The organism is Stenotrophomonas sp. GD03877 (genome assembly GCF_029840555.1).
GTDB lineage: Bacteria > Pseudomonadota > Gammaproteobacteria > Xanthomonadales > Xanthomonadaceae > Stenotrophomonas > Stenotrophomonas geniculata.
The window spans coordinates 1-57,671 of record NZ_JAOCCT010000013.1 but is presented as its reverse complement, the minus strand read 5'-3'; the positions used below and the strand labels follow the sequence as shown (position 1 = coordinate 57,671).

Genomic DNA, 57,671 nt, shown 5'->3' with positions numbered 1-57,671 from the left:
TAGGAAAGATCAGCGAAAGCGAGTACTTCCGTCTGAGGAGACTAGCGCACCCGATCGGCGGCGATCTGATCCCATTCTTTCTCGTACTAGCCATGCACTCGGGCTTCAACGAGCAGCCACTTAGAACACTCACCCTGAATGGCATATCGGAGCACTACCCGCTTGGACAAAAGCGAACGGTGATCAAGTCCTCCAAGCGCAGGGCTGGAAGTTCCGCTCAGGGCGCGACACAGCGAGCAGCCTTCCCCGCTAGCGATCACCCGCTAGCGCCTGAAAGATTGATCAGTTTCGTTATTGCTTGGACCAAACGAATCAGAGACTACGCTGCTGGTGAGCTTGCCAATGACTTCTTCCTCCACGCAGTTTCCGAAGGCGGGCGGCACAAGCGCCGAGGAATGCACATCGACTCCTACTCAGCCAGAACCGACGACGTGACCACGCGGGTGACCGGTTACATCACGTTGTTCTGCAAACGAAGGGGGCTTAAGTACTCTGGCTCTCAAGCAAACAGGCTTGCGTTCTCCGAAGCGGTTGATGGGCTGACCGACGGCGACGCCTTCGAGCTCCGAGCAATGCTAGGCCATCGGCTACTGTCAACTGGTCAAGACAGTTACCAGACAACCACGATGCAGCATCGGCAAAAGGAACAGCTGGCAGGAGCCATGACCGCACAGGAGCGCTGGGTGACTTCAAATGGAAAGATCGACACACGCTCCGCCCGAAGTGATCGTGAGCAAACGGCAGCCACGCAGGGCTTCTGCTGTGCAGATCCATTCCAAAGTCCTCAACCAGGGCAGCGCCATGGAAAGCTCTGCACCAGCTATGGTTCCTGTCCTGCATGCCCGCTCGCCGCAGCTGATCCAAACGAAGCCTACGCGCTCGCGCGCTTTCTTCAACTGCAGGAGCTATACGAAGAAGCCAGGGCAGAGCTCGGCAGCGAGATCTGGAGGCGAAAGTTCGAGAATGCCTATCTCGCTCTCCGCGATTCATGGATCCCAGCAGTGAGCACAACTGCGAATCGACAATCAGCGATGATGATCATGCTGACGCCCCTGCCTGGACTTGAATAGTCCGGCTGTACCGCCACTAGCGAATCAATTCTAGAGATATGGCTATGCCCGCAGCAAGAAAGGTCGAAACAGCGCAGGCAGCGACCCTGCATCCTTCCTTCCAAGTTGACTATGACAGTGATGTCTGGACCTTTGCCCAGACCACGGTCGGCCAACAGAAGGAGTTTGTCACAGTTGACTGGGCAATCCCTGTGGCACGCGGAGAGTTGCTCACGGACTACAAGCACAGAGGACTGCTCTCTGAGCTGAAGTGCTACCTCAAGACCGCCATCATTGAGGACACCGTACGTATGACGGTTGGGTCTATCCCTGGCACTTACATGGGCATGAGGGAGCTGGTGAAGTTCATGGGAGAGCGGGAGATCCACTCCCTCTTCGATATCACCACGGCGATGAGCTGGGACTACGTCGAAGGTCTCGAAGAGCAGTACATGACGGCCCGAAGTGATGCCGGTCGAGACAGGGCGTGGACGCATGCGACCGCCTACAAACTCATCCATCCACTTACACAGATCTACGAAATCGCGGACAGCTTGCGCGCCAGAGGCGGACAAGCACCGTGCGAAGCGCCGTTTGACGGAAGAAAGACCTACGACGTCGTGACAGAGCCGCTCGGGCTTGCTCGAACGGGTGGATTGATGCCTGTCCCGGACGAGATCTCGGTACCGATTCTTTCCTACGCATGTGAATGGATTGAGTACGGCTCGGAGGATGTGATCAGACTTCAGGCTGAGGTCATCCCGATGCTGATCGACGCAAGAAGTGCTACGGGACCGAGACGAATCGCCTGCTTTCGTCAGATCAAACGGCACATCGAGGAGTTCCAGATGAGCCCGATCCCAGGGACACTGACACCCTGGCATGAGCCATTGGCCACCATAGATCGGATTGATGACGCTGGTGACGAGCGCGAGATTAGCGGAACTCAGGGCCTGAGACGCCTAATACTAATGACTCAAAGCGCATGCAGTGTCTTGCTGCAGGGATGCACCGGGATTCGAGCTCATGAGCTGATTGGCCTCTCCCTGGACCACGATCCGACGCTACAGCACGGTGTGGTCAAGTCAGTGACGTCGCTAGACGGACTAATGGAGGTGTTCTCCATCTGTGGCATTTCCGCCAAAAGGGAAGCGACTCGCCATGAGTGGACTGCCGGACTGCGCCCGTTGGGCACGAATCACCTGCCGATCGTGCTGAAATCCGTCGAGGTGCTGGTGCGGCTAATGGAGCCTTGGCGAGCACTATCGGGCACTAAGTCACTGATGCTCAGCTTCTCCCACGCCAAGTCCCTTCCATCGGGTCCCGATGGAATCGGCCGAATGACAGCATCCAGAAATTCTCTGCTGCAACGTGAGTTTGCCGTCGAAGCCCTCACGAAGAAGCGTGGCATCGAAACGACGCAAGCTGTTTACGAGGTGAGGTACCTACGCCCGCAGCGATGGAGGATCACCTTTGCGCACTATGTGTTCCGATCCAAGCCGGAACTAATGCCAGCGCTACGGACGCACTTCCGTCACATGAGCGAGCAGATCACGGATCAAGGGTACATTGGAAACGATGCGGCTCTGCTCGAGAACTTGGAAGGAGAGAGAGTCATGGAGACCTCTCGGTTCCTAGTTCAAATCACCCTCGGCAGGCCGATCGGAGGTGGACCGGCGCAGCGTCTTCTCATGCAGCATGCCGAATCAATGACCGAGGCACTGTCCAAGATGGACGGAGAGACGCCGATCGATAAGGCCGTGGCATACGTGAAACTCACCGACCTGCGGATATGGACAGGGACCTACGCAAGTTGCCTGATTGATATGTTGCCTGACCGTTCCAGCTGCAACCCACAAGCAAGCCTCCTCACTGTCCGCGCCTCGCCGAACTTCGGCCTACGGTCGCCCGGCCTGTGCGCGGGGTGCAAGTGCTGCATCATCCTGCCAGAGCATAAGGACTTTTGGGAGGATCGCCTCCTGAAAAATCAGGCCATTGTCCAGATGGAGCGGACCAACTCTAGGGATCAGTATTCCAAGATTGCTATGAGCCGTGTTGTTCAGAGTCGAGCAGTGCTGAGGATGATATCCAACGCTACCGGGGACGCTTCCGATCGTTCCGGCGAAAGTTGACGACATTTGCTCCATCGTCTCTCTTGGTACTCTGCTTCTGAAGCCGGGACACTGCGAGTTGGAGAGATGCGTTGTGGATGTTGGTCTTGTAAAGCAGAGCCTTCAACCTTGCGTTCTCAGCCTTAACCCTGGCGAGCTCTTCAGCTACTGAGCCTCGCCTCTCCTCCTCAGCCAGCTCCTGAATTCTAAGCCAGACGTGCCCAAGTCGAGCGTGCCTTGATCCAAAGCTCCCTCTATTTACTCCTGCCTCTGCCGCGACCGCGGTAGGCGTGATGATCCGATGACCTGCGGCCATCTTTGCCTTCAGCAGTTCATTGGTCGGGCGTCGCTTCACCAGGCGGTCAAGAGCGGCCAATGCCTTATCCTCTACTGAGTTGGGTCTGCTCATTCTGCTGTCCGCTGACGCATCATTGGTAAGCAGATAGCCTACGCCACCTTCGCCGCCCAATCATCTAGGTGGGACAAGGAGAACCTTGAAATCAATCCTGATGCAGTCGCTGCCCGGCGAGACCCACGTTCTTCAGACCCAGATGTTCAGCAACGACTTTGGGACAAGGTCCATTGTGACCATTGCAATGATGAAGCGCCGCAAAGCTTCGTGCCTGATAGGGCGCAGAATGGTTAGGTTGAGGCTATGGGGTCGGGGTCAGCGTTGGGGTACTGGAGCAGATCACCAGCCCTTTCGCACCACGCGTGAGGGCTACATAGAGGTTCTGCACGCTCATGCTCTCCGGATAGAGGACCACGGCAATGTCTGCCTCGAGACCTTTCAGAAGGAGAGTGCTGCCGACTGCTCTGCGCGCAATGGGGCGGCTGAGGTGACGATTTCGCTCGCGGGCATGAAGTGCGGCTCCTAATAGATCTTGCTCTCCGTTGATAACGCTTCGCATGGCTGATCGACAGCAGTGCAGAATCTCGGGCCGATAGACCCGAGTGCCTGTCTGTTCGGCCAAAGCGTCCACCAGCCGCAAGGCGCGCGTCATGGTCCGCTCGGACTCAAAGGCGACTGCCTCAGCTTCTACAGGAGTTGGAGGTGTCCTGGCTCTCCCTCTACGAATGGTACCGACACGCGTCACTAGATTCGCCGTGCCGACGCCCGTCATCATGAGAGCGGAGAAGGTGGCCAAGTCTTGCAGCGCACTAGGAGCCTGAAGATTGAATTGCCTGGCGAAGTTGACGAGGTCTCGCATGTCCACGGCTTCTACCGCCATTGCCCCAGGCGTTTGGCTGGTGAGTTGGTGGCGGCCTTGAACATTCATGGACTCGCCAATTACCAGAACCGTTCCTTGGCTACCAGGCGCATTGGTCCGTGCCGCAGTCAATCTTTGCTGCACTTCACTACCGGCAACCAGCTGGATCCAACGAACGGATGACGGAGCCGTAGTTAGATCAATGGGTAAGCCGGCCGTAAGAGCATGCCTTTGGGATAGCAGCCACTGGCCCAGCTCTTCATTACCTGCAATTTGCCAGCGCCAAGGGGTTCGAAGGCTACCCGCTGCTGGGAAGGACGATTGAACGTCTTGTTCCCAGTGAACCAGCCGATTTCCGCCAAATCCGAAGATGGCCTGCAGAGGGTCACCGAGGACGCACGTGGGCAAAAGCGCAGCGAGGGTGGACACGATGGAGTGCTGAACGGTGCTGCAATCCTGATACTCGTCAACCAAAAGCCGGGCGTAAGTGGCTGCGATGGGTGCAGCGATATGCCCCGAGTCCAAGAGTTGCCGGAATGATTCACGGATCGCGGGGTAGTCGCTACCCGCGTTGTTGAGCTCCAAGAGTTGGGGATGATGGCCACTGCGCGCCGGGAACTTGGCGATGAGACGCATAGCGAATCCATCAATCGTCGACAGCCGATAGGCAGAGCTGGGCACCCCCGCGCGTTTCAAGCGTGTCCTCAACGCGGTGACGCCAGCATTTGTGTGAGTCAGAACAAGGATCGGTCTGTTCCCAGAGTGGGATGCCAGCGCCTCGGCAATCAGCTGGGTTTTGCCGCATCCTGCTGGGGCGGTGATCGATCCGCGTTGGATAGCTAGCAGATCGATTTCAGGCAGCACGGGTAAAGGCCCAGAGTTGGTCTACTACTGCCTTGAAGCTAGCGTCCGCGTTTGCGTAGCCCCGAGAGACGATATCCAGGACGATTGACTGGTAAGTCGTAAGCGACTTGAACCAGCTATTCTTTTTGATACGGGAGACTTCGCCAAGCAGTACGCGAATATCAGGCGGATAGGGTGAATTCGGCCTCAGCGCTTCGATGGACGCCAAAGTTGTTAGACCGTTCGATTTGGCAACCAGCTGTTGGTTCATAAGATCTTCGCCAACACGCTCTTTAGCCTTCAGGAGCAGGGCATCAATCGATGTGTCAGGAAGGCAGAGGAACAGCTCGTCCTCCAACGTCATTCCTGCCCGCCAAGTCACGAGGCTGCCGCCTGATTGAAGATATGCTTCTGCAACACCTGGAGCGGCAGGTTTGTCAGCGTCTATGAAGACGAGGACTCGGTAACCCAGATCCATAAGCGCAGTCGCTCGGGCAAAAGCGTTGTCCGGAGTGCCTCCGCCTGCATTGACGTATGCACCACCTAAAGCCAAGAAAGAGGATTCTTTGCTGGCTACCCCCCATAGATCGAGGCCACGCACAAACCCTACCTCGCTTGCTCCCTCGCACACAATCACAGACTTCGCCAGAAAGGCCTCCGGGTCAGTGCGCAGCGTGCTTTGAATCTCGTCGGTCGAGCCAGCGGAAATGACGACATGGCCAGCCGGTCGTGGCCGAACTACAAGCAGCTGCTCACCTGAAAGCTCACGAAGTGCCACAGGGGAGTGTGTTGTGAGAAACGCTTGGAGAGGCGGCGGCGTCTCCTTGGCTCCCAAGGAATCCAGCAGCCGCATGAGCCGATGGGGCTCTAACCCATATTCCACCTCATCCACCAAGGCAATCGGCGCTGACTCCGCCGCGGCCCGTTGAAGTCCCGTCACCAAGAGTCGAGAAGAACCCGTACCAAGGGACCGAAGGGGGATGCCTGCCTCGCTGTGAAGCGCGATGGCGCCTTCGCCGATGGAGACGGAGTGCGAGTCGAGTAAGGCCTGCGGCATCGATCCGACGTCAACTCCAAGGCTCTGGGCAGTTGTCCGGACGATTCCGAGTGTCTGACTCAGGTGGGGCGATGCTTGAGCGCCAAAGTTGGCGCGCGCCTGACGCGCTGCTAGAGCGAGCTGGGCTCCCAATTCTGCGCGCTCGTCTGTTAGCCGGTTGAGCACCGACCCGCGGCTCCAAGATAAGTTGGAGCTTGTAAAGCTGCCGATGCGTGCCGGAGCTAACACGATGCGTTCTTTCCAAGGCAGGCTTCGTTCCAAGCCTTGTTGAAGCGACCTATCGGAGATCAGCGTCCAGCTGGGCTCAAGGTCCGCCCCGACTTGAAGCAGCAGCGTAAGCACTGTCTCCAACCCCGCGGCGGGTTCGTCTTCTAGGGTGTCAAATACCGAATCGAATCCTCGCAAGAAGTCGCCATAGACATCAATGTCCATCAGCGATGCCGGCAGTTCCCCGAATGTCACGGCAATACGAATGGGCTCTGAGACATCGAGGTCAAAAAAGTCCATGTCGCCGAAGGAAATGCTTCGTCGAGCACCCAAGCACAGGTCGATGGCATCGAGGATGGTGGACTTGCCACTATCGCCAGGACCGATCAAACAGTTGATGCCCGGGGCGGGCGACCAGTCGAGCGCCTTGATGGATCGAAAGTTCCGAATGGCCAAATGGCGAATTCGAGGCATGGGGCGTCCTGTAAGAGGCTTGGTCAACGGTCCGTGTAGGACGCAGACTGACACCAACTCCTACTACGCCCCTGAGGCAATCCTAGCCCTAAAGCGTTCTGCCAGTCATTGGCTCATTGGTGGAACTTGGCGCCACGCCGAGCTGCTTCGCGAACTTCCCTAACCTGTAACGCGGCAACACTGAGAGAGCGGTTCCAGGTCGCTTCTTCCGTGGTCACCTGCCCGCTTGCAGGCGACGGAGGTCCGTTCATCGCCAACAGCGGACTTCCCTGAGCGAAGGAAATTGGTTCGCGAAGCTGAATAGGCTTGAGCTGGTGTCCGCCCGGCGCGCGGCGGTGCTAGGATTCGGCCATGGACATCGGTCGGACAACCTTAACCGTCGGCGTCGCCATAGTCGCGGTTTCTTGCGGCGGGTCCCAGGGGCGCTGGACTGCCTTTGTCTATCCGCCCGGCGCGTCCACTCAGGAAGTCCGTCACGCTGTTTATGGCGATTACGACACCTTCGAGCATTGCCAGGCGGCTGCAATAGCCGCCCTGAGAAATAGCCCTCCACTGCCAGGGGCGCAGGAAGTGGGATCTTACGAATGTGGGCGCGCGTGTCGATATGACGTCGATATGGACTTGTACGTCTGCGACCAAACTCGCAAGTAGGTAGCTCCGTGCTCGCCGCCCGCCTGGCGCCTTGGTCAGCCTGGCCAGCGTGTGTGAAGTTGATCGATGACAAACCGGTGACGGTGCGTGCCATCCACGTCTCGGTGTGCCAAGAGGTGCGGGTCGTCCTCAGCAAGATGTTCGTGCTTATGCGCTATCTCCTCTGGATCGTGCGCCGGCCATCTGCGCCACGCGGCGACCAAACCGAGTGTGGCCAGAATCCCCAAGGCGGCCAAGGCAACATGCAAGCCGTAGCGCGCACCAACCCACCCGGCGAGTGGATAGGCGATCAACCAGCAAACATGCGATAGGGAAAATTGGGCAGCGAAGAGGAATGGTAGATCGGCGGACTCAGCCGAACGCCGCAGCAGCCGCCCGCCGGGGGTAACCAAGCCGGCATACGCCATGCCCAGCAGCGTCCAGGCCGGAATGACCGCCGTCCACCCGGGATGTCCCTTCAGGGCAAACCAGACGCCAAGGAAGGTAACCAGGACAACTGACATGAACAGTCCTGCAGCCAACATTACTGTCCGGTCCGAAATGCGGTCGAGAACCTTCGGAAGAAGAAGTGCGACCAGCATGGACCCGCCTCCGAAGGCCGCCAGCGCCCATGCAACCTGCTCCTCCGCCCCGCCCAGAACGGTGCGGACCATAACCACCGTATTGACGAACACCATCGCGCCGCCGGCTGCGGCGCAGAGGTTCAACGCGAGCAGGCCCTGCAATCGCGGTGTGCGGAGGTAGATTCGCATTCCACGGATGGCTCGGGCATAGGGACCGTCCTTGGAAGAGACCGCAGCGAGGGCCGGGAAGGTGGTGGACGCGACGAGCAGCGCCGAGAGGATGAAACCTACCGAGGTACCAGCGAACAGCCCGTGGAAGCTAATGATCGTCAGCAGTGCGGCAGCAAGCGCCGGGCTCAGCAGGCTTTCAAGGTCATATGCCAATCGGGAAAGTGAGAGCGCACGGGTGTAATCACGCTCTTCTTGAAGAATTTCGGGGATGGTGGATTGAAACAGCGGCGTGAAACATGCCGATGCCGACTGCAGCACAGCGATGAGGACATACACCTGCCAGATCTCGGTGACGAAGGGCAGGCAGACCGCCACAACCGCACGAACCAGATCGAGTGCGATCAGCACCCGCTTGCGCAGCCGTGCAGGGACCAACGCTCCTGAAACGGGCGCCAAGGTCACGTACACGACCATCTTGATCGCCAGCGCGGTGCCCAACACCGCTCCGGCCTGGCTGCCAGCGAGGTCGTAGGCCAGGAGGGCAAGGGCGACAGTCGCCAAGCCGGTTCCGACCAGGGCGACTATCTGGGCACCAAACAGGCGCCGAAACGCCGGGTGACTCAGTACTTCGAGCATGGGATTGTCCTGGTAGCAACGTTCTGACGGCACCAACCCGTGTGCGCCCTTTTGCCCGGATTCAGGGCAGAGGCGGCAGACAGGCGGAGTGTACGCCCACCACTGTTCGGGTCGAGGTGACGACCCCGCCGGAATGGCAGGGTCGTTGGCTAAATCCGAGTGGATTTACTTCTTCTTCGGAGCTGCCTGTGCGTCGCAACGTTCCTTCAGCGCCTTGGTCTGGGCATCCTTGAGGTCCACCTTGTACTTCGAACGGTCGGCAAGCTGTTCGCAAGTCGTCGGCTTGGCCTTGGGAGCAGCCGGGGGAGCCGGATCGGCATGGAGGGCAGGATCATGAGCGGATGCCGTGGTGAAAAGGGACATGCTGAAAAGCAGGCCGGCAATTACTGCGCTATGAGTTTTCATGTTGTTTCTCCTCGGGTTGGGTCGGCGAAGTGCCGGGTGTTACGGCTGATAGATGTCGGCTTGGTAGCCCACAAGTTCGATGCTCACGGTCACCGGCGTGTCGCTTCGGTTCTGCCAGTACCACCCATGAGTTCCTTCAAATGGCGCGACGAAGGTGCCGTGCGCCTCCCGCTGCGCAGCTTCGACGGCGTAGCTGGTCCATGCACCCTTCACGTCGGGCCGCTCACCATGCATATCGACTGCTACATCACCGGTCGCCTTCCAGCTGAACAGAATTCCCGCGCCAGCAGCCATGTGGGATTTGACCTCTTTGCCTTTCCCCGGCTCCAGCGTGATCGTCATCGCGTCCTGGCGAAGCTCACCGTTGGTGAGCGATACCGCGGCTGGATCAAGCGATTGCCCCTTGTTCGCCCCGAACGCAGCCGCAGCCTTTTCCGCCAAGGTGGTCGCTGCGTCCGATGCTGTCGAGGACGTCGGCGTAGCCGGGTCTGCGGCGGTGCTTCCGCCGTCTGCCAGGGCAGTCAGGCCCAGCGCTCGGCCGATCCCGGTGGGATCAATGCCGTACTCCGCCGGCAGAACGGCCGTAACGAGAAGCGCGCCGGCAATGGCGGCAGCGACAAGGGTCGACTTCAGCAGGCGGCCAGTCGTGGGAAGTGGTTGATTGATAGTGATTGACATGATGGGTCTCGGTCAGAAATCAGGAAGCGAAGTAGCCGGTGAGCTGCATGCCGATGAGCACGAAGCCGGCCGTCATCAAGATGGTGTTCACGCCGTAGGCCTGGCGGTTGAAGGAAGGCAGCCGACGCCAGAAGCCCATCACGATCAAGATGCCGGCAAGCGCCAGAAGTTGGCCGAGCTCAACGCCCACGTTGAACGCAAGCATGTTGGGGACCAGCCCGTCCGGCGATAGCGAGAAGTCCTGAAGCTTCGTGGCCAGGCCGAAGCCGTGGAAGAAGCCGAAGACAAGGACTGCAATCTTGGTGTTGGGTTGCACGCCGAACCACCGCTTGAACGCGCCCATGTTGTCCAAGGCCTTGTAGACCACCGAGAGACCGATGATCGCGTCGACCAGATAGGCGTCGACATGAAAGCCGCCGAGCACGCCGAGCAGCAGCGTCGTGCTGTGGCCAATGGCGAACAAGGTGACGTAGATGCTCACGTCCCGCATGCGGTATAGGAAGAAGATCACCCCGAACAGAAATAGAAGGTGGTCGTATCCAGTCACCATGTGCTTGGCGCCAAGGTAGGTAAACGCGATCAGTTGCCTACCGGTGCTTTCTTCAAGGAAGGCCTGGTCTCCCTCGCTTACACCGTGCGCGAACGCCGCAAACGGCAGGAGGACTGCGGCAAGCATCGAAAGCCAAGCAAAGAGCTTGTTGGAAGAAGTCAAAGACAAGTTCCTTGTGCAGAAAGGGGACGGGTGGTTCATGAGGAGCGACTTTCCAGAACAGAATCTTCGCGGTGAACCAATCGATACAGCGCCGGCAGCACGAGAAGTGTCAGCAGCGTTGAAGAGATGATTCCGCCGATAACAACAGTGGCGAGCGGACGCTGAACTTCCGCGCCAGCACCGACGTTCAGGGCCATAGGAAGGAAGCCCAGACTCGCCACCAAGGCCGTCATCAGGACTGGCCGGAGGCGGGTAAGAGCACCTTCGGTGACAGCCTTGTGCAGGGGGACGCCTTCTTCCCGCAGGTTCTTGATGAAGCTGATCATTACCAGGCCATTGAGCACGGCAACGCCCGAAAGAGCGATGAAGCCCACACCTGCGGAGATGGACATGGGAATGTCGCGCAGCCACAGCGCCACCACGCCCCCGGTCAGTGCAAGCGGCACGCCACTGAATACGATCGCAGCGTCCTTCCCTGAGCCGAATGCCATGAACAACAATCCGAAGATCATCACCAGAACCACTGGCACGACGACGGACAGCCGCTTGCTTGCCGAGATCAACTGCTCAAACGTGCCGCCGTACTCGATCCAGTACCCTTCCGGCAGCTGGACCTCCTGTCCGACCTTGGTGCGCAACTCCTCGACAAAGGACCCTAAGTCGCGCCCGCGCACATTGCTTGTGATCACCACCCTGCGTTTACCATTCTCACGGCTGATCTGGTTCGGACCAGGCGCGATCTCGACCTTGGCCAACTGGCCCAGCGGCACGAAGCTGCGCTCTTGGCCTGTGCTCACCCCGGGCGCGACGGCCACAGGTAGTGACGCCAGTGTCCGGACGTCCTGGCGAAGGTTCTCCGACAGACGAACCACGATATCGAAGCGCCGATCGCCTTCGAACACCTGGCCGACCGATTCACCTCCCAGCGCCACCGAGATGGTCTTCTGCACGTCGTCAATGGCTACGCCGTATCGTGCAAGTGCATCCAGGTCCGGCGTGATCGTCATCAATGGCAGACCGGTGATCTGCTCAAGTTTCACGTCGGCCGCTCCCTGGATCTCACTGGCAACGTTCTCTACCTGGCTGCCGATGGTTGCCAGTTGCTCCAGGTCGTCGCCGTACAGCTTGACAGCAACCTCAGCCCGAACGCCCGCAATGAGCTCGTTCATCCGCATCTGCACCGGCTGGGTGAACTCATAGTTGTTGCCAGGAATGGCGCGAACCACTTTCTCGAGCTCGGCAACAAGCTGTGCCTTCGGCTTGCGCGGATCAGGCCATTGGTCCCGATCTTTGAGCATGATGAAGGTGTCGGCTACGGAGGGGGGCATGGGATCGGTGGCCACCTCGGCAGTGCCGATCTTTGCGACGACTTCATCTACCTCGGGGAACTGTTTGATCGCCGCTTCCAGCTGACGTTGCATGCCGATCGCCTGGGTCAAGCTGGTCCCTGGAATTCGAAGCGCATGCAAGGCGATATCGCCCTCATCCAGGTTCGGAATGAACTCGGTGCCGAGGCGACTTGCAAGCAGGCCCGCCAGGACGGTGAGCACCGCAGCAGAGGCCACCACTACCTTGCGTGCATTGACGGCACGCTCAAGCATCGGGCCATACACGTTGGTGACTCGGCGCATGGCTTTGGTTTCCTTCTCCGAAACCTTTCCCGTTACGAACTGAGCCACAGCGGCAGGTACGAATGTCAAGGACAGTGCCATGGCACCGGTAAGCGCGATGACCACGGTAAGCGCCATCGGGTGGAACATCTTCCCTTCCACGCCGGAGAGGGCAAAGATCGGGATGTAGACCGCCGCGATGATGAAAAGGCCGAACAGGCTTGGCTTGATCACCTCTGCACTGGCACTTGCCGCCAAGGAAAATCGTTCTTCCCGAGTCAACAAACGGCCCTGAAGGTGTTGCCGCTCGCCAAAGCGACGCAGGCAGTTCTCTACGATGATGACTGCCCCATCGACGATCAAGCCAAAATCCAGTGCGCCCAGGCTCATCAGATTCGCAGAGACGCGATTCTGGACCATGCCTGTGATCGTCAGCAGCATCGTCAATGGAATGACCGCCGCAGTGATCAGTGCCGCACGAAGATTGCCCAAAAGCAGGAAGAGCACCGCGATGACGAGCAAGGCGCCTTCGAGGAGGTTCTTCTTCACCGTCTCGATGGTCCGATCCACCAGTTCGGTTCTGTCATACACAGGATGCGCCCGAACGCCGTCAGGCAGCGTAGCGTCGATGTCCTTGAGCTTGGCCGCGGTTCGCTGAGCCACGTCCCGGCTGTTTTCGCCGATGAGCATGAACGCCGTACCAAGGACCACTTCGTTGCCATCCTTGGTTGCCGCGCCTGTACGAAGTTCGGTGCCTTCTACAACTTCTGCCAGATCGCCAACACGCAATGGCATGCCATCACGGTTAGCCACTACGATCTTGCGCAAACCCGCCATGTCGGCCACTTGGCCCGGCACGCGTACCAAGTACTGCTCACCGCTTTTCTCGATGTAGCCGGCACCCACGTTAGTGTTGCTGCGGGCCACGGCTTCGAGCACATCCTGCAGCGTCAGTCCGTATGCTTGGAGCTTCTTCGGGTCCGGCGTGATGTGAAACTGGCGAACATAGCCTCCGACGGTGTTGACCTCGGTTACGCCTTTCAAGTGGCGCATCTGCGGTCGGATCACCCAGTCCTGCAGCGTACGAAGCGCCATTGGTGTCCACGTCTCTTCAGCACCGGACTCCGCTTCCACGGTGTACATGAAGATCTCACCCAGGCCCGTCGCTACCGGTCCAAGGCTTGGCTTTAGTCCCACGGGCAATTGGGATCCCGCTTGCTGAAGTCTCTCTGCGACCTGCTGACGGGCGAAGTAGATATCTGTGCCATCTTCAAACACGACCGTGACCTGAGACAGGCCGTAGCGTGAGATGGAACGGGTGTATTCCAGCTTTGCCAACCCGGCCAACGCTGTTTCGACCGGGAAGGTGACCCGTTGCTCGGCCTCCAGCGGTGAGTAGCCCGGAGCTTCGGTGTTGATCTGCACCTGGACATTGGTAATGTCAGGAACGGCGTCGATGGGAAGCTTGCTGTAGTTCCAGATCCCAAGGCCTGAGAGGGCCAGGACCAGAAGGAGCACAAGCCATCTGTGCGCGATAGACGCGCGAATGATTCGCTCTAGCATGGTGCGTCCTTAGTGGTCGTGGCTTGCGCCGGACTTTTCGATGTCGGCACGAATCAGGTAGCTCTGCTCGGAAACGTACCGGGTTCCCGGCTTAAGCCCTTTCAGTACCTCCACGCGATCGCCATCGCGCCTACCCAGTTCAAGCATCCGCACCTCATAGCTGTTGCCCACTTGGGCGAATACCACGGTGAAGTCCCGAAAACGCTGCAGGCCCGATTCCTTTACTGTTAATGGAACCTCCGTTTCCGCGATGACGACTTCGGCGGATACGGCCATTCCTGGTCGCCACCTGCCCTCGCTGTTGGTAAGGGCCACACGTGCCACCACGGTCTGGCCAGCGCTGGCCAACGGAAGGATGCCCTGCAGCTTTCCCGTTGCTTCCAAACCGCCTGTTGCCGAGCGAATGGTCACCATCTGGCCTGGCGACAGTCGCTCGGCATCGCTTCCCAGCGCACGCAGGTCCACCCAGACCTCCGAAAGGTCGGCAATTTCAAACAGCGTGTTGTCGGCAGCGACATCGCCTACCGACGTGCTGCGCGCGAGTACGACTCCACTGAAAGGTGCCGTGACGGAGTAGGTCCGCATGCTGTCATTGCCCTCGACTGTGGCCAACGTCTGACCAGCCGAGACGCGTTGTCCCATCTCGACCGCCACACTGCGGACCACGCCAGGGAAGCGTGCCTTGACCGCAGCAAATCGGCCGGTGTCGACCGCGACGTTGCCCATGAGGGAAACGGTGTCCCGGATGGTCCCCGGTTCGGCGGACTCGACCACGACACCTGCGTCGGCAGCGGCTTTCGGATCTATCGTGGTGCGCCCTTCATAGGAGGCGTAAGACCAGGCGTAGTTCTTTCCACCCACCACCGCATCGGCTTTGACATCAAAGGAATGCGGCTCGACCACCTCCCCGCTGCCGACCAGGTAGTCCTTCTCTGGAATAAAGCTGAAGTTGTTGACTTCGCCGTCCAGACGCTTGAGTTGTATCGTCGCTTTGACTTCTCCAGGTGCCAGCGGTTTGTCGTTGCGATAGGCATACAGCCGGAAATGAGGCGGGGTATTGGTTTCGTAAACAGTTACTTCAAGGGCGAAGTCGCCGTCGCGAAGCATGCGACCGCGATGCGGCCCTCGCTCATAGTCGCCTGCGGTCGCAGCAGTGTCCTCTGGCTTTGCTCGTTGCGACGATTCGTTGCCACCGCACGCAGCCAGGGCAATTGGAAGCAGGATCAGGAATACGTATCGGTTCATGGGCGAATGTCCAAGGCAGAAGCGGTGAGGCGGTCGGCCTCGACCAGGAGACGGAGATAGCGCGCGGCGGCTTCGACTTCCCGTTCGCGAAGATCGAAGAGCCTTTGCTGAGCCTGGCTGAGTACCAGGAAGGAGAAGCGTCCTTCCTCAAAGCCCCTGCGGCTCTGATCAAAGGCCTGCTGGGCCTTTGGCAACTGACGCTGGCGCACTGACTCCACTTCCGATTGCGCTTGCTTGAGCTGTTGGTAGATGCCAAACAGCTCCTGACGCATTTCCAGCATCTGCGCCTGGCGCCGGTATTTGAGAGAGGTGAGTTCGTAGTCCGCTTCAGCCACGGAGAAGTCCGATCGCCGACGGCTCCCCAACGGGACGGAGACGGACATCACCAGGCCGCTGTCCTTGGTGGCTTCCAGTCGGCGGATGCCGAGGCCAACGCTGACATCCGGCTTGGCGCTAGCGCGGGCGATCTCCCTCCTTGCATCTATAACTCCGGCTTGAGCGTCCAAGGCGCGCTGTTGTGGTGTCGTGGCGAGGCGCCGGCTCAGATCATCAAAATCATCCAGAGGGGGAAGGACCGCGGTATCCCCTGCAACCGAGCCGAAATCCGGACTTGGCGCCCCCCACGTGGCAGCCAGCGACATTCGCGCGCTTTCCAGAGCCTGCAATGCCTGCTCCCGCTTCAGCTCGGCATCGAGCAGGGCGATCTCGGCGGATCTCAGGTCCGAGTCGGGATTGCGGGCGGCCGCGACCCAACGGGCCACTTCACGGCGCATGGCGCTGGCCATTTTGATGCGCTCTTCGGCGTGCTCGACATGCTCCTGGGCGGCCAGCACGTCGACGAAACGCCCTGCGGCCAAAGTTGCGATAGCGATACGGGTGACGTCCGCTTCGCTTCGGGCAGCGTCCACCTCGGCGCCGCCGAGCGCTTGGCGCGCAGCCCGCTTCCCACCCAGTTCTAGAACCTTGGAGATGCGGAAGGTGGATTCGGCGGCGTCTAGGCCGCTCAGGCCGCCTGAGCCAGCCACGTTTTCAAGCTCGCCGCCCAGCACGAGCGGCGTAGGCAATGCCTCCCGGCCCGCCCGGCTTCTGACAGCTTCCAGTCGAGCGGTGTCTGCCTGGACGCTGGGATGGGTGCCGAGGGCGCGGGCGACCACATCCTCCAAGCGCAGCACTTCAGCGGCATGGCCAGGCACGGCCACACCGTAGGCGCCGGCTATGGCGAGCGCCCACAAACTACGTAATTTCACGGAAAATCTCCGACGATGGTCATGACGACGCGCTGCCGGCCAACATTGGGTGGACAGCGCGCTCAGGCCGCTACAGCGCGGCAGGTGTCGTCAGACGATCGGAGGTCTGAATGGCGAGCCGCGATGACCAGAGGGCTCATCGACGGAGTGCAGGCCGGGCAGTAAAGATGCCGGCGGAACAGTTGCTAGGTTCAGATTCGAAGACACCAGCATGCCGGCAAAGCTCACATCGGCCTGGTGAAGGACGCTGTGCACGCCCGATGCATGCTTCGGATCTACGTTGTCGCCAGTTCCAGGACCGTGTGAGTGCCCGTGCTCTGCCGTTGCAGCGATGTCGTGCTCGGCAGTATGGAGCTCGCCCTGTTGGATCACGATCGGCCGAACAACGACGCTCAACAGCATCAGCACGAAAAGGCTGAACCGGATGAGTCGACGGTGGCGGGCCGAGAAGGCGGACATGAAAGGAAGAATAGAGGCAGTCAAGCTGAGTTGTCGAGAGCCCTGAGTTGGAGCCCCCCCTGATCCAGTTATGGCTTGGCGCTCGAGGGAGGGCGTCGCTTAAGCCCACTCCGATCAGATCGCATTGCCTCAGGTATCGCCGCGCCTGCTGCCGCTTCTGGCCGATAGCGGCCGCCCAGTAAGGATGGTGCCGGCCAGAGGCTGGAACTGGGCCTCACTGCTCTCTGGAACCGCGTCCTCCAGGCTCGTTCCAACGTCGAATGGGGCCTGGCCCCTCTCTCAGGCGTTGGGCGATTCTGCGCTGCTTATGGGATTCAGTAAGACCATATCCGTACCACTAGGCTCACCGTTGGACTTTCAGGTTAAAAGGGCGCAGCGTTCGCTTCTCGCCCAACAGGGCCATTGATTTCGGAGAGCGCAGGTGAGCAGAACAAGTAATTCTCATCCACTGCAGATTGCGACGCTGCCTATCGGCGTGAATGGCGGTGCGATCGGCGTTACCTTTGCACCGGGAAAATATCAGGACGTCGCAATGACGGGGTCTTGGGCCCGAGACTTGGATATCGATCTGGCGTCGATAGTCGCGTGGGGAGCACAGCATCTGATCACGTTGATTGAGCCGTGGGAGTTCGAAGAGCTACGAATTACCTCCTTGGCAGAGCGTGCCAAAGCGCATGGCTTGATGTGGCACGGCCTACCGATTAAGGATGGTGCGGCTCCTGATGCACGGCTGCTTCTGCCATGGCAATCCACAGGACCCCAGTTCGCAGCCGAGCTCTTGTCCGGAAGCAGGATCGTGGTGCACTGCAAAGGAGGCCTAGGGCGAGCGGGGACCGTGGCGTCGATGCTTCTCATTGACACGGGCTGCGCTCCAGACGGCATCGATGCGATCGCTAAGGTGCGCTCGGTGCGCCCTGGTGCAGTGGAGACTGCGGAGCAGGAAGAATTCATCCTGAATTGGCCTGCTCGCAGAGCCTCAAGTCTGGGGGTAGTCGCAATGCCCGGCTAACCTACCCTTTACCGCCTTGGGCTGGAATACAAGAGGACGGAACTCCGCAGGTAGTCTGTAGGGAAGCCGCCGTAGGGGACGCAGTGCTGAACACTTTTCCTCGAACACATATAGTGCTGATGTTCCTACTGCTTCGCGCGCCCCTCGCACGCCTATCTGAACCTGTCGCCGGGCCTGGACTTCGAGACCAAGCTGTTCGCCAAGACCAATGCGCCGCAACTGCTGCGCAAGGAGCTGTCGAAGCCGGGTTACGTGCCGCAGCCGATCGCGCTGGGCATCAACACCGATGCGTACCAGCCGATCGAGCGCAAGTTCAAGCTGACCCGCCAGCTGATAGAAGTGATGCTGGAAACCAAGCATCCTTTTTCGCTGATCACCAAGAACGCACTGGTCGAGCGCGATATCGATCTGCTTGCACCGCTGGCGGCGGAGAACCTGGTCAGCGTGCACTTCTCGGTGACCTCGCTGGACCCGCATCTTTCCGCAAAGCTGGAACCGCGCGCATCGGCGCCGCATGCACGGCTGCGCGCGATGAAGCGTCTGCATGAAGCGGGCATTCCGGTCGGTGTGATGGTGGCGCCGGTGATCCCATGGATCAACGACAGCGAGCTGGAGGCCGTGCTGGAGGCTGCGCACGACGCTGGCGCCAGTACCGCTGGTTACGTGCTGCTGCGCCTGCCGCTTGAAGTGGCGCCGTTGTTCCGCGACTGGCTGGACACCCATCATCCCGATCGTGCCGCGCATGTGATGAGCACCATCCAGCAGCTGCGCGACGGCAAGGACTACGACAGCCAGTTCGGTACGCGCATGCGCGGCCAGGGCGTGTATGCCGATCTGTTGAACAACCGCTTCAAGCTGGCGCGCAAGCGCCTCGGCTTCAATGCGCAGAACAGCCATTGGCCGAAGCTGGACTGCAGCCGGTTCGTGAAGCCGCTGCCGCAGAAGAAGGATTCGCCGCAGGGTTCGCTCTTCTGAGGCGTGTACGTCTGCTGGCGAATGCATCAGCGATTCGTCGCGCTGTGCTGTACCCAGCTCATTGATGGGCAATGCACGAAAAACATTAGGTGCGTCCATTGCACCGTTACAGCGTGCTGTCATAGACTCGTTACAAACATGAATTCCCGATGACTGAATGAGTCGGTCTCGGATGAGGAGCTAGGCAAGCGCATGACGCACGTTGCAACGCGGAACACCCTGCAGTCCCGTCTTCTTCTTCTGCCGCTGCTTTCCCTGCCGATGGCATTGGCAACCGCGGCAAGCACCCTCGAAACCGTTCAGGTCACCGCCAAACGCCCTGCTGGAGGTAGCGGTGTAGGTGGTTTTGGATTTGGCGGCGGCAGTGGTGTACACCTGTCCGAGTCTCAAATGGACAATGGCGGCGGCGGTGCAATTCCGACCGAAACCGCGAAGGAGCAGCCGACCGATGACAAAGAGAAGGATTGCAACGGCCGCAAGGGTAATCCTGTCGTTCTCTACAGCGGCAACAAGGTCGAACCAGAACTTGATTTCGCCAGCCAGGGCGAAATGGGCCTGTTCCTGCAGCGCAACTACAATCACTACTGGAGCGCGACCGGGCTGTTCGGCAATCACTGGCTGAGCAACTTCGACTATTCGCTCGCATTCACCGATGCAAATCAGCTGGCGTGGGTGCAACGGCCCGACGGTCGTCGCATCAAGTATCTCAAGGATCCGGCCAGCGGTCGCTGGTATGAGGACAAGGCCCAGCCCATCGCGTACCTGTCCGCGAACGGCAATGGCACGTTTACGCTTCGAAACGAAAACAACGGTACGGAGACCTACAACGCCGAGGGCTATATCACCCGACTCAGCAATGAGCAGGGCGTGAGCTGGACGTTCTCCTATGCTGACCGTTACTTGCAGAAGGTGACGCACTTCTCTGGACGCAGCGTCAACTTTGGCTGGGCCAACGGACAGGTCAGCCAGGTGACCGATCCGGCCGGCAACATCTATCGCTACACCTATACCCCCAATGTGTTCGGGAACGGACGTGGCCGGCTCGCCAGCACGACGACGGCATCAATCGCCTGAGCGAGATCACCTATCCCAACGGTGACAAGGCGACCTACACATATGGCTCCCAAGGAAAACCAAGTGCGTTGATGGCGAAGGTCGACGGGACTCAACGCTCAATCATCTCCCAGGCCAACTGGAAGGTCACGGGAGCGCATGAGTGGCTGGCCTATGGCAACGGGCTTGCCCGGGGCTACAACCATGATCAGGAGGGGCGGCTGACCGCAATGTCGGTCTGGGGACCCAATGGCAGCAAGGTCAGCTATTGGGACTATCAGTACAGCGGCGATGGCGAAATCACCGCCATTGTCGACGCTGTCGACCCGAACATGACCCAGTTGATCGGCTACGACGCGTTGAGTCGTATGACCAAGCTGACCCGCTTCGGTGTCATCAACAATCTTTCCTACGATGCCGGCGGCAATCACGACCGCTATCAGGCAGGCAATCAGCTGACCCAATACAGCATCGACCCGGGGAGCAACCGGGTGCTGAACTACACCAACCAGGACGGCAGCCGTCAGTACCAGTACGACGCATTGGGAAATCGTATCAGCGAGACCGCAGGCAGCCGGATCAGCACCTATGAGTACAATGCATTCAATCGCATGAGCCGCAGCAACATCGGTGGCACTGCGACTGATTACGTGCTCAATGCGCAGGGGCAGCGCGTTGCAAAGATCAACCAGAACACCAACAGTCGCTACTTCTACGTTGGCCAAAACCAGCTTATGACCGAGCTGAACAATGGCGTGTGGACCAACTATTTCTGGTTCGAAGGTGAACTGGTGGGTTTGGCTCGCAGCGGGCAGCACAATTATGTGCATACCGATCATCTTGGACGCCCGGAGTTCGTCACCAGCCCGAGCCAGCAGATCGTCTGGAAGGCGTACAACTACGCCTATGGGCGCAGTGTCCAGAAGGATGAGATTGGCGGGTTGAACATTGGCTTCCCGGGCCAGTACTACGATGTGGAAAGCGGCCTCTGGTACAACGGCTTCCGCGACTATGACGCGAGCATCGGCCGGTATGTGCAGAGTGATCCGATCGGGTTGGCAGGTGGCGCCAACACCTACGCATATGTTGGTGGCAATCCCATGAGCAATGTCGATCCTCTCGGGCTTATCGCATATGCATGTACCAAATCAGGAAATAATGTTGGCATCGCTTTGCCAATCAATTTCCAGAATGGAAGCAATGCTCAGGCGGCTGCGATGGCCAGTGCAATCGAAAAGGCATGGACTGGGAGATTCGGGAAGTACCAGGTCACGACGGTTGTCATGCAAATGGACAAGTACGATCCTGTCAGAACCAACGCCGTGTCGATTCGCCAGGGCGATCATGAGTCTTGGGTAAATCGGGTGTGGATGAATGAGGGCGTATGGTATCTGCCTGGACAGTGGGGCGCAGCCACCTTCGCTCATGAAGCAGGGCATCTGATGGGATTGCCTGATTACGGAACCGGAATCATGGGCAGAGCGATTAACATGAACTCCGTCAATGAAAAAAACATAGAAGACGTATTGAAGGCGGGCAATGAGGCAATTATCAAAGGGTGTGGATGCAAATAGGACCGCCATACTGTGCTGTTTAGTCGCTTATATGATGCTGGGCTGCCACGCCAAGGAGCTGGCCCCCATAAGTAAGCGATTCAACGTATGCGCAGAGGTTCAATCTGGCATGCGCTTTCAATCCGACGCTCCTGGGCCTGACTTTGAAACCGGGGTGTTCGTAGACGGGAAGCGCCGTATTGACGTACTGATTGGTGGACATCCCGGCTTCACAATCGGCGAGCGCCGCCGTGGAAAGTACGCCAAAGGCGAGTTCACGCTGATTGCAGTGCACGATGGACCAGAAGGTCAGAGTGCGCTGTTCGCGATGGCAACTGGACAGCCCCAAGGGCCACTTTTTGTTCGCCTAACGACGAATGGCAGTGCGCAAAGGCCCAACGAGTTCAGAGATGGATTTATTAGGAAGTGCCGGTCAGACGGGAACAATCAACATTAGGTGCTGCCAATTCCCATATCTCTATACAGAGTGGAGCACAGCATCAGGCTACTGAGGGAGTGGCCATACAGTGCCGGAGACGAATGTGGGCTGGGGTGATGTGTCCTCGATTCGAAAGCCCGTCGAATCTAGGACAGAACACTCGATTTACAGTGCGCATGTCGACGCAAGAGAATCTTTGTCGAGCAGGGCTGATTTCGATGTTTCAATGCTATGGAATAAACATGCGCCAGTTGCGAGAGCTAGGGACGAAAGAGTTCAGCATGATGGATGCGGGGCATATCCGCCTACCGGTTCGAGTCGATGCTTCCGGATCCATGAGCGCATGAAATGAAGATCATCTACTGGCTGGGCATCGCGTTCCTGTGGATGCTCCCATTGAACTTTCTTCTACTGACAGCGGCCAAATTGCTGTCAGCGGATCCGCTAGGCAGCGAAGAACTCGTCGGCCTCGGCATGGCCGTATTTGGTGGGGCAGCGGGAGGGATCCTGTATCGACGTCGTCCTCGCAAGCGCCCCGGTCCGTCGAGCATCAATGACCCGGTGCTCGGTGCAAAGACGACTGAAGCCTTGCGGGATTCAAGTAGCGGCGAACAACGGCAGTCGGGGAATGGGCCATGAAAAAGGTACCGCTGCGCCATCTGCTCCTGTGCGCTGTCATTGCGGCTCTGATAGGCGGTACCTATCTTTCAATATTCGGATCCATCGGAGGCGGCGATTGGACCGGAAAGCCAACAGAAGCAGAACTGCGCGCTGCTACCGAGACCTTTGAACTTCCTACAGGGGTCCATCCCACGGACGTTAAGTTCTTGCCGAAGGTCACGTTCTTGGGGGCCGTCTTCGACGCCGAACTCGAATCTGATCCAGAGCAGATCGCTGCCTTCTTCATCAAACAAGCCGCAGAGAAGCGGTGGCGACTGCAGAAAGACAAACGGCAGCGCCATTACCGATTGATGGTCTTCTGCGAGGAGCGCCTGGCGCGCTCGGTAGAGCTGACGACAAGAGGCAGTACGGTGAAGCTCTATGGAGGAACCTACTGGGACTCGGACAGGGGCGGTGACTACTACTGCTCTCCTGACGCCCGGTAATCCACCGACGGCATAGCGGACTTCCCTGGATACTGGCTCCAATCGGGAGGGGTACGATGGCCTCAGCCTCCCCCAAACAACTTCTGCGCACTCTGGAACAGGATCCAGCTGGTCGCGATGAACTTGTCCCCACCCTGCGGGCGATTGCCACGATGGGTATGAGTGAACGCAGTCGGCGCAATCAGCAGGCTGCCGGTACGAGGTGCGATCTTCCGCCCCTGGAACAGGAACTCGGTCTCGCCTTCGTCAAAGTCGTCGTTGAGGTACAGCGTCCACAACACGTGCCGATGCAGGGTCTCAGCCTGCATATCCTTCGGGTACAGCTCGCAGTGCCAGTACGGGTAACCGCCCTCGCCGGCCGCATACCACTGCAGGTTGATCGCACCTGGGCGCAGGCAGGTGCGGGCCAGATCGGCCAGCTGCTGCGGCGGCATGTCAGGGAAGTCCTCGGCAGACAGGCGTCGCGGTTGGCCGTTGCTGTCCTGGATCTGCAACATCAGCGGGGCGATCAATGCCTGTGGATAACGGCGTAGATAAGTCAGCAGGCCATTGAACACCGCGATCTGCAGCTGCTGGTCGACATCCTGCCAGCCGTCCAGGCCACTGATACGCAGATCCTTGCTGTGCTTGAGTTCCGGGAACACGCCACTGCCCACGGCACCGGGCTGCAGGCCACGCGTGGCGCGCAGGCGTTCAACGATGGCCGCGCAGACCTCGCTGGGGACGGCGTTGTGGATGACTTCGATGAAATCGACCGGGCCCTGCTCGTGCATGCGTGCATTCCTTAGGCGGCAACGGCTTGATGGTGCCGTTTGCCGCCCTTGGTGTCACCCCACGGTCATGTCATCGTTCTGCCATGACCGCTGTCAGGCGATAGGCCGTCAGCCCTGTGCGTCGTCGTGCGCGTGGTGGTAGCGCACGGCTTCGGCCACTTCCTCGCGCGAGCCGAGGAACACCGGCACGCGCTGGTGCAGCTGGTCGGGCTGGATGTCGAGGATGCGCTCGCGGCCGGTCCAGGCGGCGCCGCCGGCCTGTTCGACCAGCAGGCCCATCGGGTTGGCTTCGTACATCAGGCGCAGCTTGCCGGCCTTGGACGGGTCCTTCTTGTCCCACGGGTAGATGAAGATGCCGCCGCGGGTCAGGATGCGATGCACGTCGGCCACCATGCTGGCGATCCAGCGCATGTTGAAGTTCTTGCCACGCGCGCCTTCCTTGCCTGCCAGCAGATCGCCCACGTAGGCCTGCATCGGTGCTTCCCAGTGACGCTGGTTGGACATGTTGATGGCGAATTCCTGGGTGGCCGCCGGGATCTGCATGTTCTCGGTGGTCAGCACGAACTCGCCCTTCTCGCGGTCCAGGGTGAAAGCGTGGGTACCGTGGCCGACGGTCAGCACCAGCTGGGTGCTGGGCCCGTAGATGCAGTAACCGGCGGCGATCTGCTTGCTGCCCGGCTGCAGGAACGCGTCATCGCCCGGCAGTTCCACGTTGGTCGGGCAGCGCAGCACCGAGAAGATGGTGCCGACGGAGACGTTGACGTCGATGTTGGAGCTGCCATCAAGGGGATCGAACAACAGCAGGAAATCGCCGCGCGGGTAGATGTCCGGCACCGGCTGGCTGTGGTCCATTTCTTCCGAGGCGCAGGCGGCAAGGTGGCCCCCCCACGCGTTGGCCTCAAGCAGGATCTCGTTGCTGATCACGTCCAGCTTTTTCTGCGCTTCGCCCTGCACGTTGCCGGTACCGGCATCGCCCAGCACGCCACCGAGTGCGCCCTTGCTGACGGCGATGGAGATGCTGGTGCAGGCGCGGGCGACGACCGCGATCAGCTGGCGCAGGTCGGCATTGATGCGGCCGGCGTGCTGTTCCTGGATCAGGAAGCGGGTCAACGAAGTACGGGACATGGTCGGGCAGGTCTCGGCAGCGGGAAAACGCCTATTGTCGCCCGTATGGTGGGGCCGTGCGTGAGCGCGGGAAGGCGTAATCGTTTCCAGATGCGTTGCGCTGTCGGCGCCTTCCTTCATGGAGGCGCAGGGCGAGGCACACCGTGGCCAGGACACGCCGTAAACCCATCCATGGGGGCTCGGTCGGCGCATCCATGCGCCTCACGGTCCTGGCCACGGTGTGCCTCGCCCTGCGCTTCAGGGTTCGCCGCGAGCGCGGAGGGTGTGGCAAAGGCAAAGCAGAAGCAAAAACAAAGGCGCCTTTCGGCGCCTTTGTTCTCAAACCCGTGCAGCCTTGCTTCAGCCCTTGGCGACGGTGGCCACGGCCTTGGCGACGTATTCCAGGTTGTTCTGGTTCAGCGCGGCCACGCAGATGCGGCCGGTGCCGACGGCGTAGATGCCGAACTCGTCGCGCAGGCGTTCGACCTGCTCACGGCTCAGGCCGGAGTAGGAGAACATGCCGGCCTGCTCGTTGATGAAACCGAACTGCGGGGCACCGGCAGCGGCCAGCTTCTCGACCAGGCCGTGGCGCAGGGCGTGGATGCGCTCGCGCATCTCGGTCAGCTCCTGCTCCCACATCGCGCGCAGTTCCGGGTTGGTCAGTACGCCGGCCACCAGCGCAGCACCGTGAGTGGACGGGCTGGAGTAGATGGTGCGGATCACGCGCTTGACCTGCGACTGCACGGCCTTGGCGTCAGCGGCGGTCGGCGCCACCATCGACAGCGCACCCACGCGTTCGCCATACAGCGAGAACGACTTGGAGTACGAGTTGGCGACGATGAAGCTGTCGATGCCGGCTTCGGCGATGATGCGCACCGCGGCGCCGTCCTGCTCGATGCCCTTGTCGAAGCCCTGGTAGGCCATGTCGATGAAGGGGAACAGCTGGCGGTCCTTCAGCAGCTGGGCGACCTGCTTCCACTGGGTGACCGTGAGGTCGGCACCGGTGGGGTTGTGGCAGCAGGCATGCAGCAGCACCACGGTGCCGGCTTCCAGCTTGCCCAGGTCGGCCAGCAGGCCGTCGAAATCAACCCCATGGGTGGTCGGGTCGAAGTAGGTGTAGTCCAGCACCTCGAAACCGGCCGCGCTGAACACGGCGCGGTGGTTTTCCCAGCTCGGGTTGCTCAGCGCAACGGTGGCGTGCGGCAGCAGCTTCTTCAGCACGTCGGCGCCGACGCGCAGCGCACCGCTGCCACCAACGGTCTGTGCGGTGGTGACGCGGCCGGCGGCCAGCAGCGGCGAGTCCTTGCCGAACACCAGCTCACGCGTGGCCTGCGTGTACGCCGGCAGGCCATCGATCGGTAGATAGCCGCGCGGTTTGGCTTCAGCGGCGAGCTGCTGCTCGATCTGCTTGACGGCGCGCAGCAGCGGAATGCGGCCGCTCTCGTCGTAGTAGATGCCCACACCCAGGTTGACCTTGGTCGGGCGGCTGTCGGCGTTGTACGCCTCGGTCAGGCCCAGGATCGGGTCGCCTGGGACCAGTTCCACGTTTGCAAAGAAGGACACGGCGGTACTCGTTCGGTAGACGGAAAGGGGGAGGAATTGCGCCACGCGGTTCGCGGCTTTTCGGCCGGAAACAGCCCATCGTAACAAAGCCTGCCGGGGCTGGCCGCCGCCATCGTCATCCGCGGCCCCGTACCATGGCGTGCGTTGCCGCCCGATCCATCAACCTGAATCATGAATCCCGCCGCACGACGCTGTTGCCTGCCGCTGTCTGCCCTGCTGCTGTCGCCCTGGACAGCGGTGGCCGAGCCTGCGCCCACCGCCCTGCCTGCGGTGCAGGTACAGGCCGCACGGGTGCCGGGCATCGACCCGTTCGCGCTGCCGGCCAGCCAGGACACGGTCTGGATCGATGCCAGCCGCGCTGGCACCGGCGCGCAGCTGTCCGAGGCGCTGGCCGGGGTACCGGGGCTGCTGGCGCGCGACCGGCAGAACTTCGCGCAGGACACGCAGCTGTCGATCCGTGGCTTCGGCGCGCGCTCGACCTTCGGTGTGCGCGGGGTGCGGGTGTTGATCGACGGCGTGCCGGCCACCATGCCCGATGGCCAGGGCCAGCTGTCACACGCCAGCCTGCTGGGCGCCGAGCGCATCGACGTGCTGCGCGGGCCGTTCTCGGCGCTGTACGGCAACTCCTCCGGTGGCGTGCTGCAGGTCTGGAGCGCGCAGGGCCAGGCCGGCGACCCGTGGCGGTTGCGGCTCAACGCTGGCGCCGACAACACGCTCAGTGTCGGCGCGCAGCTGAAGGGTGCCGGCCAACTGCTGGACTACAACATCGCCGCCAATCACTTCCGCACCGATGGCTGGCGGGACCATAGCCGTGCGCGCCGTGAATCGCTCAACGCACGCATCGGTGGTGCGCTGGGCGGTGGGCGGCTGGAGCTGTTGCTCAATGCGCTCGATGCCCCCGATGCACAGGATCCGCTGGGCCTGACCCGTGCCCAGGTGGCGGCTGATCCGCGCCAGGCCACGGCAGTTGCGCACCAGTACAACACCCGCAAATCGGTGCGCCAGCAGCAGGCTGGTCTGCGCTGGACCCGTGAAACGGGAGCGCAGCGCTGGCAGTTGATGGGCTATGCCGGGCAGCGCGCGGTACGCCAGTACCTGCCGATCCCGCCGACCGCCCAGGCCAACCCCCTGCATGCCGGCGGCGTGATCGATCTGGACGCCGGTTACGGCGGGCTGGACGCGCGCTGGGGCTGGCACGGCGATCTGGCGGGGCGACCGCTGGACCTGGTGGCCGGGCTCAGCGCCGACCGCCAGCGCCAGCACCGCACCGGCTACGAGAACTTCATCGGCAGCACGCTGGGCGTACGTGGGCGCCTGCGCAGAGACCAGATCGACACCGTGCATAACATCGATCAGTTCGCGCAGGCGTGGTGGCAGTGGAGTCCACGCTGGTCATTGCTGGCTGGCCTGCGCCACAGCACCGTGCGCTTCGAATCCGACGACCGCTACATCATCGGCCGCAACCCGGATGACAGTGGCCGCCGGCGCTACCAGGCCACCACGCCGGTGACCGGGATCAGCTTCGAGGCCAACCCGCAGTGGCGGCTGCATGCTGCGGTCGGCCGCGGTTTCGAAACCCCCACCTTCAACGAACTGGGCTATCGCGCCGACGGGCAGGCGGGATTGGCACTGGATCTGGCGGCCGCCCGCAGCCGCAATCTGGAGATTGGCAGCAAGTGGCACGCGCAGGGCGGAACCCAGCTCGATATCAGCCTGTTCCGTGCAGATACCGACGATGAGCTGGCCGTTGCCAGCAACACCGGAGGGCGCAGCACCTATCGCAACATCGGGCGCACCCGCCGCCAGGGCGTGGAACTGCAATACCGCCAGCCACTGGCCGAGCAGCTGGAACTGCAGCTGGCCTGGACCTGGCTGCAGGCGCAGGTGCGTGCACCGTACCTGACCTCGAACACCTTCGTGGCCGCAGGTAGCCGCCTGCCCGGCGTGCCACGCCAGCAGGCCTTCGCCCGCCTGCAGTGGAGCCCTGCCGACTGGCAGTGGGCGCTGGAGGCCTCGGCCAGCACCGATACCGTGGTCAACGACGTGGCCACCGAACGCGCGCCGGGCTACGCATTGCTGCACCTGGAAGCCGGCCGTCGCTGGACCCTGCCGGGTGGCGAGCTGCGCGCCTTCGCCCGACTGGAGAACGTGCTGGACCAGGCCTATATCGGCTCGGTGATCGTCAATGACGGCAATGGCCGCTTCTACGAACCGGGCCCGGGTCGGCGAGCCAACGTCGGCCTGCAGTGGTCGTGGCGTTGACTTGGCAGTGCCGGCCGCTGGCCAGCATCGCACCGCGCGGGGCGTCAGGAGGTTGCCGGCCAGCGGCCGGCACGACCGGTCAATCGGGGGCCTTGGCCGGTACGAACGGCGAGGTCGGGTCGCTGGCGGGGAAGGTTTCCTCCAGCGCCTCGTCCTGGTTGTCGCTGGCGCGCTGCTTGCGCTCGCGGCGCTTGAGCGGGCTCTCCTGGCCACCGCGATGGCGGTCACCGCCATCCTTGCGGTCCTGGGCCGCCTGTTCAGCCACATGTCTCACCGGCAGATGGTCGTCACCGTGCTCGGCATCGAAGAACGGCGCACCGGTGCCGCGGTAGTCGGCGTTGTCGGCATCGCGCTTGCCGCGCTGTTCACCGGGAAGGGGCGGGTGGTTTTCCCGCATCGGGTCTCGTGAGGTCTCTCGGCTCATGGTCTGGTACCTGAACTCGGGGCTCCCACTACACCGCTCTGCAGGTAAAGCCACTGCGAACCTGGCGTCATGAACATCTCGCTCACCCCCCGGTAACGGCACCGCGCGTATTCCTGCCCACCCGCCCCCGCTGCAGGAGCCGGCCATGCCCCGTCTTGAACGACCCGCACCGTCCGTGTTCAATGCCCTGCTCGATCCGCTTGGCCAGCGCACCGCCCAGCGCCGCACGCGCCGCCAGGAAGATCCGCAGGCGGTGGCACAGGATTACCTGCAGTACATGCTCAGCGACTACGAGGAGAGGCGTGGCCAGAGCCACCGCAACTGGCGTGATCTGTGCCCGGTGTATGCCTTCGCGCTGACCACCCATGCCGCGGATTGGCCACGTGGTGATGCCGCCGATACTTGCGAGGAACTGGCCGAGCACTGGGAGCAGATGCGCGGGCAGTCGCGGTTGAGCTGGTCGCAGGCACGGCCGGTGGTGGAGGACGCCTGGCGCGCACTGGACCATATTCCGGCGGCGGCGGTGAGGCCGTTGCTGCAGTAGTGGCGGGCACTTGAAGCAGCCGAGCGCGGGCTCGGCTCTACAGCCAAGTGGTCGCGCCACCTGACGTGCACGGCACGGACACGGTTGGTTTACGCCCTCCGGCCCACGCTGGGCACCCTGCCCCGCCAAAGGTACGCCCATGGCCCGCCCGATCTGGACCGGCACGCTGTCGTTTGGCCTGCTCAATGTGCCCGTGTCGCTGATGTCCGTGCGAACGCAAGGTCGATCTGCAGTTCCGCATGCTCGACTCCCGCGATCGCAAGCCGATCCGTTTCGAACGGGTCAACGCCGACACCGGCGAGGAAGTGCCCTGGAAGGACATCGTCAAAGCCTATGAGTACGACAAGGGCAGCTACGTCGTGCTGGAGGAAGGTGATATCCGGTCGGCCGCGCCGGAAAGCCACGAAGCGGTGGAGGTGGAATCGTTCGTGGATGCGGCGCAGATCGACCCGCGCTACTACGAGAAACCCTATCTGCTGGTACCCGGCAAGAAGGCCGAAAAGGGCTACGTGCTGCTGCGCGAGACATTGCGCAGTACCGGCAAGGTGGGCATCGCACGGGTAGTGGTGCGCACACGGGAATACCTGTGTGCGGTGATGCCGCATGAGGACGCGCTGGTGCTGATGATCCTGCGCTATCCGCAGGAACTGGTGGATCCCGAGGATTACAAGCTGCCCACCGGGAAGCTCGCCGACTACCGCATCACCAGCAAGGAAACGGCGATGGCCGAGCAGTTGATCGAGTCGATGTCCGGTGATTGGGACCCGTCGCAGTACCACGATGAATTCCGCGAGCGCCTGCAGCAGGTGCTGAACAAGCGCATCAAGTCCAAGGGCGGCACCACGCGGGTGGACGATGAGCCGGCACCGCGCGAGGACGCCAGTACCAACGTGGTCGATTTCATGGCACTGCTGCAGAAGAGCCTGGACGCGAACACGCGCACGCCGGCGAAGAAGACAGCGACGCGCAAGGCACCGGCGAAGAAGGCTGCGAAGAAGACCGCCAAAAAGGCCGTGAAGAAAACCACCCGGCGCAAGGCAGGTTGAACCATGTCGCTGCACCAGTACCGGCGCAAACGCCGACTTGGCGGTGGCGCCGGGCAGACACCGGAGCCTGACGACACGCGCGTCCGCGGTGATCCGAGGCGGCGGCCGACCTTCGTCATCCAGCTGCACCATGCCAGCTCGCGCCACTACGACTTCCGCCTTGAGATGGACGGCGTGCTGAAGAGCTGGGCGGTGCCGAAAGGTCCTTCGCTTCGCGTCGGTGAGAAGCGGTTGGCCGTGGAAGTGGAAGATCACCCGCTGTCCTACGCCACCTTCGAGGGAGACATTCCCGAAGGTCACTACGGCGCGGGCCACGTCGAGGTGTTTGATCAGGGAACCTGGGCCTGCGAAGGTGATCCGCTGCAGGCGCTGGCGGCAGGAAAGATCGACTTCGTGCTGCATGGACAACGCCTGGCCGGTGGCTGGAAGCTGGTGCGCACCGCGATGAAAGCACGCCAGGTGCAGTGGCTGCTGATCAAGCGCGACGATGGTGAAGCGCGCGACGCCGAGGCGGATGACCTGCTGACGCCACCGATGCCGAAACGAGCACCTGCGGCGAAGAAGCGTTCCGCAGGGAAGGCGGTGCGCTCGGTCCCCGCCGCACGGACGACCACACGCAAGGCCGATGCGCGCTGGCATGCATGCGCACTGCAGCTGCACGGCGCACGTGATACGCCCTATCCCCGCGGGTTCAAACCGCAGTTGACCGATCATCGCGACAGTGCCCCGGACGGCGAGCGCTGGCTGCATGAGATCAAGTGGGATGGCTATCGGCTGCTGGCCGACCTGCACGATGGCGAGGTGAAACTCCGCTCGCGCAACGGCCTGGACTGGACGGCCGATTTTCCCGAGGTCGTGCAGGCCGTGCGGGCGCTGCCGGTGCGTGATGCGCGACTGGACGGTGAGCTGGTGGTGCTGGACAAGGAAGGACGCAGTGACTTCGCCGCGTTGCAGCGCGTGATCGACGGCAGTTCGAAACAACCGCTGCGCTACATCGTGTTCGATCTTCCGGGTGTGGCCGGCGTGGACATCAGTCGTGCACCGCTGGTGGAGCGCAAGGCGCTGCTGAAGGACCTCATCGGGCCAGCGCCCGGCACCCTGGCCTTCAGCGAACACGTGATCGACCATGGGCCGCAGGTATTCGATGCCAGCGGCGAGGCCGGTTTTGAAGGCATCGTCAGCAAGCAGGTGGATGCGCCGTACGTGAATACCCGCGCGCGCAGCTGGGTGAAGGTGAAGCACGAAGACACCGACGAGTTCGTGATTGTCGGCTACACGGCACCCAAGGGTTCCCGGGTGGGATTCGGTTCGCTGCTTCTGGCCACGCCGGACAAGGCTGGCCTGCGCTATGTCGGCCGCGTTGGCACCGGCTTCGACGATGAAAGCCTGCGTGCGCTGCTCAAGGCACTGCGGCCATTGGCAGTGAAGACGCCCGTGCTGCAGCTGCCGGCGCATGTGCCGTTCCGCGCTGCCAGCGTACGCTGGGTGACACCAGTGGCGGTGGCGGAGGTGGCGTTCCGTGGCTGGGGCAAGGAAGGCCTGCTGCGCCAGGCCAGTTTCAAGCGGCTGCGCAGCGACAAGCAGAAGGAGGACCTGGGAATGAGCACCGCAGATGCCGAAGCCGGAGGTGAGGTCCAGATCACTCATCCGGAGCGGGTGGTGTTTCCAAAGCAGAAACTGCGCAAGGGCGACGTGGCCGACTACTACCAGCGCATGGCGCGCTGGATCCTGCCCGAAATCGCCGGACGTCCACTGTCACTGCTGCGCTGCCCGGACGGCGTAGGCAAGGCTTGTTTCTTCCAGAAGCACCATGGTCCCGGCCTGGGCGATGCGGTACATGCGGTGCCCCTGCAGCAGAAGAGCGGCCGCGAGGATTACGTCTACATCGACGACACGCGCGGCCTGCTGCAGCTGGTGCAGATGAACACCCTGGAGCTGCATCCCTGGGGCGCGACCGTGGCCGATCCCGAACATCCGGATCGTCTGGTGTTCGATCTCGACCCCGGCGAAGGCGTCAGCTGGGCGCAGGTGAGAGCCGGTGCACGCGATGTGCGTGACCGCCTGCAGCAGGTGGGCCTGAAGAGCTTCGTACGCCTGTCCGGTGGCAAGGGCCTGCACGTGGTGGTGCCGCTGCAGCCCAAGGCAGGCTGGGACGAGGCGAAGGCGTTCTGCGAGGCGTTCGCGCAGGCAATGGCGCTGGAGCAGCCTGATCGCTACGTGGCGACGATGAGCAAGGCCAAGCGCGGCGGGGTGATCTTCATCGACTGGCTGCGCAACACACGGGGTGCTACCAGCGTGTGCTCGTGGTCGCTGCGTGCACGCGACAGCGCCGGCGTGGCAGTGCCGCTGCGCTGGGAAGAGCTTGCACGCGTCAGTGCGGCCGACGCGTTTCCGATGGCCAAGGCGCTGGCGCGGGCGAAGCGGCTGAAGGGTGACCCATGGCAGGGCATCGCGCGGTTGAAGCAGACGCTGCCGCGCATGGACCTGTAGAGCCGAGCCCATGCTCGGCTTGCATGCACATCGACACAGGCAGCCGAGCATGGGCTCGGCTCTACAGGGGCGGCGTTACCTTGCGTCGCGCGACGCAAGGCGGCCGAACCACCAGCCGATCAGCAGCTGCAACGGCAGCGACGCCAGCAGCGAAATGACGAACCAGAGCGGGAAATCCGCGCCTGCAGTCCACACCGCGTAGCCGCAGCCCAGCGCGATCAGTGACCAGATGGAAAAACCATGCGAGCGTGGCCAGCAGGGCGCGTAGTAGGTGGCGAAGGAAATGCCGGCGATGCCACCGAGCACGCTGAAGGCCAGATCCCACCCCAGCTGCACGCTGTTGTTGTCCGGCGACATGCCCACCAGCGGGGGCAGCCAGCTGGCGACGCTGCTGACCAGCGCAAGCGACAGCACGCCGCCGATCAGGGCGACGAAGGACAGGAACAGGGTCTTGAGCAGGCCGGGCATGCGCGCATTGTACGGCTGTGCGGCGTGCCTGGGGTTTGCCGGCCTGCGGCCGGTACTACCGATGGATCGGCATGGCCGCCGCGTCCGTGGGAGAGGGGGACGGAGCGACGGCGGCCATGCACAGGCGGTCAGGCGGCGAAGTCGAGCACCACGCGGCCTTCGATGGTGCCCGCGTGCATGCGCGCGAACACCTCGTTGATGTTTTCCAGGCGGTCGGTGCTGACTGTGGCGGCGACCTTGCCCTCGGCGGCGAACTGCAACGACTCCTGCAGGTCCAGCCGGGTGCCGACGATCGAGCCCCGCACGGTGATGCCGTTGAGCACCATGCCGAAGATGTCCAGCGGGAAGTTGCCCGGCGGCAGACCGTTGAGCGAAACGGTACCGCCACGGCGGACCATGCCCAGCGCCTGCTCGAACGCCTTCGGCGACACCGCGGTGACCAGGGCGCCGTGCGCGCCGCCGATTTCCTTCTTCAGGAAGGCAGCGGGGTCGGTGGTGCGCGCGTTGACGGTGATCTGCGCGCCGAGCTGCCGGGCCAACGCCAGCTTGTTGTCGTCCACGTCCACCGCCGCCACGTTCAGGCCCATTGCGCGGGCGTACTGCACGGCCATGTGGCCCAGGCCGCCGATGCCGGAAATCACCACCCAGTCCCCTGGCTTGGTGTCGGTCACCTTCAGGCCCTTGTAGACGGTCACGCCGGCGCACAGCACCGGCGCGATCTCGACGAAGCCCACTTCCTTCGGAAGCAGGCCGACATAGTTGGCATCGGCCAGTGCGTACTCGGCGAAGCCGCCGTTGACCGAGTAGCCGGTGTTGCGCTGCGTCTCGCACAGCGTTTCCCAGCCGCCCAGGCAGTGTTCGCAATGGCCACACGCCGAGTACAACCAGGGGATGCCGACCCTGTCGCCTTCCTTGACGTGCCCTACCCCGCCTCCCACGGCCACGATGTGCCCCACGCCCTCGTGACCGGGGATGAACGGCGGGTTTGGTTTCACCGGCCAGTCGCCCTCGGCGGCGTGCAGGTCGGTGTGGCAGACGCCACAGGCCTCGATCTTGACCAGTACTTCGCCCGCCCCCGGGCGCGGTACCTGGACTTCCTCGATCACCAGTGGCTTGCCGAACTCACGCACGACAGCGGCCTTCATGGTCGAATTCATGTTCGGATCTCCGTAGTGCGCTTGCCCACAGAATGACGCCGGCTCGAGGCCGGCGCTTTGATCACGATCAAACCTTTGACGATTCGTGCAGCGGGTTCAGCTGGCCAGCACCGACGCCTCGCGGGCGAGGCGCTCGATGGCGTCCCAATCACGGGTCTGCAGCAGTGCCGGCGTGGTCAGCCACGAGCCGCCCACGCACAGCACGTTGGGCAGGTGCAGGAACTGCGGCGCAGTCTGCGCGCTGATGCCGCCGGTCGGGCAGAAGCGCACATCGGCGAACGGGCCGTACCAGGCCGCCAGCAGTGCGGCGCCACCGGCCTGCACCGCCGGGAAGAACTTGAAGGTGTCGTGGCCGTGCTCCAGGCCCAGGATCAGGTCCGAGGCGGTGGCGGCACCGGGCAGGTATGGCAGGTCGGCATCGCGCGCGGCCGCATACAGCGCCGGCGTGGCGCCCGGGGAAACGGCAAAGCGCGCACCGGCCTGCTTCGCCGCCAGCATCTGTGCGGCGTTGAGCACGGTGCCGGCGCCGATCACCGCATCGGGCACGGCCTCGACCATGGCCTTGATCGCATCCAGTGCCTGCGGCGTGCGCAGCGTCACTTCGATCACCGGCAGGCCGCCGCGGAACAGCGCCTGGGCCACTTCGACCGCTTCATTCACATCTTCGGGGGTGTACACCGGAATCACCGGTGCAAGCTTCAACAGCGCGCGCAGGCGCGGATCAGCGCTGGACATGGTCTTGCTCCTTGCCCGACGGGGCATCGCGGATCGCCGCCGGGTCCGGCAGCGCAGCGGCGCATGATGCCACGTGGCTCACGAAGGTGCTGGCGGCGCACCGCCCTGCCCCCGGTTCAGGCCGGGTCGGCCTGCAATGCCTGGATGCGGCGCTGGTACCAGTCACCACCGAGCGGATCGAACACCGCCGAGCGCTCCATCTGCGCCTCGTACACGTGTACCGAGATCGCCAGTGCGTCATCGCTGGCGTTGCGCAGGGTGTGGTACTCGTGCGGCGGAATCAGGCTGCCGGCACTGCCGCAGCCCCCGCGCAGCACGGCATGGCGACGGAAGCGCCAGCGCTCGCCGGCACACTCCAGCAGTTCATACCGGGTGATCTCCAGCTCGCCTGACCACACTCCCTCCACACACCACATGGCATCGTGGTCGTGCAGCGGCGTGCCCTGCCCTGGGCCCCAGCTCATGGCAATCACGCTGTAGCCGTGTTCGCGGCTGTGGTACAGCGGGCGTCGCGCGTAATGATCACTGACCGGACGGTGCACGCACTCGGGCAACTCGATGCGGCTGTCCGCGATGGCTTCCTGCAGCGCAAGCTGCAGGTCGGCGGTGATGCGCTCGGCATCACCGGAGGTCATCGCCGCGTCGACTGCGGCGATCAACCGATCGCGGCCACGGAACGCCGGAAACGGAGAGGTCTGCAGGTCCATGCCCCGACTGTAGCGGAGCCTGGTTAAGGGAATGTTGGCGTTCGCGCGCGTCGCGCCCGCATTCAAGGTGAACACGCGCGGAAGAACGGTTCAGATGCATAGGCAGTAGAGCGATCACAATGGAACCTCGCGCAGCAGAACGTGTCGAACACGACACGATTCAGATCCTCTGCGACATTCCGCAACTTCGCGCCCCACGGGCGCAAGGCTAGAATTCTCCGACTTACCTGGTTCTATACATGTCAGTGCGAATTATTAGCGATGCCGCGTTGCCGGCATCGAAGGGCAAGGCTGCCACGATCAACGACATCGCACGACTGTCGGGAGTTTCCAAGAAAACGGTTTCAAGAATCATCAACAACTCGCCGCTGGTGCGCAAAGACACCCGCGACAAGGTCGAGGCGTTGATGCGCGAGGTCGGTTACGTGCCCGACCCCCTGGCACGCGGTCTCGCGTTCCGCCGCTCCTTCCTGATCGGCCTGGTGTATGACGACCCGGGCGCCCAATGCATCGTCGACCTGCAGCACGGCGCGCTGGAAGCGCTGCGCGGCACCGGCTATGAACTGGTCGTGCATCCCTGCGACAGCCAGTCTCCGGACTGCGCGCACGGCGTGCGCCGCTTCGTGCAGCAGCAGAAGTTGCATGGCGTGATCCTGGGCCCGCGCGCCTCCGAGTCGACAGCGTTGACGGAGATGCTCGACGGCATCGAATGCCGCTACGTCCGCATCAACGCGCATGTGTCGGATGACGAGGCACAGGCCGTGGTCACCCACGATCGCGACGGTGCAGCCGCGGCAGCGGGCTACCTGCTCTCGCTCGGCCACCGCGACATCGCGGTGATTGCCGGTCCGGGCGACCGCCGTACCGCACGCGAGCGCACCCATGGCTTCCTCGACCGGTTGGCCCAGGTGGGCCTGACCCTGCCGGGTGAGCGGGTGCTGGAAGCGGGCGATACCTTCGAGTCCGGCGTGCATGCCGCAGAGCGGCTGCTGATGGGCGGACAACGCCCCAGTGCGATCTTTGCCGGGAACGATGAAATGGCTGCCGGCGTGTACCAGGTGGCATTGCGTGCGGGCATCGCGGTGCCGCAGCAATTGTCGATCGTCAGCTACGACGACAGCCCGCTGGCGTCGCGGCTGTGGCCGCCGCTGACCTCGGTGCGTCGCCATGTGTCCGATATCGGCCGCGTGGCTGCGGCGATGCTGGTGCAGGCCGACGTGCCGGATGCGCCGACCGCGACCAGCGTGCATCCGCAACTGATGGTGCGCGGTTCCTGCCGGGCCGTGGACGCCTGACTGCCCTGCCCTCGCCTGCGCCGCTGCAATGGCGCAGGCAGGCAACAACGAAAACGGCGCACCCATGTGCGCCGTTTCAGTGCAAAGCCGTGCGCGTTGTGTGCTTACACGTCGCCGCCGTCGGCCCAGCCTTCGCCCGTGCCGGCCTGGAACACGCGGTCATCGCCCTGCACCTCACCGGCCGGCAGATGCGCCTGGTTGGCCAGCGCCGCGTAGATGGGGGTGAAGTCCGGCGACGTCGCCTGCATCAGCTGCTCGAAGCTGTCGATGACGAAGTAGGTCTTCTGGAAGGTGTCGATGCGGTACTTCGTGCGCATGATCCGCTGCAGGTCGAAACCGATGCGGTTGGGCGCGGCCGATTCCAGCGAGTACAGCGACTCGCCCTTCGACGACACGATGCCGGCACCGTAGATGCGCAGGCCCTCGGGCGTGTCGATCAGGCCGAACTCCACCGTGTACCAGTACAGGCGGGTCAGGTTCTGCAGCGCGTCCGGGCCGATCGCGTGGGCTTTGACGCCGCCACGGCCGTACGCCTCCATGTAGTCGGCGAACACTGGGTTCATCAGCAGCGGCACGTGGCCGAACAGATCGTGGAACAGGTCCGGTTCGGCGATGTAGTCGATCTGGTCCGGGCGACGGATCCACCAGGTCACCGGGAAACGGCGGTTGGCCAGGTGGTCGAAGAAATCCAGTTCCGGCAGCAGGCCTTCGACGCCGACCAGGGTCCAGCCGGTGGCCGCGCCCAGTACTTCGTTGAGTTGGTCGAAGCGCGGAATCATGTGCGCGTTCATGCCCATCTCGTCCTGTGCATCCAGGAATTCCTGGCAGGCGCGGCCGACCAGCAGTTCGCGCTGGCGCTGGTACAGCGTGCTCCAGGTGGCGTGGTCGTCGGCGCTGTAGGTGTCCCACGGCTGCTCGACGAGCGCGGTGGTATACACCGGCAGGTAGCCCTTGTCGGTCTGCTGGTGTTCGACGCGGCGGGGCTGGACGAGGTCCATGGGGCACTCCTGGATGGGATACCCACGATGCTAGGGCAGGGTGCGCGCAACAGGGTTGCAAAAGTTGCGCCGATTGGCCTTGTTGGCGCAATATCCTTGCGTACTCACCATGTTGCGGGGCAACAATGGCCGGAGAAGTCCAGTTCGATCGCACGGATATACGTCTGCTGGCTGAAATCCAGCGGGATGGGCGCGCCACCAACGCCGAGCTCGCAACACGGGTGAACCTCTCGCCCTCGGCCTGCCTGCGCCGCCTGCAGCGGCTGGAAAGCGAGGGCGTGATCGTCGGCTATGGCGCGCGGCTGGAGCCACGGCAGCTGCGGCTGGGCCTGCAGGCCTTCGTGCGCGTGCAGCTGGAAAAGCACGACCAGGCCGCCATCGGCCACTTCGTGGACAGCGTGCAGGGCTGGGATGAAGTGGTGGCCTGCCATGCACTGACCGGCGACATGGACTATCTGCTGCACGTCTACGTGCGCGACCTGGAGCACTTCTCGCACTTCCTGCTGGACCGGCTGCTCAACGCCGGTGGCGTGGCCGATGCCAATTCCAGCTTCGTGCTGCGCACGGTGAAGGGATTCCAGGCATTGCCGCTTTCACAGCTGAAATAAGCGCGCCGCCGCGATTTGACGCAGCCGGGCGGGTAGCTGAGCATCACCGCCCTGCGCTCGCCGCAGCGTTCCTTTCCGGTTCCACGCATGTCCGAACTCCAGCACCCGGTGCCCACCACCACCTTCCTGCCGCTGCAGCGCAAGTCGCTGGCGCGCTACATCGCCCATGGCACGCCACCGCAGACCGCAGTGGAGCAGGCTGGGCTGATGGCCGCGCAGCTGTGCCGGACGCGCCTGCATCCAGCCGCCGAGATCGAGCGCCTGCTGCATGATGCCTGCGCACTGTTTGCCGGCAACGAAGGCGCGGCCGCTCAGCTGGCTGGCCCCGGTGGCGGTGGCCAGCCGGAGCTGGATGCCTGGTTGACCGCATTGGCCGCCCACGGCGTGCTGCTGGCGCCGGCGGAGATCCTGCAGGACTTCATCGTCCAGTCGCCCAGCGAGTACCCCGGCCTCGACCTGCAGCAGGCCTGCCAGGAAACCCTTGCCGAACACGAGATCCGCTTCCCGGCCGCGTTCGCCAGCGACGATGAGGACGACGTCCAGGACGAAGCCGTTGCCAGCGATGCGCGTGCGATCGAACACCATGGCCTGTACACCTCCGAGCAGGCCCGCGTGCTGCGCGCCATCGCCGCCAACCCCGATGAACTGATCGACCTCGATGGCTATGCCGGCACCGGCAAGGGCCACCTGGTGCTGGCGCTGATGGATGCGCGGCCGGGCCGCTACACCTACGTGGCGCCCTCGCGTGGGCAGGTGGAAGCCTTCCGCAGCCGCGTGCCGGCCAGCACCGCGGTGCGCCTGCTGACCCAGATCGAGTTCGCCAACCGCGTGGCGCAGCATGCCGCGCGCAGCGGCCACACCGCGGGCTTCGTTGCCAGCTACCGGCGCAGCACCCGTACGCCGCGCGAGATTGCCGGCCGCATCGGCCTGCAGGGCATCGGTGGGCGCAGCCCGGAGCAGGTGCTGCTGACTGCGTTCGAGGCCATCAACCGTTGGTGCGCGTCGTCGGCACCGGGCTTGGCGTTCCAGCATTTCGACCGTTCGGTGCCCGCCGCGATGCTCGACGTGTCGCCGTACATGGCGGCCGCCGAGCACGTCTGGCGCTGCATGTTCGACGCTGAACTGCAGCGGGGCACGCTGCTGAGCCTCAGCCCGGCGCACATCGGCAAGTGGCTGGCGCTGCGCGGCGTTACCCCGCCGCTGGACATGGGCATGCTGCTGGTGGACGAGGCGCATGACCTGAGCCCGTCGTGGAAGCAGTTGCTGGCCGGCCATGCGCCTGGCGTGGTCAGCCTGGGGGATCCGCACCAGTGCCTGTCCGGTACGGTGCCGCGCTGGGCCGCGTCGAAGGTGCTGGAAATGCACCAGTCGGTACGCCAGGGCAACCAGGTTGAGGGTCTGGTCAACCAGACCCTGGCGCTGGATGGGCTGGGCCAGGACAGTGGGCCGTTCGTCGGTGCCGCCGACCGCGCCACCGGTGTGCTGCATTATCGCGATTGGGCGCAGGTGCCGAGCGAGGGCCTGCGCATCCATGGCAGCGTCGCCGATCTGGCCCTGGATGCGGCACAGCTGCACGCGCTCGGGCTGCGGCCCTACCTGCATCCGGCATCGCTGCGCGCGCTGCGCAGCGTGCTGCAGCGGCCGCTGGATGCGTGGCGCCGGCGCCGCGACAGCGCCTCGGACCCGGCATGGGAGCACGTCCTGGCCACGCAGGCCGACGAAGGGCAGGGCGCGCTGGTCGACCTGTTTGCGTCTGCCGATCGGGTGCAGTCACTGCTGCAGGCGCTCGACGACCAGGACACGCCTGCTGAAGGGCGGGTGGCGCTGTGCCTGGCCGAACACGCGAAGAACCTGCAGTTCGACGTGGTCTCACTGTCACCCGGTTGCTTCAGTGCGGGGCAGGGCGGGCGCATCTGGCACAACCCGGTGCGCGCGGTCTATCTGGCACTCACCCGTGCGCGACGCCAGCTGCATGTGCCGGCCGATGGCATGGAACAGCTGCAGCACACGGCGACACTGCAGGAGCAGGCCCGTCAGGCGCGCAGGCGCGAGCGGCAGCAGGCCAGCGGTTACCGGCCTGCGCGCTAGAACGCGCGCGTCGCTGTCTGGCAGCGACACGCTGGCTCAGGTCAGCATTTGTCCTTGCGGCCCATCAGCTTGCCCAGGCGAGAGGCTTCCTCGCACTTCGGCGCGGCCACGGGTGCCGGTGCGGCGGCCGCGGCGCGTGCACGCTGCAGCTGCTGGATCTTCGCGCGGATCTGCGGCATCGCGGCCATTGCGGCCTTTTCGCCCTCCAGGATCGCGGTGCCACGCTGGCTGAAATCGGCGGCGCCGATGTCCAGCACCTTCGGGCGGATGACGATGTCGGCGCGTGCCAGTTCCTGCTCGCCCAGGCGCTGGCCCATGATCGAGATGGACTGGTTGACGATGCCCAGCATGTCGGTCGGCGCCTTGCCGCTGGCCTTGCTGGAGATGTCCACGGCGATCACGAAGTCGGCGCCGAGCTGGCGCGCGGCATCGACCGGCACCGGGCTGACCACGCCGCCATCGATGTAGTTGCGGCCACCGATCTTCACCGGTTCGAACACGCCGGGAATGCTGCTGGAGGCGCGCACGGCCTGGCCGACGTTGCCGCGCACGAAGATCGCGCGCTCGCCTGTTTCCAGCTGGGTGGCGACGGCGGCGAACGGCTTCTTCAGGCGCTCGGCGGGGCGGTTGGCGACCTGCTCGTTGACGTAGTCCTGCAGCTTCTGGCCCTGCACCAGGCCACCGGAGAACAGGCGCACGTCGCGGATGCTGGCTTCATCCAGCGCCACTGCCTTGCTCTGCATCTGGAACGCATCCATGCCGCTGGCATACAGCGCGCCGACCACGCTGCCGGCACTGGTGCCGGACACCACGGCCGGTTCGAAGCCATTGGCCTCCAGCATCTTGATCACGCCGATGTGGGCGAAGCCCTTGGCTGCACCACCGCCGAGGGCGATACCGATCTTCACTGGCTTGGCCTGCGGCACCACGGTCGGTGCCGGCGGCGGCGTGGGGCGGACCGGGTCGCCACCGCAGCCGGCCAGCAGGCCGATCAGGGCGAGGGACAGCAGCATGCGGGGGCGGAACAGGCTCATCGGCAGTGCGCTCGCGGCGCCGGATTCGGGAAAGGGCGCCAGCATACCGAAGCGGTGGCGGGGCGGGCAGGGTGGGGGAGTGGCCTATTCAGGAAAAGGAGCGCGGGCGGTGCCGACCTTGGTCGGCACCGCCCGGGCGAGGGGCTCAGAACCGGTTGTCGCCGTCCAGCATCCGGCCCAGGCCGCCCAGCACCGAGCCTTCGCCGCGGCTCTGGCCGCCGCCCTGCGGCGCCGCCATCCACATGCGCCCGGCCAGGCGCGAGAACGGCAGCGACTGCAGCCAGACCTTGCCCGGGCCGGTCAGCGTGGCCAGGAACACGCCCTCGCCTCCGAACAGCATGCTCTTGATGCCGGTGACCCGGCGTACGTCCATGTCCACGGTCGGGTGGTAGGCCACCACGCAGCCGGTATCCACGTCCAGTCGCTCACCTGCGGCCAGCTCGCGCTCGACCACGCAGCCACCGGCGTGGATGAACACCCAGCCGTCCCCCTCCAGCTTCTGCATGATGAAGCCTTCGCCACCGAACAGGCCGGTCATGATCTTGCGCTGGAACTGCACGCCGATCTGCACGCCGCGCGCGCCGGCCAGGAAGCTGTCCTTCTGGCAGATCAGGCGGCCGCCATGCTGGTCCAGCTTCATTGCCAGTACGGTTCCGGGGTAGGGGGCGGCGAAGGCGACCTTGCCCTTGCCGTGGCCGCTCTGGGTGTAGACGGTGGCAAACAGGCTCTCGCCGGTCAGCACGCGCTTGCCGGCGGCCATCACCTTGCCCATGAAGCCGCCGCCCTGGTCGCCGTTGGCGGCGCCGAACACCGTATCCATCTGCACGGTGGCGTCCTTGAACATCAATGCGCCGGCCTCGGCAATGGCGCTCTCACCGGGGTCGAGCTCGATTTCCACGAACTGCATTTCATGGCCGACGATGCGGAACTCGATGTCGTCGGCGCGGCTGCTGGCAGCGGCGGGGACCGGCGGCGGGGTGTTCGGCATGCCCGGGGTCGCGGACTGCAGTTCGGGCACCTCGGCGATCGAGGTCCACCCGCTCATGCCCTGGCACCAGGCCAGGGAGCGCGGGTTGGCCTGGGCGTAGCGGCGCGCGGCCTCGTCATCAAGCGGGCCGATACGCTCGGCCTGGGCGGAGGCATGGAAGTACCACTGGGTCATCGCGGCGGCTCCGCAGGGCTGGTAAACCGCGAGTCTAGCGAGCACGCGGGGGGCCGGGGCGACGGGGCCATGAACGGCAGGCATTTGCGGGGCAGGTGCTGTATTGCAACAATTATCTGGTAGCGCCGTTTTACCACCCCTCCAAACACAGCCTACCGCCATGTCCCCGACCCGCACTTCCCGTGGCCGCCTTCCGGTCGCGCGCCCCCTCGTTGCCGCTCTTTCCGCCCTGCTGCCGCTGGTAGCAGCCGCCCAGGAAACCCCCGCTGCCAAGGATCCGGTTGCCCTCGATGCCCTGCAGGTGACCGCGCAGCGGCGCGTTGAGAACGCCAAGGACGTGCCGGTCGCGATCAGCGCGATCCAGGGCGAGAAGCTCGATGTGTTGGGTTCTGCGGGCGATGACATCCGCTTCCTGGCCGCGCGCGTGCCCAGCCTCAACATCGAGTCGTCCTACGGACGTGCCTTCCCGCGCTTCTACATCCGCGGCCTGGGCAACACCGATTTCGACCTCAATGCGTCGCAGCCGGTGTCGCTGGTGTACGACGACGTGGTGCAGGAAAGCCCGCTGCTGAAGGGCTTCCCGCTGTTCGACCTGGCCAACGTGGAAGTGCTGCGCGGTCCGCAGGGCACGCTGTTCGGCCGCAATACCCCGGCCGGCGTGGTCAAGTTCGACTCGGCGCGCCCGTCGCAGGATGCCGACGGTTACGTGCGCGTGGGCTATGGCAGCTACAACAGCTGGAACGTGCAGGGTGCCTACGGTGGGCCGCTGACCGATCGCTGGTCGGCACGCGTCTCGGCCATCTACCAGCGCCGCGATGACTGGGTCGACAACACCCGCGCCGGTGCGCCCAACAGCGGTTTCGAAGGCTATGACGAAGCCGCCGGCCGCGTGCAGTTCCTGTACGAAGGCGATGACTTCGAAGCGCTGTTCAACCTGCACAAGCGCAAGCTCAACGGTACCGCCCGCCTGTTCCGCGCCAACATCATCCAGAAGGGTGGCAACGGCCTGGTCGAGAACTTCGACCGCGACAAGGTGGCCAACGACGGCGTCAACTTCTCCGATCTGGAAACCTGGGGCGGCAGCGCGCGCCTGCAGTGGAACCTCGGTTCGGTGACCCTGCATTCGATCACAGGTTATGAAACCGCTGAATCGCTCAACCGCGGCGACATCGACGGTGGCTACGGCGAGGCATCACTGGGCGCTGGCAACTATGGGCCGGGCTTCATCCCGTTCTCGTCCGAGTCGGCCGACGGCCTGCCGCACCACCGCCAGTGGACGCAGGAGTTCCGCGTCGAATCCAACGAATGGGGCCGCTTCGACTGGCAGGCCGGCGTCTTCTACTTCGACGAAGACGTGACCATCAACAACTTCAACTACAACTCGCTGAAGCCGGGCAACCCGCAGACCGGCCATGTGGTGCAGAACCAGCGCAACAAGGCATGGGCGGTGTTTGCCTCGGGTGACTTCGATGTCACCGACCGCTTCAAACTGCGTGCCGGTGTGCGCTACACCCAGGACAAGAAGGACTTCAACGCCAGCGTGCTGCAGGCCGTGCCGTTCGGTACCCCGGTCAGTGGCCCGTATGTGGCCAACACCGACGTCAACGACGTCAGCTGGGATGTCAGCGGCGTCTACAAGCTGACCGACAACGTGAATGCCTACGCCCGCGTGGCCAAGGGCTTCCGCGCGCCGTCGATCCAGGGCCGCCTGGCCTTCGCGCCCGGCCTGTCGCAGGCCGATTCGGAGAAGGTGATCTCGTATGAAGCCGGCATCAAGGCCGACCTGTTCGAGCGGCGCGCGCGCCTGGGCCTGAGCGTGTTCCGCTACAACGTTGACGGCCAGCAGCTGATCGCCGTGGGCGGCACCAACAACACCGCCACCCTGCTCAACGCCGACAAGACCATCGGCCAGGGCGTGGAACTGGACCTGGAAGCCTACCTGGCCGACAACGTCCTGCTGACCTTCGGCAGCAGCTACAACGACACCGAGATCAAGGACAAGGATCTGGCGGTGGCGGTCTGTGGTGGTGGCTGCACTGTTACCGACCCGATCACCATGATCGGCGGCAAGCCCTATGCGCTGGTGAACGGCAATCCGCTGCCGCAGGCGCCGAAGTGGATCCACAACGCGACCCTGCGCGTGGGCTTCCCGCTCAGCGATGGCAGTGAGCTGTATGCCTACACCGACTGGGCCTACCGCAGCGCGGTGAACTTCTTCATCTACGAGTCGCCGGAGTTCCGCGGCCGTAGTTCGCTGGAAGGCGGCCTGCGCCTGGGCTACAACTGGGATTACGGCCAGTACGACGTGGCTGTGTTCGGCCGCAACCTGACCAACCAGACCCGCGTGGTCGGTGCGATCGACTTCAACAACCTGACCGGCTTCCTCAACGAGCCGCGGACCTGGGGCGTGGAGTTCACCGCGAAGTTCTGATGCGGTGACTGCGGTAATGCAATGAAGAAGGGCCGGCGCAATGCCGGCCCTTCTGCTGTATGGGGTCAGAGCCCTTTCCTGCGGAAAGGGATTCGACCCCGGAGCATCACTTACAGCGCGCTCTGCGGGCGCACCTTCAGCACCGCGTTCTCGGTGGCGCAGTCGCGGCTGGAATGCAGGCCGGCCTTGCGTGCGGCAGCGATCTCCTTGCGTGCCGCCAGCAGATCCTTGTTGAACGCGGCGTTGTCGTGCAGGCGGGCCACTGCGGCGGCGCCCATGAAGCGGCCTTCGAGGATGTCGCTCTGCCAGTGCACGTTGCACACCAGGCGGCTCTCGCCGTAGTTGCGGCCGCGGGCCTGGATGGCATCGGCGCGATCCGGTGCGATCTCCGACAGGATCAGAGCCCAGGCCCAGCCGATCGAGGTGTGGCCGGAGGGGTAGGAGCCGTTCTTGCGCAGGCCGTCCTCGTCCTTCGGCGAGCAGGTCGGCTCACCATTGACCATGAACGGGCGCGGGCGCTGGTAGTGATTCTTGGCGGCCTTGGTGGCAGCGCTGGCGTCGATCCGGCTGCGCTCCAGCAGTCGGTACAGCGCCGGAGTCTTCACCGCATCGACGTCGATGTCAGCGGCGCAGGAGAAGTGGTTGGCGCCTTCGGGGAAGCCGAGTTCCGCATCGACACCGGCCTGGGCGAAGCGCGGGCTGCCACGCAGCGCGCGGGCTTCACGGCTGACCTGCTCGTCCAGGGCGAGGGCGGCCGAACCGGCCAGCGGCGGTGCCGGCACCAGGTCGAGGCTGGCCGGTACCGCGCTCTTGTCCAGATAGCCCACCGCCTTGGTGGTGATGTTGGCTTCGACGGCGGTCGGCTTGGCGGCGGTGGCGGCACAACCGGCCAGGGCCGCGATGACGGCAAGGCCGAGCAGCGGGCGGGCAGGGTGGGAAATCAGCGACATGGACAGGCTCCGGAAGAGAAAACAACGCGCCATGATCGCAGCCCGAATACGACACCGCAGTGGCCATCGGTCATACGGCCAGACCCGGCATGGTCATCGCAAGAATACGAAAAGCGTCATGGAGTGACGTCAGTCTCCTGAATCCGGGCGCAGCGCACGGACTTTCACGCCGCTGCACCGTGAGCATCGGCACAACGGCACGCACCAGGAGCCGTCCAGTTCCAGCCGGGTCGGGGGGATCCGTTGACAGAGGGAGAGACGCGATGCGCAGCACCGCAACAGGAAGTACCGTCCTGGCCCTGCTCCTCGGGCTTGCAGCAACGCCGGCGCAGGCCGCCGACGTGGTCGGCGTGGCCTTCGTGCATGGCACCGGCGCGCAGACCAACGCCACCCAGGACTACTGGCAGCCGGCCATCATCGACACCGTGCGCCAGGGCCTGCCGAACAGCAGCAACTATGTGGTCATCAACTGCGACTTCACCCAGTACATGTGGAAGCCGGAAGCGGCCGGCTGCCTGGCCAACCAGCTGACCAGCTTCATCGACAGCCGCGGCATCACCCAGTTGGTGGTGATTACCCATTCCAACGGCGGCAACGTGGTGCGCTGGATCCTGTCCAACCCGACCTACGACAACCGCTACCCGAAGATCATCCGCACGGTGCGCAAGGTCACCGCGCTGGCACCGTCCTCGGCCGGCACGCCGCTGGCCGATGCGGTGCTCAACGGCAACACCTTCGAAACCTCGCTGGGCTGGCTGCTGGGCTACAAGAACGACGCGGTGCGCCAGCAGCAGGTGGCGAGCATGGCTACCTACAACGCGCAGAACCTGTACGGCACCGCAGGCCGTCCCGCCCTGCCCAAGCCGTTCCGCGCGGTGGTCGGCAGTGATGTGGAATCGGCGGTGTGGGACAGCAACAGCTATTGCGGCGGCTACGCCGCCAATGTCGGCCTGGAGTTCACCCAGAACTGGCTGTCGTCCTGCTCCGACGGCTTCCTGGAGTGCAGCAGCCAGAAGGCCGCCGGCACCACCTGGTTCACCGACAAGGCGCGTACCCAGGGCGCGGAACCGCTCAGCCACAACCAGAGCCGCCGCGAGTGCTTCGGCCTCGGCACCCTGCTGCGCAACGACCTGACCCAGTGAGGGAGACGACCATGACGACTCAATCCACCCTGCTGGCCGGCGCCGTCCTGGCAGTGCTGTCCCTTTCCGCAGCGCAGGCCGCGCAGCCGCTACAGGCCGCCCGTGCAGGCGACCAGGTGCCTGCCGCCCTGGTGGCCGCGCCGCTGCCCGCCGATGAAAGCGAACACGCGCCGCTGTCCTTTGCCTGGGCGTTGGACCCGGCACAACGGCTGCAGGCGGCCACGCCGTATGCCTCGGTCAGCCGCAGCTACTGGCAGCAGGTCGATGGCGCGCAGCTGCAACGTGGCGTCGATCTACCGCTGACGGCTGCCGACGCGGTGATCCAACTGAGCCCGGCCGAAGGCGCGCGTGCAGTGCCGGCCAACACCCTGCAGCTGCGCGACCCGGCCGGCCGCAGCAGCGTGGCGCGCAGTGTCGATGCGCGCGCGCTGCAGGATGCCGGCATGCCGGTGGGTGATGGCAGCAGCATGCTGCGCACCGGCGCGACCAGTGCGGCCGGTGCTTACACCCTGCAGAGCGCGCAGGCGCAGGGCCGCTACGTGGTGCAGGTGCTGGAGCCGAACAGCCCGCTGCGGCTGGAAGTGCAGGCCAACCAGGCGCAGGTGCTGGCCGGTGGCAACGTGCAGCTGCAGGCACGCTTGCTGGAAGACGGTGCCACCACCGCGCAGATGGCCTCGCGCCGCGGCAGCCTGGGCGGTGAAGCCCTGCTGGTCGCACCCGATGGACGCAGCTGGCCGCAGCGACTGCTGCGTACCACCGACGGCGCGCTGCGCGCGCAGGTGCGGATCCCCGCAGACGTCGGCACCGTGCAGGGGCTGTGGGAACTGCAGGTGTTCGCCCAGGCCGATGGCGTGCTGCGCGATGGCAAGGTGGCCTTCGCGGTGGCACGGCCGACCGCGCGCTTCAGTGGCCAGGCGGCACCGGACCCGGCCAGCCGCCAGGTGGCGTTGCCGCTGCAGGTGGCTGCAGCTGGCCGCTACGAGGCGCGTGGCACGCTGTATGCCACTGCCCGCGATGGCCAGCTGAAGCCGGTTGCACAGGCGCACGCGGCGGCGTGGTTCGATGGCCCGGGCGCAGGCCAGCTGGTGCTGCCGTTCGACCAGGCCGCATTGCCCGCTGGTTTTGGTGCGCCGTACGAGCTGCGCGACCTCCAGCTGCAGGACCAGAGCCGGATGGCACCGATCGAGTCGCGCGCGCTGGCGTTGAAGTTCTGAGGTTGCGTGCAGCGGGCCGGGTTCCGGCCCGCTGCACCGGTTTCTGTAGAGCCGAGCCTATGCTTGGCTGCCGTTCCCCGCGGCCAGGAGCAGCCGAGCATAGGCTCGGCTCTACAGTGGCATGTCGATTATCCCGCGTACGCGGTCAGCCGGCCTTCCTGCTCGCATACGGTGATCGCGCCGCCGAACACCGCCGACAGCGGTTCGTTGCGCAGCAGTTCGGCGCGGGTGCCATCGGCCAGCACACGGCCATCGCGCAGCAGCACCACCCGCTCGATCTCGGGAATGATCTCTTCAATGTGGTGGGTCACCAGCACCAGGGTGATGCCCTGCTGGGCCAGTACCCGCATGGTCGCCACCAGCTGTTCACGAGCGACCAGGTCCAGCCCGGTGGAGGGTTCGTCCAGCAGCAGCGCCTGCGGCCGGTTGACCAGCGCGCGCGCGATCAGCACGCGGCGGGTCTCGCCGGCCGACAGCTCGGCGTAGGCACGTTCACGCAGGGACAGTGCGCCGGTCATCGCCAGTGTCTCGCCGACGCGTGCACGCATGTCGGCGGTCACCTCGCGGAAGGCGGGCACCACGTAGCTGGCAAAGAAGCCCGACAGCACGGCCTGCTCCACGGTCAGCCCCGGCATGTCGGCCAGGTTGCTGCTGAGGTCGCCGGTGACGATGCCCAGCTGCGAGCGCAGCCGGTCCACCTGCCAGCGGTTCTGGCCCAGCACCTTCACTGCCACCGAGCCGTCGCCCTGCGCCAGCGGGTACAGCTCGCGGGTGATCAGTTTGATGAAGGTCGACTTGCCGCAGCCGTTGGGGCCGAGCAGGGCGGTGTGCTGGCCCTGTGCAATGCGCAGGCTGAGCCCGTGCAGCACCTTCACCTGGCCGCGCACCACGGTGGCGCGGTCCAGTTCGATCAAGGGGGGCAGCTCCGCGATGGACGGGGCCGCAGTCATGGTGCTGGCGCGTGGATCAAGGCTCGACAACTCAGGTCCCCAACTGTGAACGGTGCCACGGATGGCGATGCGAAGCACCGCCGCAGGGATGCAGTTTGCAACGCAAGCGCCCATGATGTCTGCCATCCCCGCGTCGATCCGGAGAGCCGTCATGCCTGATGCCCTGATGTCCCTGTTGACCGGTGGTGTGCTCGGCCTGGGCTGGTGGGCCATGCTGGCGGTGCTGCTGGTCTTCACTCAGATCACCATCTTCTCGGTGACCCTGTACCTGCACCGCAGCCAGGCCCATCGCGGGGTCGACTTCCATCCGGCGCTGGCCCATGTGTTCCGCTTCTGGCTGTGGCTCACCACCTCGATGATCACCCGCGAGTGGGTGGCCATCCATCGCAAGCACCACGCCAAGGTGGAGACCGAGGACGACCCGCACAGCCCGGTCACCCGCGGCATTGGCAAGGTGTTCTGGCATGGCGTGGAGCTGTACCGGGAGGCACGCGGCATGCGCGCGGACATCGAACAGTACGGGCGCGGCACCCCGGACGATGCGATCGAGCGCCGCCTGTATACCCCGCATGCCACGCTGGGGCCGGTACTGTTGTTCGCGATCAATACCGTGTTGTTTGGCCTGCCCGGCGTGGCCCTGTGGGCGATCCAGATGGCGTGGATCCCGTTCTGGGCGGCCGGCGTGGTCAATGGCCTGGGCCACTGGTGGGGCTACCGCAACTACGAATCGGCCGATACCTCCACGAACCTGACGCCGTGGGGGTTCTGGATCGGTGGCGAGGAGCTGCACAACAATCACCATGCCTTCCCCAGCTCGGCGCGCTTTGCGATGCGGCGCTGGGAATTCGACATCGGCTGGAGTGCGATCCGCCTGCTGCAGGCGCTGCGCCTGGCCAAGGTGCTGCGGGTGGCACCGGCCATGGACGTGCGCCCGAACATCGCCGTGCCCGATGCCGAAACCCTGAAGGCGCTGCTGTCGCACCGTTTCCAGGCGATGACCGATTACCAGCGCAACGTGTTCATGCCGGCCCTGCGCGAGGAAGCCGCTCACGCCGGTGCCAAGCTGCGCCGTCTGTTGCCGCGTCGTCTGCGCCGTGGCCTGGTCAATGATGGCCGCTGGTTGAAGCCGGACAGCCGCGCCCAGCTCAGCGCATGGGTGGAACAACGGCCGCGCATCCGCACGCTGGTCGAGTACCGCGGGCGATTGGCTGCGTTGCTGGAAGCCCGTGGCCACGACGCTGCCGAGCGCCTGCATCAGTTGCAGGCATGGTGCCGCGAGGCCGAGGAAAGCGGTATCGCGGCGTTGCAGGCCTACGCCGCCCGGTTGAAGGGCTACAGCCTGGTGGGCGCGTGAGGGCAGGGTACGGGATTCTGCTGGCGGTGCTGTTGCCGGGCACGGCGCTGGCCCAGGTCACCGATACCGCCAGCTATCTGCAGCGGATGGACAGCGATGGCGACGGCCGGGTGAGTGAATCCGAGTACGTGCAGTGGATGCTGTATGCCTTCGACCGCATGGACCGCAATGGTGATGGCGTGCTGACGGCCGAGGAGCTGCCCGGTGGCAAGGGCAGGGAGATCAGCCGCGAGCGGCAGCGGCAGGCGATCGTGCAGCGCTTCCACACGCAGGATGCCAACGGTGATGGCGTCCTGGATGCCCGTGAACTGGCGGCGCCGCCACGCTGAGCGGGCGTAGAATCGGTTCATGCCTGAACTGCCCGAAGTAGAAACCACCCGCCGCGGCCTGGCGCCGCACCTGCAGGGTCGCCGCGTACACGGCGTGATCCTGCGCCGCGCCGATCTGCGCTGGCCGATTCCGCCGGAAGTGGCCGAGCTGCTGCCGGGGCAGCGCATCGAGGAGATCCGTCGCCGCGCCAAGTACCTGCTGCTGAATACCGCCATCGGCAGCGCGGTGCTGCACCTGGGCATGTCCGGCAGCCTGCGCGTGCTGCCTGGCGATACCCCGCTACGCGCCCACGACCACGTCGACATCAGCCTGGACAACGGCCGCCTGCTGCGCTTCAACGACCCGCGCCGCTTCGGCAGCCTGCTCTGGCAGCCGGCCGGCAAAGTCCACCCGCTGCTGCAGGGGCTGGGCCCGGAGCCACTGGATGATGCCTTCGACGGCGACTACCTGTTTGCCCGCAGCCGGGGCCGCAGTGCGCCGGTGAAGACCTTCCTGATGGACCAGGCGGTGGTGGTGGGCGTGGGCAACATCTACGCCGCCGAAAGCCTGTTCAAGGCCGGCATCAGCCCGCTGCGCGAGGCCGGGAAGATCTCGCGCGAGCGCTACCAGAGGCTGGCCGACGCGGTGAAGGAGATCCTGGGCTACGCCATCACCCGTGGTGGCACCACCCTGCGTGACTTCATCAGCCCGGATGGCGCGCCGGGCTACTTCGAGCAGGAGCTGCTGGTGTATGGCCGCGATGGCCTGCCGTGCCCGAACTGTGGCCGGGCGCTGAAGCACGCCACCATCGGCCAGCGCGCCAGCGTCTGGTGCAGCCACTGCCAGCGCTGAGGCGGGCGGCCAGCGGCAGCTGAACGGGCAGGAGAGGTCTCCGCTGCCCGTTAACGTTTGTCTGCCTATGATGGCCGACCTTCCCTCTGTGCCTGACGCGCCTGCATGCAACGACGCGACTTCATCCGCAATGCCTCCCTCGCCCTGGCTGCATTCGGCCTGCCGTCCCTGCCCGCGTGCGCGGCCAGCAAGAGCGGCCAGATGGGCCTGCGCCGCCTCGGCCAGCCGCAGCCGTTCGACTTCGCCACCCTCAAGGGCCAGGCGCGCGCGCTGGCACAGGCGCCCTACAAGAGCCACAAGCGGGTGCTGCCGGGCCGCCTGGAAGGCCTGGACTGGGACCAGTACCAGTCGATCGGTTACCGCCAGGACCATGCGCTGTGGGCCGACCAGCCGGGCAAGTTCCAGGCCAAGTTCTTCCATCTGGGCCTGTACTTCCACTCGCCGGTGCGCATGTTCGACGTGGTCGACGGCAAGGCGCAGGAGCTGGCCTATGACGGCGCGGCGTTCAACTACGGCAAGAGCGGCATCAAGGACGGCGAGCTGCCGGCCGATCTGGGCTTCGCCGGGTTTCGCCTCAACACCCGCAAGGACACCGACCGCGACTTCGCCGCGTTCCTTGGCGCCAGCTACTTCCGCGCCGTCGGCAAGGAAGGCCAGTACGGCCAGTCCGCGCGTGGCCTGGCGATCGACACCGGCATGGGCAAGCCGGAGGAATTCCCGGACTTCATCGCCTACTACCTGGAGCAGCCGTCGGCCGATTCGGAGACGATCGTGGTCTACGGCCTGCTGGATTCGCCCAGCGTGGCCGGCGCCTACCGCTTCGCGATCACCAATGGCGACGTGCTGCTGATGGACATCGACAGCGCGCTGTACCCGCGCAAGGCGATCGAGCGGTTGGGCATCGCCCCGTGCACCAGCATGTACCAGGTGGGTGAGAACGACCGTCGCATGGCATGGGACTGGCGCCCGGAGATCCACGATACCGACGGCCTGTCGCTGTGGACCGGTGCCGGCGAGTGGATCTGGCGGCCGCTGCTGAACCCGCGCAACCTGCGTTTCAACATGTTCGTGGACCGCAACCCGCGCGGCTTTGGCCTGCTGCAGCGTGACCGCAACTTCGACCACTACCAGGACGACGGCGTGTTCTACGAGAAGCGCCCGTGCCTGTGGGTGGAGCCGAAGGGCGAGTGGGGCGAGGGCTCGGTGCAGCTGGTGGAGATTCCCACCGTGGACGAGACCTTCGACAACATCGTGGCGTTCTGGAACCCGAAGGAAAAGCCGCAGCCGGGCCAGGAGCTGCTGGTCGGCTATCGCCTGTACTGGGGTGCCGAACCGCCGGCACGGCCGCCGCTGGCGCACTGCGTGGCCAGCCGCACCGGCCTGGGCGGCGTGGTCGGCAAGAAGCGCGAGTACTTCAGCTGGCGCTTTGCGGTGGACTTCGAAGGCGGCGAACTGGCCAGGCTGATCGACAAGGGCGAGGTCGAGGCGGTGGTGGAAGCCAGCCGTGGCCGGGTCGAGATCGTGTCGGCGCGCCCGCTGCGCGAGATCAACGGCTACCGCGCGATGTTCGACCTGGTGCCGCCGGAAGGCAGCACCGAGCAGATCGACATCCGCCTGTTCCTGCGCAGTGGCGGCAAGACCCTCACCGAGACCTGGCTGTACCAGTACACCCCGCCGCCGGCCGGTGCGCCGGAGCGCACGCTGTACTGAGTGGTTTGGGATTGCAGGGCTTGCAGCCCTGCACCCGCTTCAAGCCAAGGCAACGTCAAATGCGTGCATTCCGTGGGATGGCGGGGTGGGTCCGGTTGCGGGGGACGCTGCAAGTACGTCCCTGTAAGCTCGGTCGCCGCATCCATGCGGCTCACGCCCCCGCAACCGGACCCACCCCGCCTTCGACAGACCTCCGCGATCTGTCGGAACAGCTCATGGGGTCAGATCCGTTTTCCGAAGGAAAACGGATCTGACCCCGGAATTTCATTCGATATCTGACAGATTTCATCCACTCATGGCGTGGATCTACTGGCCGCCGGCCAATTGTCGAAGGCGGGGCACTGTGGGTTTGCGGGGTGTGAGCCGCATGGATGCGGCGACCAAGGCTACATGGACGTACTTGCGCCGTCCCCGCACACCCACAGTGCCCCGCCATCCCACGGAATGCCAGCTTTCGCTGTTGACGTTGCTGTTGCCTCTGCAGGTGCAGGGCGCAGCCCTGCCGAACACCCTTTACAACGGCAGCGGGGCCTGCGCCGGATCGATCCGCCCTTCACCGCGGGTGATCTTCTTGAACTCGGCGCGGCTGACCGACACGTAGCGGTCGTTGCCGCCGATCTCCACCTGCGGGCCGTCCTGCACCGCGTGGCCATGCTCGTCCACGCGCACGGTCATCGTCGCCTTCTTGCCGCTGTGGCAGATGGTCTTGATCTCCTGCATCTCGTCGGCCCAGGCCAGCAGGTACTGGCTGCCTTCGAACAGCTCGCCGCGGAAGTCGGTGCGCAAGCCGTAGCACAGCACCGGAATGCGCAGCTGGTCGACCACCTCGCTGAGCTGCCATACCTGCGCGCGGGTGAGGAACTGTGCCTCGTCCACCAGCACGCAGCCCATCGGCCCGTTCGTCGCCAGGTCCTGCTCGACCCAGCGTTGCAGGTCGGTGTCACGATCGAAGGCCATGCCCTCGGCGCGCAGGCCGATCCGCGAGGCGACCACGCCGGCGCCGGCACGATCATCCAGGCGCGGGGTCAGGATCGCCACCCGCATGCCGCGCTCGCGGTAGTTGTGAGCGCTCTGCAGCAGGGTGGTGGTCTTGCCGGCGTTCATCGCCGAATAGTAGAAGTAGAGCTTGGCCATCGACGGATTGTACGCCGCAGCCCCGCTTCGCCGAAGCCGTTCAGCAACCCCACCGGCGGCCCGCTGTGGTCGTCACCCGGCCCCGCTACAATCCCCATCCCATGCACGGTCTCAATCCCCCCCAAGCCGCCGCCGTCCTGCACATCGAAGGCCCGTTGCTGGTGCTCGCCGGTGCCGGCAGCGGCAAGACGCGCGTGATCGTGGAAAAGATCGCCCACCTGATCGGCTGTGGCCGTTATCCGGCGCGCCGCATCGCGGCGATCACCTTCACCAACAAGTCGGCCAAGGAAATGCGCGAGCGTGTGGCCAAGCGCCTGCGCGAGCAGGATGCCGACGAGGTGACGATCTGCACCTTCCATGCGCTGGGCCTGAAGTTCCTGCAGATCGAACACGCCGCCGTGGGCCTGAAGCGTGGATTCTCGATCTTCGATGCCGACGATGCTGCTGCGCAGATCAAGGACCTGATGTACGGGGCCAAGCCCGACGACATCGAGGACATGAAGAACCTGGTGTCGCGCGCCAAGAACGCCGGCCTGTCGCCCGAACAGGCGATGGCCGCCGCGCGCAGCAACCGCGAGAAGGAAGCGGCCAGTGTCTACGAGCGTTACCAGCTGCGCCTGACGGCGTTCAACGCGGTCGACTTCGATGACCTGATCCGTTTGCCGGTGCAGATCCTGGAGGAAAATCCGGAGATCGCCGTGGCCTGGCGCGAACGCATCGGCTACCTGCTGGTGGACGAATGCCAGGACACCAACGACGCGCAGTACCGGCTGCTCAAGCAGCTGGCCGGTGACAAGGGCAACTTCACCTGCGTGGGCGATGACGATCAGTCGATCTACGCCTGGCGCGGCGCCAACCCGGAAAACCTGCAGCAGATGGGGCGTGACTACCCTAAGCTGGAAATCATCAAGCTGGAGCAGAACTACCGCTGCTCCAACCGCGTGCTGCGCGCGGCCAACGCGCTGATCGCCAACAATCCGCATGAGCACCTGAAGAAGCTGTGGAGCGACCGGGCCGACGGCGAACGCATCCGTGTCTGGGAATGCCGCAACAGCGAACACGAAGCGGAAAAGGTTGCCGCCGAAATCGCCTTCGTGGCGCAGTCGCGCAACGTGCCGTGGAGTGATTTCTGCATCCTGTTCCGCGGCAATTTCCAGTCGCGCCCGCTGGAAAAGGCAATGCAGCTGCTGCGCATTCCCTACCACCTGACCGGCGGCACCATGTTCCTGGAACGCCAGGAAGTGAAGGACACGCTGGCCTGGCTGCGCCTGCTGGTGAACCCGGATGACGACACCGCGTTCATGCGCGCGGTGCAGTCGCCCAAGCGTGACGTCGGTGCCGGCACGCTGGCCAAGCTGGCCGAACTGGCGCAGGAAAAGGACATGCCGATGGCGCAGGCCGCCGAGGCGATCGGCGCCCTGCAGCAGCTGCCACCGCGCGCGGCCAACAGCCTGGCGCGCTTCACCGATATCCTGCGTGACCTGCGTGCGCAGATGCGCCAGGTGAGCTCCGGCGACATGATCCGCAAGGTCGCCAAGGAATCCGGCCTGCTCAGCGAACTTCGCCAGCAGGCCAAGGAAGAAGCCAGCTACCAGCGCCGCGCCAACAACATCGAGGAACTGGCGCAGTGGTTCGAGGGCGGACCGCGCGGTGCCACTGCCGCTGACCTGGCCGGCCAGCTGGCGCTGCTGTCGCGCAGCGACAAGGACGAGGGGGGCAACCAGGTGCGCATGATGACCATGCACGCCTCCAAGGGCCTGGAGTTCCCGTATGTGTTCATCGTGGGCTGCGAGGACGGCGTGCTGCCGCACCAGGTGAGCCTGGACGAGGGCAACCTGCAGGAAGAACGTCGCCTGCTGTACGTGGGCATCACCCGCGCCAAGATCCAGCTGTGGATGAGTTACAGCAAGCTGACGCGCAAGTTCGGCGAGCATGTGCGGCTGAAGCCGAGCCGGTTCTTCGAGGAGATTCCGGCCGAGGAGATCCAGCGCGATGGCGCGGACCCGGTGGCCGATGCGGCGCGCAAGAAGGAACGGGCGAGCGCGGGGTTGGCGGCGATCGAGGCGCTGTTCGACTAGGGCGCTCCAACGGCGCCGCCCCTCCGTGGTGGAGCGCGCGTTGGTTCCGCAGTGTGGCCGGT

General features: G+C 64.0%; 46 protein-coding genes and 2 pseudogenes (1 of these 48 running past the window's edge). 23 read left to right on the top strand and 25 right to left on the bottom strand.

The window, feature by feature from the left end:
- Both N5D20_RS11700 and N5D20_RS11695 read left to right on the top strand, forming a co-directional pair.
- Positions 1-1,070, top strand: partial view of a hypothetical protein gene (locus N5D20_RS11700; RefSeq protein WP_021204602.1) — the 3' portion only. 772 nt of this gene lie to the left of the window's left edge; 1,070 of the gene's 1,842 nt are visible here — the last part of the coding sequence; its start codon lies off the left edge, out of view; it ends in the stop codon at positions 1,068-1,070.
- Between the two features lie 38 nt (positions 1,071-1,108).
- Positions 1,109-3,181 (top strand): hypothetical protein, encoded by a 2,073-nt coding sequence (locus N5D20_RS11695; protein ID WP_005414981.1) that lies wholly within the window; start codon positions 1,109-1,111, stop codon positions 3,179-3,181.
- Here N5D20_RS11695 and N5D20_RS11690 read toward each other — a convergent pair.
- The 11 genes from N5D20_RS11690 to N5D20_RS11640 form a co-directional block, all read right to left on the bottom strand.
- Positions 3,144-3,569 (bottom strand): hypothetical protein, encoded by a 426-nt coding sequence (locus tag N5D20_RS11690; RefSeq protein ID WP_146033496.1) that lies wholly within the window; start codon positions 3,567-3,569, stop codon positions 3,144-3,146. The two genes, N5D20_RS11695 and N5D20_RS11690, sit on opposite strands and share 38 nt — an antisense overlap.
- 244 nt (positions 3,570-3,813) lie before the next feature.
- Positions 3,814-5,235, bottom strand: a complete 1,422-nt coding sequence (locus tag N5D20_RS11685) for a UvrD-helicase domain-containing protein (protein WP_012478642.1) — start codon at positions 5,233-5,235, stop codon at positions 3,814-3,816.
- Entirely contained in the window at positions 5,225-6,952 is a 1,728-nt protein-coding gene (locus tag N5D20_RS11680) for an ATP-binding protein (protein WP_005414983.1), read from the bottom strand. The genes N5D20_RS11685 and N5D20_RS11680 overlap by 11 nt, the downstream gene beginning before the upstream one ends.
- 686 nt (positions 6,953-7,638) lie before the next feature.
- Positions 7,639-8,973: an MFS transporter gene (locus N5D20_RS11675; protein ID WP_005414984.1), complete on the bottom strand. Its 1,335-nt coding sequence runs from the start codon at positions 8,971-8,973 to the stop codon at positions 7,639-7,641.
- Between the two features lie 165 nt (positions 8,974-9,138).
- On the bottom strand, positions 9,139-9,378 hold the full coding sequence (locus tag N5D20_RS11670) for a hypothetical protein (RefSeq protein ID WP_005414985.1): 240 nt from the start codon (positions 9,376-9,378) through the stop codon (positions 9,139-9,141).
- Positions 9,379-9,417: 39 nt separating this feature from the next.
- Positions 9,418-10,056 carry a hypothetical protein gene (locus tag N5D20_RS11665; protein ID WP_012478643.1) on the bottom strand — a complete coding sequence of 213 codons (639 nt, stop codon included), beginning with the start codon at positions 10,054-10,056 and terminating at the stop codon, positions 9,418-9,420.
- Between the two features lie 19 nt (positions 10,057-10,075).
- Positions 10,076-10,807: a HupE/UreJ family protein gene (locus N5D20_RS11660; RefSeq protein WP_012478644.1), complete on the bottom strand. Its 732-nt coding sequence runs from the start codon at positions 10,805-10,807 to the stop codon at positions 10,076-10,078.
- Entirely contained in the window at positions 10,804-13,941 is a 3,138-nt protein-coding gene (locus tag N5D20_RS11655) for a CusA/CzcA family heavy metal efflux RND transporter (RefSeq protein WP_012478645.1), read from the bottom strand. Before N5D20_RS11655 ends, N5D20_RS11660 begins: the two co-directional genes overlap by 4 nt.
- Positions 13,942-13,950: 9 nt before the next feature.
- Positions 13,951-15,186, bottom strand: a complete 1,236-nt coding sequence (locus tag N5D20_RS11650; RefSeq protein WP_005411786.1) for an efflux RND transporter periplasmic adaptor subunit — start codon at positions 15,184-15,186, stop codon at positions 13,951-13,953.
- The gene (locus N5D20_RS11645) at positions 15,183-16,433 is read right to left on the bottom strand and encodes a TolC family protein (RefSeq protein WP_012478646.1); all 1,251 of its coding nucleotides are present in this window, start codon (positions 16,431-16,433) and stop codon (positions 15,183-15,185) included. The genes N5D20_RS11650 and N5D20_RS11645 overlap by 4 nt, the downstream gene beginning before the upstream one ends.
- Positions 16,434-16,523: 90 nt before the next feature.
- Positions 16,524-16,916 (bottom strand): hypothetical protein, encoded by a 393-nt coding sequence (locus N5D20_RS11640; RefSeq protein WP_229298500.1) that lies wholly within the window; start codon positions 16,914-16,916, stop codon positions 16,524-16,526.
- 397 nt (positions 16,917-17,313) lie between these two features.
- On the opposite strand from N5D20_RS11640, the gene N5D20_RS11635 reads away from it, so the two are divergent.
- The 6 genes and pseudogenes from N5D20_RS11635 (at position 17,314) to N5D20_RS11610 (ending at position 23,027) form a co-directional block, all read left to right on the top strand.
- Positions 17,314-17,901 (top strand): cyclin-dependent kinase inhibitor 3 family protein, encoded by a 588-nt coding sequence (locus N5D20_RS11635; protein WP_012478648.1) that lies wholly within the window; start codon positions 17,314-17,316, stop codon positions 17,899-17,901.
- Positions 17,902-18,021: 120 nt separating this feature from the next.
- A pseudogene (locus N5D20_RS11630) lies at positions 18,022-18,876 on the top strand (PA0069 family radical SAM protein); the annotation flags it as partial.
- Between the two features lie 192 nt (positions 18,877-19,068).
- Positions 19,069-19,950, top strand: a complete 882-nt coding sequence (locus N5D20_RS11625) for an RHS repeat domain-containing protein (protein ID WP_279914616.1) — start codon at positions 19,069-19,071, stop codon at positions 19,948-19,950.
- 71 nt (positions 19,951-20,021) lie between these two features.
- Complete coding sequence (locus tag N5D20_RS11620; RefSeq protein WP_279914618.1) at positions 20,022-21,503, top strand: RHS repeat-associated core domain-containing protein; 1,482 nt, start codon at positions 20,022-20,024, stop codon at positions 21,501-21,503.
- A gap of 766 nt (positions 21,504-22,269) precedes the next feature.
- The gene (locus N5D20_RS11615) at positions 22,270-22,560 is read left to right on the top strand and encodes a hypothetical protein (protein WP_100053221.1); all 291 of its coding nucleotides are present in this window, start codon (positions 22,270-22,272) and stop codon (positions 22,558-22,560) included.
- Entirely contained in the window at positions 22,557-23,027 is a 471-nt protein-coding gene (locus N5D20_RS11610) for a hypothetical protein (RefSeq protein WP_241872984.1), read from the top strand. Before N5D20_RS11615 ends, N5D20_RS11610 begins: the two co-directional genes overlap by 4 nt.
- A 62-nt stretch (positions 23,028-23,089) precedes the next feature.
- Here N5D20_RS11610 and N5D20_RS11605 read toward each other — a convergent pair whose 3' ends face one another.
- The 3 genes from N5D20_RS11605 to N5D20_RS11595 form a co-directional block, all read right to left on the bottom strand.
- Positions 23,090-23,800 carry a 2OG-Fe(II) oxygenase gene (locus N5D20_RS11605; RefSeq protein ID WP_197578843.1) on the bottom strand — a complete coding sequence of 237 codons (711 nt, stop codon included), beginning with the start codon at positions 23,798-23,800 and terminating at the stop codon, positions 23,090-23,092.
- A gap of 108 nt (positions 23,801-23,908) precedes the next feature.
- Positions 23,909-24,925, bottom strand: coding sequence for a class 1 fructose-bisphosphatase (locus N5D20_RS11600; protein ID WP_014035428.1), 1,017 nt, complete (start codon positions 24,923-24,925; stop codon positions 23,909-23,911).
- A 339-nt stretch (positions 24,926-25,264) separates the two neighbouring features.
- Positions 25,265-26,467, bottom strand: a complete 1,203-nt coding sequence (locus tag N5D20_RS11595) for an amino acid aminotransferase (RefSeq protein ID WP_197578842.1) — start codon at positions 26,465-26,467, stop codon at positions 25,265-25,267.
- A 171-nt stretch (positions 26,468-26,638) separates the two neighbouring features.
- Here N5D20_RS11595 and N5D20_RS11590 point away from each other — a divergent pair, with 171 nt between their 5' ends.
- Positions 26,639-28,729: a TonB-dependent receptor gene (locus N5D20_RS11590; protein ID WP_197578841.1), complete on the top strand. Its 2,091-nt coding sequence runs from the start codon at positions 26,639-26,641 to the stop codon at positions 28,727-28,729.
- A gap of 79 nt (positions 28,730-28,808) precedes the next feature.
- Here N5D20_RS11590 and N5D20_RS11585 read toward each other — a convergent pair whose 3' ends face one another.
- Complete coding sequence (locus N5D20_RS11585) at positions 28,809-29,153, bottom strand: hypothetical protein (RefSeq protein ID WP_029380149.1); 345 nt, start codon at positions 29,151-29,153, stop codon at positions 28,809-28,811.
- Between the two features lie 145 nt (positions 29,154-29,298).
- Between N5D20_RS11585 and N5D20_RS11580 the strand changes: the two genes are divergently transcribed.
- The 3 genes and pseudogenes from N5D20_RS11580 (at position 29,299) to ligD (ending at position 33,233) form a co-directional block, all read left to right on the top strand.
- Positions 29,299-29,697, top strand: a complete 399-nt coding sequence (locus tag N5D20_RS11580; protein ID WP_010487387.1) for a hypothetical protein — start codon at positions 29,299-29,301, stop codon at positions 29,695-29,697.
- A 139-nt stretch (positions 29,698-29,836) separates the two neighbouring features.
- Positions 29,837-30,743: pseudogene (locus N5D20_RS11575) on the top strand (Ku protein).
- Between the two features lie 3 nt (positions 30,744-30,746).
- Complete coding sequence (gene ligD / locus N5D20_RS11570; protein ID WP_197578840.1) at positions 30,747-33,233, top strand: DNA ligase D; 2,487 nt, start codon at positions 30,747-30,749, stop codon at positions 33,231-33,233.
- A gap of 75 nt (positions 33,234-33,308) precedes the next feature.
- Here the strand turns inward: ligD and N5D20_RS11565 are convergent, their stop codons facing one another.
- From N5D20_RS11565 to N5D20_RS11550, 4 genes are all read right to left on the bottom strand, one after another.
- On the bottom strand, positions 33,309-33,701 hold the full coding sequence (locus tag N5D20_RS11565) for a hypothetical protein (RefSeq protein ID WP_197578839.1): 393 nt from the start codon (positions 33,699-33,701) through the stop codon (positions 33,309-33,311).
- A 128-nt stretch (positions 33,702-33,829) separates the two neighbouring features.
- Positions 33,830-34,858, bottom strand: coding sequence for an alcohol dehydrogenase AdhP (gene adhP / locus N5D20_RS11560; RefSeq protein ID WP_049436145.1), 1,029 nt, complete (start codon positions 34,856-34,858; stop codon positions 33,830-33,832).
- A gap of 96 nt (positions 34,859-34,954) precedes the next feature.
- Positions 34,955-35,593: a bifunctional 4-hydroxy-2-oxoglutarate aldolase/2-dehydro-3-deoxy-phosphogluconate aldolase gene (eda, locus tag N5D20_RS11555; protein WP_197578838.1), complete on the bottom strand. Its 639-nt coding sequence runs from the start codon at positions 35,591-35,593 to the stop codon at positions 34,955-34,957.
- Positions 35,594-35,709: 116 nt separating this feature from the next.
- Positions 35,710-36,300: a cysteine dioxygenase family protein gene (locus N5D20_RS11550; RefSeq protein WP_049436148.1), complete on the bottom strand. Its 591-nt coding sequence runs from the start codon at positions 36,298-36,300 to the stop codon at positions 35,710-35,712.
- Positions 36,301-36,539: 239 nt separating this feature from the next.
- Here N5D20_RS11550 and N5D20_RS11545 point away from each other — a divergent pair, with 239 nt between their 5' ends.
- Positions 36,540-37,595: a LacI family DNA-binding transcriptional regulator gene (locus N5D20_RS11545; protein ID WP_197578837.1), complete on the top strand. Its 1,056-nt coding sequence runs from the start codon at positions 36,540-36,542 to the stop codon at positions 37,593-37,595.
- Between the two features lie 104 nt (positions 37,596-37,699).
- Here N5D20_RS11545 and phhA read toward each other — a convergent pair whose 3' ends face one another.
- The gene (gene phhA / locus N5D20_RS11540; protein WP_197578836.1) at positions 37,700-38,593 is read right to left on the bottom strand and encodes a phenylalanine 4-monooxygenase; all 894 of its coding nucleotides are present in this window, start codon (positions 38,591-38,593) and stop codon (positions 37,700-37,702) included.
- A gap of 125 nt (positions 38,594-38,718) precedes the next feature.
- On the opposite strand from phhA, the gene N5D20_RS11535 reads away from it, so the two are divergent.
- Together N5D20_RS11535 and N5D20_RS11530 are read left to right on the top strand one after the other, a co-directional pair.
- Positions 38,719-39,201 carry an Lrp/AsnC family transcriptional regulator gene (locus N5D20_RS11535; RefSeq protein WP_197578835.1) on the top strand — a complete coding sequence of 161 codons (483 nt, stop codon included), beginning with the start codon at positions 38,719-38,721 and terminating at the stop codon, positions 39,199-39,201.
- Between the two features lie 87 nt (positions 39,202-39,288).
- Entirely contained in the window at positions 39,289-41,289 is a 2,001-nt protein-coding gene (locus N5D20_RS11530) for a hypothetical protein (protein WP_197578834.1), read from the top strand.
- Between the two features lie 41 nt (positions 41,290-41,330).
- Here N5D20_RS11530 and N5D20_RS11525 read toward each other — a convergent pair whose 3' ends face one another.
- A complete protein-coding gene (locus tag N5D20_RS11525; RefSeq protein WP_197578833.1) occupies positions 41,331-42,323 on the bottom strand; it encodes a patatin-like phospholipase family protein in 993 nt (330 codons plus the stop codon).
- Positions 42,324-42,468: 145 nt separating this feature from the next.
- Positions 42,469-43,485: a TIGR00266 family protein gene (locus N5D20_RS11520; RefSeq protein ID WP_279948125.1), complete on the bottom strand. Its 1,017-nt coding sequence runs from the start codon at positions 43,483-43,485 to the stop codon at positions 42,469-42,471.
- Positions 43,486-43,645: 160 nt separating this feature from the next.
- Here N5D20_RS11520 and N5D20_RS11515 point away from each other — a divergent pair, with 160 nt between their 5' ends.
- Complete coding sequence (locus N5D20_RS11515; RefSeq protein WP_019338119.1) at positions 43,646-45,916, top strand: TonB-dependent receptor; 2,271 nt, start codon at positions 43,646-43,648, stop codon at positions 45,914-45,916.
- Between the two features lie 110 nt (positions 45,917-46,026).
- Here N5D20_RS11515 and N5D20_RS11510 read toward each other — a convergent pair whose 3' ends face one another.
- The gene (locus tag N5D20_RS11510; RefSeq protein ID WP_180836266.1) at positions 46,027-46,866 is read right to left on the bottom strand and encodes a phosphatase PAP2 family protein; all 840 of its coding nucleotides are present in this window, start codon (positions 46,864-46,866) and stop codon (positions 46,027-46,029) included.
- A 263-nt stretch (positions 46,867-47,129) separates the two neighbouring features.
- On the opposite strand from N5D20_RS11510, the gene N5D20_RS11505 reads away from it, so the two are divergent.
- Entirely contained in the window at positions 47,130-48,008 is an 879-nt protein-coding gene (locus tag N5D20_RS11505) for a hypothetical protein (protein WP_197579921.1), read from the top strand.
- Between the two features lie 11 nt (positions 48,009-48,019).
- Positions 48,020-49,222 (top strand): DUF4785 domain-containing protein, encoded by a 1,203-nt coding sequence (locus tag N5D20_RS11500; RefSeq protein WP_197579919.1) that lies wholly within the window; start codon positions 48,020-48,022, stop codon positions 49,220-49,222.
- Positions 49,223-49,350: 128 nt separating this feature from the next.
- On the opposite strand, the gene N5D20_RS11495 is transcribed toward N5D20_RS11500, so the two are convergent.
- Complete coding sequence (locus N5D20_RS11495; protein WP_197579917.1) at positions 49,351-50,172, bottom strand: ATP-binding cassette domain-containing protein; 822 nt, start codon at positions 50,170-50,172, stop codon at positions 49,351-49,353.
- 151 nt (positions 50,173-50,323) lie between these two features.
- Between N5D20_RS11495 and N5D20_RS11490 the strand changes: the two genes are divergently transcribed.
- The 4 genes from N5D20_RS11490 (at position 50,324) to N5D20_RS11475 (ending at position 54,397) form a co-directional block, all read left to right on the top strand.
- On the top strand, positions 50,324-51,526 hold the full coding sequence (locus N5D20_RS11490; protein ID WP_171954803.1) for a fatty acid desaturase: 1,203 nt from the start codon (positions 50,324-50,326) through the stop codon (positions 51,524-51,526).
- Positions 51,523-51,855: a hypothetical protein gene (locus N5D20_RS11485; RefSeq protein ID WP_197579910.1), complete on the top strand. Its 333-nt coding sequence runs from the start codon at positions 51,523-51,525 to the stop codon at positions 51,853-51,855. Before N5D20_RS11490 ends, N5D20_RS11485 begins: the two co-directional genes overlap by 4 nt.
- Positions 51,856-51,874: 19 nt before the next feature.
- Positions 51,875-52,687 (top strand): bifunctional DNA-formamidopyrimidine glycosylase/DNA-(apurinic or apyrimidinic site) lyase, encoded by an 813-nt coding sequence (gene mutM, locus N5D20_RS11480; RefSeq protein WP_197579908.1) that lies wholly within the window; start codon positions 51,875-51,877, stop codon positions 52,685-52,687.
- A gap of 105 nt (positions 52,688-52,792) precedes the next feature.
- On the top strand, positions 52,793-54,397 hold the full coding sequence (locus tag N5D20_RS11475) for a glucan biosynthesis protein D (RefSeq protein ID WP_012509627.1): 1,605 nt from the start codon (positions 52,793-52,795) through the stop codon (positions 54,395-54,397).
- 513 nt (positions 54,398-54,910) lie between these two features.
- Here N5D20_RS11475 and N5D20_RS11470 read toward each other — a convergent pair.
- Positions 54,911-55,531, bottom strand: coding sequence for a thymidine kinase (locus N5D20_RS11470; RefSeq protein ID WP_010487338.1), 621 nt, complete (start codon positions 55,529-55,531; stop codon positions 54,911-54,913).
- A 101-nt stretch (positions 55,532-55,632) separates the two neighbouring features.
- Between N5D20_RS11470 and N5D20_RS11465 the strand changes: the two genes are divergently transcribed.
- On the top strand, positions 55,633-57,609 hold the full coding sequence (locus N5D20_RS11465) for a UvrD-helicase domain-containing protein (protein ID WP_197579906.1): 1,977 nt from the start codon (positions 55,633-55,635) through the stop codon (positions 57,607-57,609).
- Positions 57,610-57,671 lie beyond the last annotated feature (62 nt).

Excerpts from the sequence above, each read along its gene's own strand:
- N5D20_RS11695 (WP_005414981.1), top strand. The coding sequence starts at position 1,109 with ATGGCTATGCCCGCAGCAAGAAAGGTCGAAACAGCGCAGGCAGCGACC.
- N5D20_RS11690 (WP_146033496.1), bottom strand. The coding sequence starts at position 3,569 with ATGAGCAGACCCAACTCAGTAGAGGATAAGGCATTGGCCGCTCTTGAC.
- N5D20_RS11680 (WP_005414983.1), bottom strand. The coding sequence starts at position 6,952 with ATGCCTCGAATTCGCCATTTGGCCATTCGGAACTTTCGATCCATCAAG.
- N5D20_RS11675 (WP_005414984.1), bottom strand. The coding sequence starts at position 8,973 with ATGCTCGAAGTACTGAGTCACCCGGCGTTTCGGCGCCTGTTTGGTGCC.
- N5D20_RS11670 (WP_005414985.1), bottom strand. The coding sequence starts at position 9,378 with ATGAAAACTCATAGCGCAGTAATTGCCGGCCTGCTTTTCAGCATGTCC.
- N5D20_RS11665 (WP_012478643.1), bottom strand. The coding sequence starts at position 10,056 with ATGTCAATCACTATCAATCAACCACTTCCCACGACTGGCCGCCTGCTG.
- N5D20_RS11660 (WP_012478644.1), bottom strand. The coding sequence starts at position 10,807 with ATGAACCACCCGTCCCCTTTCTGCACAAGGAACTTGTCTTTGACTTCT.
- N5D20_RS11655 (WP_012478645.1), bottom strand. The coding sequence starts at position 13,941 with ATGCTAGAGCGAATCATTCGCGCGTCTATCGCGCACAGATGGCTTGTG.
- N5D20_RS11650 (WP_005411786.1), bottom strand. The coding sequence starts at position 15,186 with ATGAACCGATACGTATTCCTGATCCTGCTTCCAATTGCCCTGGCTGCG.
- N5D20_RS11625 (WP_279914616.1), top strand. The coding sequence starts at position 19,069 with ATGACGCACGTTGCAACGCGGAACACCCTGCAGTCCCGTCTTCTTCTT.
- N5D20_RS11620 (WP_279914618.1), top strand. The coding sequence starts at position 20,022 with ATGGCGAAGGTCGACGGGACTCAACGCTCAATCATCTCCCAGGCCAAC.
- N5D20_RS11615 (WP_100053221.1), top strand. The coding sequence starts at position 22,270 with ATGAAGATCATCTACTGGCTGGGCATCGCGTTCCTGTGGATGCTCCCA.
- N5D20_RS11610 (WP_241872984.1), top strand. The coding sequence starts at position 22,557 with ATGAAAAAGGTACCGCTGCGCCATCTGCTCCTGTGCGCTGTCATTGCG.
- N5D20_RS11605 (WP_197578843.1), bottom strand. The coding sequence starts at position 23,800 with ATGCACGAGCAGGGCCCGGTCGATTTCATCGAAGTCATCCACAACGCC.
- N5D20_RS11600 (WP_014035428.1), bottom strand. The coding sequence starts at position 24,925 with ATGTCCCGTACTTCGTTGACCCGCTTCCTGATCCAGGAACAGCACGCC.
- N5D20_RS11590 (WP_197578841.1), top strand. The coding sequence starts at position 26,639 with ATGAATCCCGCCGCACGACGCTGTTGCCTGCCGCTGTCTGCCCTGCTG.
- N5D20_RS11585 (WP_029380149.1), bottom strand. The coding sequence starts at position 29,153 with ATGAGCCGAGAGACCTCACGAGACCCGATGCGGGAAAACCACCCGCCC.
- N5D20_RS11580 (WP_010487387.1), top strand. The coding sequence starts at position 29,299 with ATGCCCCGTCTTGAACGACCCGCACCGTCCGTGTTCAATGCCCTGCTC.
- ligD (WP_197578840.1), top strand. The coding sequence starts at position 30,747 with ATGTCGCTGCACCAGTACCGGCGCAAACGCCGACTTGGCGGTGGCGCC.
- N5D20_RS11565 (WP_197578839.1), bottom strand. The coding sequence starts at position 33,701 with ATGCCCGGCCTGCTCAAGACCCTGTTCCTGTCCTTCGTCGCCCTGATC.
- adhP (WP_049436145.1), bottom strand. The coding sequence starts at position 34,858 with ATGAATTCGACCATGAAGGCCGCTGTCGTGCGTGAGTTCGGCAAGCCA.
- eda (WP_197578838.1), bottom strand. The coding sequence starts at position 35,593 with ATGTCCAGCGCTGATCCGCGCCTGCGCGCGCTGTTGAAGCTTGCACCG.
- N5D20_RS11550 (WP_049436148.1), bottom strand. The coding sequence starts at position 36,300 with ATGGACCTGCAGACCTCTCCGTTTCCGGCGTTCCGTGGCCGCGATCGG.
- N5D20_RS11545 (WP_197578837.1), top strand. The coding sequence starts at position 36,540 with ATGTCAGTGCGAATTATTAGCGATGCCGCGTTGCCGGCATCGAAGGGC.
- phhA (WP_197578836.1), bottom strand. The coding sequence starts at position 38,593 with ATGGACCTCGTCCAGCCCCGCCGCGTCGAACACCAGCAGACCGACAAG.
- N5D20_RS11535 (WP_197578835.1), top strand. The coding sequence starts at position 38,719 with ATGGCCGGAGAAGTCCAGTTCGATCGCACGGATATACGTCTGCTGGCT.
- N5D20_RS11530 (WP_197578834.1), top strand. The coding sequence starts at position 39,289 with ATGTCCGAACTCCAGCACCCGGTGCCCACCACCACCTTCCTGCCGCTG.
- N5D20_RS11525 (WP_197578833.1), bottom strand. The coding sequence starts at position 42,323 with ATGAGCCTGTTCCGCCCCCGCATGCTGCTGTCCCTCGCCCTGATCGGC.
- N5D20_RS11520 (WP_279948125.1), bottom strand. The coding sequence starts at position 43,485 with ATGACCCAGTGGTACTTCCATGCCTCCGCCCAGGCCGAGCGTATCGGC.
- N5D20_RS11515 (WP_019338119.1), top strand. The coding sequence starts at position 43,646 with ATGTCCCCGACCCGCACTTCCCGTGGCCGCCTTCCGGTCGCGCGCCCC.
- N5D20_RS11510 (WP_180836266.1), bottom strand. The coding sequence starts at position 46,866 with ATGTCGCTGATTTCCCACCCTGCCCGCCCGCTGCTCGGCCTTGCCGTC.
- N5D20_RS11505 (WP_197579921.1), top strand. The coding sequence starts at position 47,130 with ATGCGCAGCACCGCAACAGGAAGTACCGTCCTGGCCCTGCTCCTCGGG.
- N5D20_RS11500 (WP_197579919.1), top strand. The coding sequence starts at position 48,020 with ATGACGACTCAATCCACCCTGCTGGCCGGCGCCGTCCTGGCAGTGCTG.
- N5D20_RS11495 (WP_197579917.1), bottom strand. The coding sequence starts at position 50,172 with ATGACTGCGGCCCCGTCCATCGCGGAGCTGCCCCCCTTGATCGAACTG.
- N5D20_RS11490 (WP_171954803.1), top strand. The coding sequence starts at position 50,324 with ATGCCTGATGCCCTGATGTCCCTGTTGACCGGTGGTGTGCTCGGCCTG.
- mutM (WP_197579908.1), top strand. The coding sequence starts at position 51,875 with ATGCCTGAACTGCCCGAAGTAGAAACCACCCGCCGCGGCCTGGCGCCG.
- N5D20_RS11475 (WP_012509627.1), top strand. The coding sequence starts at position 52,793 with ATGCAACGACGCGACTTCATCCGCAATGCCTCCCTCGCCCTGGCTGCA.
- N5D20_RS11470 (WP_010487338.1), bottom strand. The coding sequence starts at position 55,531 with ATGGCCAAGCTCTACTTCTACTATTCGGCGATGAACGCCGGCAAGACC.
- N5D20_RS11465 (WP_197579906.1), top strand. The coding sequence starts at position 55,633 with ATGCACGGTCTCAATCCCCCCCAAGCCGCCGCCGTCCTGCACATCGAA.